General features: G+C 36.6%; 33 protein-coding genes (1 of these 33 cut by a window edge). 13 read left to right on the top strand and 20 right to left on the bottom strand.

What is annotated here, in order from left to right; genetic code table 11:
* The 13 genes from BT127_RS06585 to BT127_RS06525 form a co-directional block, all read left to right on the top strand.
* The coding region (locus tag BT127_RS06585; RefSeq protein ID WP_075424229.1) for a transposase at positions 1–222 on the top strand (222 nt) is incomplete at its 5' end.
* 17 nt (positions 223–239) lie between these two features.
* Positions 240–1,112 (top strand): IS3 family transposase, encoded by an 873-nt coding sequence (locus tag BT127_RS06580; protein WP_139275449.1) that lies wholly within the window; start codon positions 240–242, stop codon positions 1,110–1,112.
* A gap of 137 nt (positions 1,113–1,249) precedes the next feature.
* The gene (locus tag BT127_RS06575) at positions 1,250–1,534 is read left to right on the top strand and encodes a hypothetical protein (RefSeq protein WP_075424227.1); all 285 of its coding nucleotides are present in this window, start codon (positions 1,250–1,252) and stop codon (positions 1,532–1,534) included.
* Positions 1,509–1,982, top strand: a complete 474-nt coding sequence (locus BT127_RS06570) for an RNA polymerase sigma factor (protein ID WP_318257181.1) — start codon at positions 1,509–1,511, stop codon at positions 1,980–1,982. Before BT127_RS06575 ends, BT127_RS06570 begins: the two co-directional genes overlap by 26 nt.
* Before the next feature lie 107 nt (positions 1,983–2,089).
* Positions 2,090–2,863, top strand: a complete 774-nt coding sequence (locus tag BT127_RS06565) for a DUF4367 domain-containing protein (protein ID WP_075424225.1) — start codon at positions 2,090–2,092, stop codon at positions 2,861–2,863.
* A 199-nt stretch (positions 2,864–3,062) separates the two neighbouring features.
* Positions 3,063–4,100: a dockerin type I repeat-containing protein gene (locus BT127_RS06560; protein ID WP_075424224.1), complete on the top strand. Its 1,038-nt coding sequence runs from the start codon at positions 3,063–3,065 to the stop codon at positions 4,098–4,100.
* A gap of 154 nt (positions 4,101–4,254) precedes the next feature.
* Positions 4,255–5,094, top strand: coding sequence for a hypothetical protein (locus tag BT127_RS06555; protein WP_075424223.1), 840 nt, complete (start codon positions 4,255–4,257; stop codon positions 5,092–5,094).
* A gap of 63 nt (positions 5,095–5,157) precedes the next feature.
* Entirely contained in the window at positions 5,158–6,762 is a 1,605-nt protein-coding gene (locus BT127_RS06550) for a leucine-rich repeat protein (protein WP_075424222.1), read from the top strand.
* A gap of 333 nt (positions 6,763–7,095) precedes the next feature.
* A complete protein-coding gene (locus BT127_RS06545) occupies positions 7,096–10,677 on the top strand; it encodes a DUF4474 domain-containing protein (protein ID WP_075424221.1) in 3,582 nt (1,193 codons plus the stop codon).
* A 13-nt stretch (positions 10,678–10,690) separates the two neighbouring features.
* Positions 10,691–11,203, top strand: coding sequence for a DUF5104 domain-containing protein (locus BT127_RS06540; protein ID WP_075424220.1), 513 nt, complete (start codon positions 10,691–10,693; stop codon positions 11,201–11,203).
* 224 nt (positions 11,204–11,427) lie between these two features.
* On the top strand, positions 11,428–12,426 hold the full coding sequence (locus tag BT127_RS06535; protein ID WP_139275447.1) for a hypothetical protein: 999 nt from the start codon (positions 11,428–11,430) through the stop codon (positions 12,424–12,426).
* Complete coding sequence (locus tag BT127_RS06530) at positions 12,410–13,018, top strand: hypothetical protein (RefSeq protein WP_082334933.1); 609 nt, start codon at positions 12,410–12,412, stop codon at positions 13,016–13,018. Before BT127_RS06535 ends, BT127_RS06530 begins: the two co-directional genes overlap by 17 nt.
* A 602-nt stretch (positions 13,019–13,620) precedes the next feature.
* A complete protein-coding gene (locus tag BT127_RS06525) occupies positions 13,621–14,007 on the top strand; it encodes a hypothetical protein (RefSeq protein ID WP_075424218.1) in 387 nt (128 codons plus the stop codon).
* A 60-nt stretch (positions 14,008–14,067) separates the two neighbouring features.
* On the opposite strand, the gene BT127_RS06520 is transcribed toward BT127_RS06525, so the two are convergent.
* From BT127_RS06520 to BT127_RS06430, 20 genes are all read right to left on the bottom strand, one after another.
* Positions 14,068–15,933 carry a plasmid recombination protein gene (locus BT127_RS06520; RefSeq protein ID WP_075424217.1) on the bottom strand — a complete coding sequence of 622 codons (1,866 nt, stop codon included), beginning with the start codon at positions 15,931–15,933 and terminating at the stop codon, positions 14,068–14,070.
* A gap of 273 nt (positions 15,934–16,206) precedes the next feature.
* Positions 16,207–16,548, bottom strand: a complete 342-nt coding sequence (locus tag BT127_RS06515) for a hypothetical protein (RefSeq protein WP_075424216.1) — start codon at positions 16,546–16,548, stop codon at positions 16,207–16,209.
* Positions 16,548–17,633 (bottom strand): DUF3991 and TOPRIM domain-containing protein, encoded by a 1,086-nt coding sequence (locus tag BT127_RS06510; RefSeq protein WP_075424215.1) that lies wholly within the window; start codon positions 17,631–17,633, stop codon positions 16,548–16,550. The genes BT127_RS06515 and BT127_RS06510 overlap by 1 nt, the downstream gene beginning before the upstream one ends.
* A gap of 69 nt (positions 17,634–17,702) precedes the next feature.
* Positions 17,703–28,286 (bottom strand): helicase-like domain-containing protein, encoded by a 10,584-nt coding sequence (locus BT127_RS06505; protein ID WP_207647497.1) that lies wholly within the window; start codon positions 28,284–28,286, stop codon positions 17,703–17,705.
* Positions 28,208–28,801, bottom strand: coding sequence for a TnpV protein (locus BT127_RS17055; RefSeq protein ID WP_075424213.1), 594 nt, complete (start codon positions 28,799–28,801; stop codon positions 28,208–28,210). The genes BT127_RS06505 and BT127_RS17055 overlap by 79 nt, the downstream gene beginning before the upstream one ends.
* 1,108 nt (positions 28,802–29,909) lie before the next feature.
* Positions 29,910–30,554 carry a helix-turn-helix domain-containing protein gene (locus tag BT127_RS06495; protein WP_139275441.1) on the bottom strand — a complete coding sequence of 215 codons (645 nt, stop codon included), beginning with the start codon at positions 30,552–30,554 and terminating at the stop codon, positions 29,910–29,912.
* A 217-nt stretch (positions 30,555–30,771) separates the two neighbouring features.
* Positions 30,772–30,948, bottom strand: a complete 177-nt coding sequence (locus BT127_RS16755; protein ID WP_175541927.1) for a hypothetical protein — start codon at positions 30,946–30,948, stop codon at positions 30,772–30,774.
* A 58-nt stretch (positions 30,949–31,006) separates the two neighbouring features.
* Positions 31,007–31,318, bottom strand: a complete 312-nt coding sequence (locus BT127_RS06490) for a helix-turn-helix domain-containing protein (protein ID WP_075424211.1) — start codon at positions 31,316–31,318, stop codon at positions 31,007–31,009.
* A 4-nt stretch (positions 31,319–31,322) separates the two neighbouring features.
* Complete coding sequence (locus BT127_RS06485) at positions 31,323–31,661, bottom strand: type II toxin-antitoxin system RelE/ParE family toxin (protein ID WP_075424210.1); 339 nt, start codon at positions 31,659–31,661, stop codon at positions 31,323–31,325.
* A gap of 69 nt (positions 31,662–31,730) precedes the next feature.
* A complete protein-coding gene (locus tag BT127_RS06480; RefSeq protein ID WP_075424209.1) occupies positions 31,731–32,138 on the bottom strand; it encodes a hypothetical protein in 408 nt (135 codons plus the stop codon).
* Positions 32,139–32,192: 54 nt separating this feature from the next.
* Positions 32,193–32,474, bottom strand: a complete 282-nt coding sequence (locus BT127_RS06475) for a hypothetical protein (RefSeq protein WP_075424208.1) — start codon at positions 32,472–32,474, stop codon at positions 32,193–32,195.
* Positions 32,475–32,479: 5 nt separating this feature from the next.
* A complete protein-coding gene (locus BT127_RS06470; protein ID WP_075424207.1) occupies positions 32,480–33,697 on the bottom strand; it encodes a hypothetical protein in 1,218 nt (405 codons plus the stop codon).
* Between the two features lie 30 nt (positions 33,698–33,727).
* Positions 33,728–33,922: a helix-turn-helix transcriptional regulator gene (locus tag BT127_RS06465; protein ID WP_082334929.1), complete on the bottom strand. Its 195-nt coding sequence runs from the start codon at positions 33,920–33,922 to the stop codon at positions 33,728–33,730.
* Positions 33,923–33,950: 28 nt separating this feature from the next.
* Positions 33,951–34,310 (bottom strand): hypothetical protein, encoded by a 360-nt coding sequence (locus BT127_RS06460; RefSeq protein WP_075424206.1) that lies wholly within the window; start codon positions 34,308–34,310, stop codon positions 33,951–33,953.
* Positions 34,303–36,444 (bottom strand): hypothetical protein, encoded by a 2,142-nt coding sequence (locus BT127_RS06455; RefSeq protein WP_075424205.1) that lies wholly within the window; start codon positions 36,442–36,444, stop codon positions 34,303–34,305. Before BT127_RS06455 ends, BT127_RS06460 begins: the two co-directional genes overlap by 8 nt.
* Positions 36,444–36,764, bottom strand: coding sequence for a hypothetical protein (locus tag BT127_RS06450; protein ID WP_075424204.1), 321 nt, complete (start codon positions 36,762–36,764; stop codon positions 36,444–36,446). The genes BT127_RS06455 and BT127_RS06450 overlap by 1 nt, the downstream gene beginning before the upstream one ends.
* Before the next feature lie 15 nt (positions 36,765–36,779).
* Positions 36,780–38,108 carry a hypothetical protein gene (locus BT127_RS06445; protein WP_075424203.1) on the bottom strand — a complete coding sequence of 443 codons (1,329 nt, stop codon included), beginning with the start codon at positions 38,106–38,108 and terminating at the stop codon, positions 36,780–36,782.
* Between the two features lie 36 nt (positions 38,109–38,144).
* The gene (locus tag BT127_RS06440) at positions 38,145–40,622 is read right to left on the bottom strand and encodes a VirB4-like conjugal transfer ATPase, CD1110 family (RefSeq protein ID WP_082334927.1); all 2,478 of its coding nucleotides are present in this window, start codon (positions 40,620–40,622) and stop codon (positions 38,145–38,147) included.
* 5 nt (positions 40,623–40,627) lie between these two features.
* Positions 40,628–41,020, bottom strand: coding sequence for a PrgI family protein (locus BT127_RS06435; RefSeq protein WP_075424202.1), 393 nt, complete (start codon positions 41,018–41,020; stop codon positions 40,628–40,630).
* A gap of 30 nt (positions 41,021–41,050) precedes the next feature.
* Positions 41,051–42,080: the 3' portion of a hypothetical protein gene (locus BT127_RS06430; protein ID WP_075424201.1), read on the bottom strand. The gene runs 134 nt beyond the window's last position; only the last 1,030 of its 1,164 coding nucleotides appear in the window; its start codon lies off the right edge, out of view — the gene reads right to left on this strand; it ends in the stop codon at positions 41,051–41,053.

Below are 42,080 nucleotides of genomic sequence, written 5' to 3'. Positions count from 1 at the left end.
GGACTGAAAAAGGCTGCTCAGCAGTTAGGTATCCAGTATTACACACTGTCTGATTGGCGTACAAAGCGAAATGCCGCTGCCAAAGCTAAGAAGTATCAGATGACCGACGAAGAGCTTAAGCAGCGTAATCTTGAGCTTGAGCGCGAAAATGCCGAGCTTCGCAAAGCAAATGATATTCTCAAGGACGCACTCGGTTTTTTCGCAAAAGACCGGAAGAAGTAAAGACAAGCGAACGTCACCTGTTCGTCAATGAGTTCCGTAGCAAGTACGGAGCGAAAGCAATATGCAGATTTCTGAAAATCAGCGAATCAGGCTATTATCGCTGGCTCAGGAATCAGGGCAAGATAGGTGCAAGGCAGCTTCTTCTGGTCAAAATACAGGAAATTCTTTCAGAGCATCCTGACAATAAGAATTACGGAGTCAGAAGGATGCAGTCAGCTCTTGCACAGAAAGGCACTCATGTCAGTCTCAGAACAGTATACCGGACTATGAGCGAAGTCGGGCTTATCCACAGACATCGCAGACCTCACGGTATCACAAAAGCTGATACTGAAACTCAGGACAGAGAGAATCTGATCAAAAGAAACTTCACTGCAGACAAACCGCTGAAAAAACTGTTGACTGATATTACCGAGGTCCAGTGCGCTGACGGAAAGCTCTATGTTTCACCGATTCTCGACTGCTTCAACGGTGAGATCATTGCTCTTGAAATGCGTGATAACATGAAGAAGGAACTTTGCATAGGCACCGTAAAACAGCTGCGTGAAAAGTACGGCAGACTCGAAGGAACTGTTCTTCACAGCGACCGTGGCTGCCAGTACACAAGCTACGCTTTTCGCAGGGAACTTGTAACAAATGGGCTCATCCAAAGCCTCAGCGGTACTGCTCACTGCTATGACAACGCTCGTATGGAGAGCTTCTTTGCCACGCTGAAAAAAGAAAAGCTGTATCAGATCCCGACCTACAGAATGAAACGTGAAGAAGTCAAAACTGTCATATTTCGATACATCTTCGGTTATTACAACACCCAGAGGATCAACAGCTTCAACGAGGGCGGCCTCCCACCTGTGGCACTAAGAACTTCAACTGGGCTGGCTCATCACGCCGCCTGACTCCTGCCTATCCAAGATTTTGGGTATTCTCCGACTGCACATTTCTTGACAATTCCAAAAAGCTGTTTTTTTAGTGATATTTATATAGAATGGTTTTAAGTTATGCTATTATAGAAGAATAAAAGAGGTGGCTATAAATGAAAAGAAAAGTGTTATCGAACAAATTATCAGAACTAAATAAAGAATTGGTTACTGATTTAAAATCAGCACTTGATTATGAACTTGAAAAACCATTTGAAAAATGGAATGTAACTAATATTATAAATCTATCTAATGCAATAGCAGATATCAAAGGGTATACTCTGTCAGAAGAAGATGTTAAGCGAAGAACTGATTCGATACTATCAGAGGTAAATCATATAATTTCCGGGAAGGAGGGGTTTTCAGTTGATAGAAATGGACTTATGCAGGATAATAGTTGAAAGATACTATTGTGATATATATAATTTCTGTAATTACAACTTAAATGATAGTAGCGCTGCAGAGGATTGTGCTCAGGAAACGTTTTTAGAATTATTCAGGAAGCGAGATAAACTATATTTTACAGAAAATATCCTGACATGGCTTACTTTAACAGCTAAAAATGTTATAAAGAGATATAGGAACGCCAATCAGTACGAACACGAGGATATTTCCGATTATGCAGACAAAATACAAGATACATCGGATTTCAACCACAATCCAATGTCAATTATATATGATAATCTTTCACCGGCTGAAGCTGAAATGCTGATCAAATACATTTATTGTAAAAATACAAAAGAAAAGGAAGCGCTTGCTGAAGTCAATAATATATCTCCGGGAGCACTATATGTCAAAATATCAAGGATAAAAAAGAAACTGCGCAACAACATAAATAATAAACAATAAAATAGCTCTTATCTTGTACAGTTATACAAATAATTATATTTACTGTAAAAAAACAGGTATAAATGATGATTTATATATAAGAGCATGTGACGAAAGGTGGTAAAGCAATGGATAGCAAAGATTTTTTTGAAAGATTAGATGATATCGATAATATGCTGCTTAACGATCTTGATAAGGCTCTGAAGGCTGAATTGAATAAACCAAGAAACAAGATCAATGCAAAAAAGATAATAGAACTATCAAATGCAATAGCAGATATCAAAGGATATACCCCATCAGAAGAAGATGTTAAGCGCAGTATAGAGGCTATACTTGCAAAGCTGGATAATAAAGTTCCGAAAAGAAGGAAGGTGATAAAAACCCTTTCTACAGCAGCTGCCTGCTTAGTAGCAGTGGTTGTTTTAAATCAGGGCATAGCGTATGCCTTTGATGTTAAGATGTTCCCAAAGCTCTATGAGGTAGTAGACGGAGCAATAGTTATCCATATGGATCAGGACAGAAAAGAAACTCAGCAAATTCTTAGCGAAATCAAAACCAAATGTGCTGAATATGATATATCTTCTCCGATCATTACATATTTACCGGAAGGATTTGCATTAACCAAATTAGATTATCAATATAATGGATTGACGATTTGGTTAGATAAAGGTGATGTGCGTGTTAGTATGATATATGTGTTTAATGTTCATGGTGGCAATGTAGGTCTTCCATCAGATGAAGGCAATGTTGAAGAAAAAGTAATTAATGGTAAACCATATTTAATTAGTATGGAAGATAATCAATACAGGGCACTGTATGTTTCGGACAAATTTATTTTTAACTATACATCCCTTGGTTTGGATTATCAAGAAGCGGAAAAAATGGTCAATTCATTATCCTGAATGGAGGATTAAAAATGAAAAAGTCTTCGCATGGTTAGATAAGAGCAGAGGAATTATTAAATTACATAAAAGAAAACCAAATAATTTCTGTAAAAAGTGAGACTTTTTTCATTCTGAAAAAACAGTGAGACAAATCCGCAGAAAATGTTACTAAGTAGTGAAAGGCAAAAACCAAGCCATAAGCAAAGGAGGAATCACTATGAAAAAGAAGATATTATCGATCATAACAGCTTTATGCTGCTGTTCAGCTATTCAGTTATCAGGTGTATCTGCTATGGTAGGCTATGAAACTGTAAATGATAGTGGTGAGATCTTAAAGGAAGTAAATGGACATACATATCAGCAGGTATACTGTGTAGATTGTCTTGAATACGGAGAAGATTTTCCTAATGAAGAAAAATTAGCAGATTACGATTTCCTTTATATAAGAACAGATGGAAAAGAACTCTTAGCATATGAAAAGCAACCTGATTATATACATTTAAACATAAATGGTAATGTTGATTTAAAGCAGCTTAGCGAATTTGTAAAAAAATTAGATTCTAAGGCTGGAGTAAAGGGAAACTATAATATAGCCGAAGATAGCGTAAGTGTGTATGAATCAGGATCTATTATAGGTTTTAATGATCTAAGCAAAGGAAAGGAAATAATCACAGCAATAACCAAACAATATGATAATATAACCGCAACCTATGTTAAACCATATATAATTACTAACCGTCAGCTTCGTACTACACCTACTTACAGCGGAGAATACGAAGAGGCAATTGAAAAATACATCTCAGACAACAATATAAATATGACAGTTCAGAATGTTGACTATTCTGATGTGATTAGCTCATATAAGCATCCAGAATTGATGTCTGAAAGTGAATGGGAACAGTATGACCAGATTGAACTGATATCTGAGACCGAAATGTCCGCGAAGGAAGTCCTCGAATTTGAGAACGAATTGTATAACGCAACAGGTATACAACCAATATGGAGCGTACTGGAAAGTGCGATGGGTGATTCTGAGGAATACAATGGTAAAGATGTACTTAACGGCGATGCAAACTGCGATAAGGAAGTTGGACTTGCTGACGCGCTGGCTATTCTGCAATATGTCGCAAATGTTGAAAAGTACCCACTGACAGCTCAGGAATTATTTAATGCGGATATCGTCGGCGACGGCGACGGCGTTACTCCTCTCGATGCACTCGAGATACAGAAGTGGGATGCATTTAAAATAATCTGATCTGAATATACACTCTTAATCAATAACGCGGCGATAACAATGTGGAATCTGAGACTACATTCTGGATAAACCAAAAGAAAAATGTTTTATAAAGGAGGGGAAATGTTAGAATAAAACTGAAAATAAATGATTAAAGAATTTAGGAGGTCTTACTATGAAAAAGAAGATGCTATCAATAATCATGTCTGCTGTTATGAGTACAGCTTTTATAGGCACGACTATCATGAACGTCAGTGCGGAAGATGATGTTATAAAAAACTATTCTTATTACAAATCTTTAAACAATACTCAGCTTTATGAAGAATATAAACAGTATCGTGAAAAGATAGAAAGACCGTTGGAAACTTACATAACTGACGAAGGCATTATCAAGAACGATTACGTAAAGGTTAATGCTAAATACATAAAAAGAGGAAAATTCGGTGTAAAAGGGTTTACTATTGAACCGTTGGAATCTATTCTTATTGAAAAAAATATTACTACTCTTCCAGACTATATTACAAGTGATGATTTGTCTATTGACCATGAACTTTTAGGATTTGACAGTAATTATCAGGGAGAATTTGATATTTACCTTGCTGATATGGATGAAGCGGTAATTATCAAACCACTTGAAGCATTGGTGGCAGACACGAACAGAACTGAAGATACTAAACAGGCGGAGGAAGTAATTTACGAATGTATGCGATGCGAGCTTACAATATATAATTCTTCTTTTTTTGATAGCTATCGTTCAGAATGCGGTCTATTGATTGCGGACGGTCTTCTGCCCGGTGGAGGAAAAGCAGAAAAATCAAAAATAGGTGATGCCAACGCAGACGGCGAAGTCGGACTTGCAGATGCTCTGACAATACTCCAGTTTATTGCTAACTCTCAGAAATATCCTATGTATGAAGAAGGCTTTGAGGTTGCTGATATCGTCGGTGACGGCGACGGCGTTACTCCTCTTGATGCCCTCGAGATACAGAAATGGGATGCATTTAAAATAATCTGATCTGAATATGCACTATTAATCAATACTGTTACATTTACAAATTAAATAAAAGGAGGAAAAAACATGAAAAAGACAAACAGAATTATTGCGGCTATGATGGCTGCAGCAATGCTTCCCGCAGGAAGTATGACGGCGAGTGCAGGTGATTATTATTCTTCATACGATCCCGATCGTAATCTCCGTATTTTTGAAGGTACAGAGGAGTACATAACCGAGCACTATGTAAACCCCGCACCGGAAACAGAGGTGGATATGTCGCTCTTTGACGACTTTGTGCGCTACAGCCTTGAGATTCGCGACTATGACTCCCTCTCCGAGGAGCAGAAGGAGCTCTGCAAATACGTCTATACGACAGAGCGTTCAAGCACTGCAAGCACAATATGTTCCCGTGCGAGATTTGAGCTTCAGGGCAAGCCTGTGGGTAGAATTTCACTGGATGATCCCGATCCCAGCATCAATATCACTACACCTGCGCCGGCATTTTACAGCGTTCGCACGGACATTCCGTATATTGTATCTGATATAGGTTACGTTGATCCGGCAAATCTTAACGGAGCAAGTAGAATAGGTGAATACTGGCTCAATGATGAAGGAACAGAGCGCGTTATCGTGAATAACGATTGCAGCTATGAGGTAGTTAAGGTAGTTTTCACCGATGAACTCCCCGAGGGTGTGAGCGAAAGCAATCCACGTGTTTTCAAGGCTGCTGACGGCGGCTATATCGTGGCTGAACCTTACTATATTACCGAAGAAGCCGAATATGAGACATATACCTCAGATATATGGGTGTACGCTCTTCTTCCGGACGGAAACGCAGTTATCGTAGACTCTACTCTTCCAAAATTTGAAGAGGATAAGATAGATGAAACGATCACATTCCCCGCAGAGCTTGACGGACATCCTGTCGTAGGTGTATTCCAGGCGCTGTCATTTACAGGTGTTACACGCATCGTTGTTCCCGAAAATATACGTTGTATCAGTGGTATCAAGGATATGCCCTATCTTGAAGAGATAGTTATTGATTCACCGGAGATGTCACTTACAGGCGGAAGTATTCTAAGCTGTCCGGAGCTAAAAAAAGCGGATATAAACGTAAAGGAGATCTATGCAGGAGCTATCTCTGAGTGTGAAGCCCTTGAAACACTGAATATCAAGGGAGCTAAGCGTATATCATCCTATGCGTTCAGCCGCAACCTTCCCGCACTGAAGAATGTTACTCTTCCGAAGGAGCTTGAAGCTATCGGACAAGGCGCGTTTATCGGCACGGCAGTAAAGGAGCTTACCTTCACAAGCGCTCTGAAGCTCTCCGGTCTGATTGGTACAGTTCCCGCCTATACTTATGTCGGCGGTGAAAAGATCGATTCACTTGCAGATCAGAATGCGGTACTGATCGCTGAAAAAGACTGTATTATCAAGGGGTTCAGCAATACAGAGATAGAGCGTTATGCAAATGCCCACGATATGACTTTCGTTGTTCTTGATGGTGAAAAGGGTGATATCAACAATGACGGAGACATAAATATCGCAGATGCAGTTGTACTCAAAAGCTTCCTTCATGCAAAGAAGAATTCTATTCTTGTCGACTGGAACGCCGCCGATCTCAACAGCGACAGCTCAGTTGATGCCTATGATATGATATCCATGAGAAAAAAGATATTAAGCGAGTAAGACTTCTAAGAATTATAAAAGCCTCCTGATTCTTTTTGAGCCGGATAGCTTTATTATGTAACACTCCATGGTGAAACTTCATTTACTATTATAAAACCAAGTCCCCTTTATGGGGACTTGGCACTAAAAAAATACCGGTTATCAACCGCCTGAGTATCGGATCTCACCGTTATTCAGGCGGCTTATTATCATAGCTTTTAGGTTTGATCAAGACTGTTATACTAATAATTAATCAAACGGCAAATCATATTAATTTTTTAAACCGTCTTATTATTAAGATTTTATATATTGAATTTATGTGTTCTGTATTGTATAATATAGAATTATAAAAAATTGTTATATAGGGAGACATTCGATGAAAAAGTAATCAAACAGTTTATTTCAACCGTCCTTGGTGTAGCTATAACATCAAGTTCAGTTCCTTTCACGTCAGTTCAGGCAGAAGAAATTATTACAGAAAAATATCCTTATACCTTATTCGCAGGATCATCAGATGAAGGAGCAATAAACATCAATTCCAATAATGTGTGTATTAACGGAAATATAGCAACAAATGGTACAATAACTACAACAGCTGGTAATTTCAATATTAATGGAATCAAGGCTGAAAATGTTGATGAACCAATAATTTATTTCTTTAATAAGCTTGATACAGCTTATTTTGATACATCTGCAACAGCAACATACTCTGAAGACTATTTCTGTGAGGAAACAAATATAAACATTAATACTCCGATTGAAGCAGAAGGAGATATCACTTTAAAGGGAAATATAAATATTTCAAGCGGATTAAAAGCACTTAATGATGTTAATCTGAGCGGAAACGTCGAAAATACACAGCACTCAGCTATATCCTCACAAACAGGAGATATTATCATCAATACTGATAACGTTAATCTCAATGGTATAGTATATGCCCCTTACGGATGCGTAAATATATCAGCAATGAATCTGAATATGAATAGTGTCATTATTATTGCAGACAAAATAAATATATCCTGTCCGAATTTCAATGCAAATTATAATATTCAGATGGGCGAGTTTATAGGACTTGAATCGGAAGAAACTGAATACGATACGGAATTGAATGATAGCGATAAAGATGGACTTCCAGATATATTTGAAACGAAATTAGGCACTGACATTGAAGATTCTGATACTGATGGTGACGAATTAACTGACTATGAGGAATTCTTTATTACTGGAACAGATCCTACAATATATGATTCAGTTCACGAAGGAATTTCAGACTCTGATGCAGACTGCGATGAGGACGGACTCTGTAATATAGATGAAATAGCAAGAGGAACCGATCCGCGTGACTCTGATACGGACTTGGACGGGCTTACTGATTATGATGAGATATTTATATATAACACAGATCCGCTCGTTGCTGACAGTGATAACGACAGTATTGATGACGGTTCTGAGGTAAAGCTTGGTCTTGATCCAAATAATGCTCTGACTTATGGTATTCCTGACGGAGAATATAAGATATCTCAGGTTATTACAGCAGATAATGGAATTCTTTCTGCTTTTAACACAGAGGAAAGTCCATATACTCTGTCTATAGAGATGAAAACAAACAGAGATATTGAAAAAGAAATAAGTGTTTCAAACAGTGGATATTCCAACGTTATAAGCAATGACGCGATGATAGGAGCCAGTCTTGATATATCACTTTCCGATAATTGTGATCCCGAAGATATCGTCTTAAGATATGATATTAAGGAAAGAGCTACAGAAAATACACTTGATAAATATTCATCACTTTCCGAATTACAGGGAATCAGACGACTCAATGTATTCAAATTCGATGAAGAAGAAAGAATGTTGATTCCTGTCGAGACAAAATTCAGTGAGGATAATAAACAGCTTTATGCGGAAGTGGATGAGCTTGGAACATATTGTATCATGGATATGGAGATATGGCTGAATGAACTTGGTGTGGAAATGCCTGAATCAGTTGATCCTGCTATATCGCTTAATCAGATGTCAAATATACAAATAATGGCAGCAGCTCCTAAAAATACTGAGCCTTTATATCTGTTGTTTATGCTTCAGACAAACTATATTCCTGTAGAAACTGCTGCATCATATGAACAAAAGCTTAATTCTGAGATCAACACTATAAAATCACTCAGTAAATATGCTTTTGATAAATATAAAGCACTGGATGTACATGTACAAGTCTTGACATACACTGATATAACAGCTTCTCCCATGCTTAATTCCAAAGGAGAAAACTATTTTACAGACTATAATGAGCTGTGCAGTAATTTAGATACTATTCAATATAGAGCCACTTTGAGTGAAGCAAACAGAAAAAATGCGTATATGATGGCTGAAATCAAATGTGAAGTTTTAAAGCATCCTAATACGTTTGCTTGCCTTTTCACCAACAGTTATACAGTTTTTTCTCCTCAAATAAGTAATGGTTATTTCTTTGATGATGCTTTGTATTGGTCAAAATGGCAAACCGTAAAAACCTATTGTTCACGTGTGTATCTGAATAAAGAGGATTTTAAACGCGATTCTCCTTATTTTTTTGATATTAAAGAAATATATGAAAATGCTCAAGATGAAGAGAAGGAGTTTGCGCCAACTGAAACAGCATTAGACACTTCAAATGATAGTAACTATGAGGCTCTGAGAGATTGCCTTATAAAACATGTTGAACATCTTTATGGAGTTACAGCACCAAAAGAGGATAATTCATTTGATATAATCGTGCCGACAAGGTGGAAGAAAATAACACTTAAAGGTACTCTTTCACCTGATAATGGAATAGACACAGACGGCGATACTCTTACCGACTGGGAAGAGGTCGATACAACCAAAATCAAGATAAACACTGATAATAGCATTGAGCTGCCCACATTTACAATAGCCGCTATGGTGGAGCATCTTTCTCGATTTAACAGCGCAGATTATAACTTCTTAACCAGAGATAATGCTCCACGACTGTATCTGCCTATCATATCCGATCCTACTATGATTGATTCGGATGGGGATGGACTATTAGACGGTTCAAGTATTGATTATATATATGACGTAAATATAAAACGTCAAGTTGCTCCCAAAGATCCAGAGCCATTATTATATACTGGATTATTTAATTTATGGAATACACAAATAAAGCAAATTGATAATAGTAATATATGCCATTATTACAATTGTGAAAATAATAATACAGATGTAAAAATCAACCAAGAATTAGCTGATTTCTTGGTAAAAAATCTATTAAAATATCGCACAAGTATTAACAATAACGAAGATGCTTTAAAAAACATTGCGATTTATTTAAAATATGCTTTTAATAATACTGATGAATTAAGTGCTGATCTATTAAACTTTTTATATGATGAAAACAATGTTGCTTATCATTCTAAGCCCGAAACATGGCAAAGAAATTTTGGATATAATGATTTATATGATGAAATATTTAAAATAGGTTCTACCATGTATTTTGGAAGAATTGATTTTAAAATTAAAAATGAACTATATGCTATTTGGGTATGGAAAGGTGACTATTGGAGTCTAAAAAGTGGAGCGGAAGTTGGTATATATAAATTTGATGATAATTATTATGAAACTAATCAATACAGCTCTATTGATTTTGAAGTTCCTATGACATTGAGTTTGTATAACTATAACGGCAATGGAATATATGATAATATATTTAATTGGATACCTGAAGAAAATCAATGGTGGATTACTGGATTTAATATTAATTATATTGAACCACAACCACAAAACATGGTTGTAGTTGCATCTATTGATTTAAGCGAACATGAAGATTTATTTAACGGAATAATAGATAGTAGAAATGTAGAATATCTTGGATATATATCGCAAAAAAACATAATTTATGATGTAAATTCAAAAATGATATGGTTACAATGGTATAATTAAAAGGAGAAACAATATGAAATATAAACGCAATCATTTTCTTTTTATAATTTTAATAACATCCATGCTTCTTATAAATTGCTCATGTAATAATAAAAAAGAGGATAAAACTCCGGATCAATTAGCCAAAGAACTACAAACCAAAGTAGTAGAATGTTTTATTAATGATGATAAAGAAGAATTGAAAAAATTGTTTAGCAACTATACTATAGAAAAAACCAATAACATTGATCAGGAAATAAATGAAGCTTTTGACTTTATAAATGGTAACATAATTTCTTATGATGAACCTATTTCAAGGACTATAGGCAATAGCGATAACAAATCATATGGAGCGTCTACCGATAACATCATTACTGATAAAGGTTCATCATTTAAAATTGGCTTTACTGGATGGCTTACAAATGCTAATAATTCAAATATGATAGGTATTACATATATACAAATATGTGATTTAGGCGTAACATATGATGCAAATAACAATGTAGAATACAATGGTATTAAGTATATTGGTTACGTAGATGATTAATGTGTCATGCTAATGGAATAGACACAGACGGCGATACTCTTACCGACTGAGAAGAAGTTGATACAACCAAAATCAAGATAAACACTGATAATAGCATTGAGCTGCCCACATTTACAATAGCCGCTATGGTGGAGCATCTTTCTCGATTTAACAGCGCAGATTATAACTTCTTAACCAGAGATAATGCTCCACGACTGTATCTGCCTATCATATCCGATCCTACTATGATGGATTCGGATGGGGATGATATTCCGGATAATGAAGATCTTGAGCCGTTGAAAATATTCTTACATGAGTTGCTTCAAAAGCTTGAATTGATGGAAAAATATATCGATGACTATAAGAAGTATCTAATAAATAGTGATTACAATAATTATGACAATGCTATGCAGGATATAATAACAGAAATAATTAATACTGAAACTTCGATAATATCAATAAATATCATAAGAAATCTTTATTATGGCTGGGAAGGGAACACTGCTAATGGTGTAAAATGGACAGTTACAGACGGTACAGATTTTCCGTTAGTTAAAAATTACATCTGTGAGAAAGACAGCTCAATATTAGAATATTTTCGTATGTATAATGGCAGAAAATATAAATCACCTGAATTAAAGCTTTTCAAAGATAAAACCGACCAAGAAATCGATTTATTACATATGTTAGCTACATTAGGCGGACAAGGTCATGATGAAATATCACTTTTTTTGTTATTCGGAAAAAAGGATACAATAGAACCGCCACTATCAGGTTGGGCTGGAGATTTACAATCTGCTATACAAGATTTAAGAATTTTTGCAAATAGCACTGAATATGAGCCTCGGCTTATTGAAGATAGTTTTTATAAATTAATTGTTGGAGAGATTAGCATTAATACTCCATTAAAATTAACATTACAAGATTTATTAGCTGATATAGATGCTCAAAACATACATAATACCTATTCCCAAAAGGAAACACTATCATATATGATAAAAAACTATTATACTTATCATACAGATACCAGATTTACTGACTTTGTTGATAGCTTTGGTGGAATAAATGAATTTTCTGACCTTGTATATTCTTATACAAGAGGAAACGATCCTGTTAAGCATTTAATCTTACATTTCTTTGCATTAAGAAATGGAGATATATTTGTTACAACTGATGAATCAAATATATTATGGAAAGTATTCATGCGAGTCATAAAGGAGAAAATAAATGAAGAAAGCAATTAAAACTATTTTCATAATAACAGTATTGTTAGTATTTTTAATTATTATTCTGCTAATTTGGTCATTTTTTGGCATAAGATACCACATAAAAACCGAGTATGGTGATTCATTTACAATTATTCGCTCTATATGGACTGAGGATATAATAATTAATGATGACAATTCAAATTATTGTATGTCTTTATTATCTTTTAATGGAAAAGAGGATTTTAAAAGCATATGCAACTCCAAGTTTTTTTTATGTTATAATATTAAAAATGAAAAAGAAAATTTATACATTTGTAAGTTGAAAAAAAATAATAGTTTTTTTAGTATAAATGAAAATATTAAAGATTTAATAAAGTATAGAATTATTAACGCCAAGAATCATTACATTTACGATTTCTTCTGTGATTATCATTACATGGAAATTATTCTGCCTTATTTAGATGAATTATACCACGATGAAATGGTAGACATAGCACAAAAACTAACATCAGGTGACTATGAAGGTCTTGATAAATACGGTCTAACAGAAGAAATGATAAATGATAAGGAATCGCTTGATGAGAAAGTTAAAATAATGGAGGAGTACCTGAAAGAAAACACTGACTGATAAGATCAGCACTCAAACTGCTTTATGCTCAGTTTGAGTGCTGTCTTAAAATTGACTTTCACCTGATAATGGAATAGACACAGACGGTGATACTCTTACCGACTGAGAAGAGGTCGATACATCCAAAATCAAGATAAACACTGATAATAGCATTGAGCTGCATCAAAAAAGGGGGATATATTTGTTTCAGCTGAGGAATCCAATATATTATGGAAAGTATTCATACAAGTCGTAAAGGAGAAAATAAATGAGGAAAGCAATTAAAACTATTTTCATAATAATGGGATTATTAACGTTTTTAAGTATTATTCTATTTTGGTTTTTTTGGCATAAGATACCACATAAAAACCGAGTATGGTGATTCATTTACAATTATTCGCTCTATATGGACTGAAGATATAATTCTAAATGACGATAACTCAAAATATAGTACATCGTTATTGTCTTTTAATAGAAAAAATGATTTTTTATCTATATGTGATTCGCCGTGCTTTAGATGTTATCAAGTTAAAAATGAAGAAGTTAATAAATATATATGTAAAATCAAAAGTCATGATAGCAACTTGTTATTTACTATTAATGTACATGATTTTGAAGGTACTATGTTAAATATTCAAGAAATGAAGAATTGGTATTTTTCTGATTTAATGTGTGATAGTCAATATATAAAAATACTTCTTCCATTTTTGGATAAATTATATCACGATGAAATGGTAGACATAGCACAAAAACTAACATCAGGTGACTATGAAGGTCTTGATAAATACGGTCTAACAGAAGAAATGATAAATGATAAGGAATCGCTTAATGAGAAAGTTAAAATAATGGAGGAGTACCTGAAAGATGGTGAAACTTCATTTACTATTATAAAACCAAGTCCCCTTTATGGTGACTTGGCACTGATAAATAACAAAAAGGACAGATACCTCTCAAATGGAAGTATCTGTCCTTTGGCTGTTATAGCCTGCTGTAAAGGTCTTTGCTTATAGTTTTGGAAACTTCTATATGAGCGCACGCTTTCGTAATGAGAACCTTTTTTTGAGAATCAATTATAATTGGAATACTCCGTTAGGAAGATTGTCTGCGTTTCTGTGGATGTTTTCTTTGCTGACAAGCTCCTGAACGTAAGTGCCGGCACGAACTTGTTCGGCAATAGAGATAGCGCCACTAAGTTCACGTATTTCTTTTTCAAGAGATTTAACTTCATTTTTTATTTCATCGTATTCATGCTTCGCTTCATCGGCAAGCTCTATTGCTTTATAATAATTAGTTGCATTGATATTCGGATAACGTTTATGATACAGTTCAGCTTGTTCCTTAGTAATTATATCGGATTCCTTCCCGGCGAATAAGACTTCAAACGCTTCCTGCCCTTTGGAAAGTCTCTGAACCTTATTTCGTGCTTCATTAACAGCTTCATTTTTTTCTTTCAATTGAGCTTCAGATTTTGCGAAATCTTCCTTCATAGATTGGATAGTAGCGCCTTCGTTGATCTTTTTGTTAAGTAAAAGAAGCTTATCCAGTTCAGCATCGTTAGTCCATGAGAAAGGCTGCTGCTTATATTTTTTGTGACAGGGGAGAAGTCCCTTCTTAAAAGTAACTGTATAGAAATGCATCGTACTTAGTGTTTTGTATGTAGGATGATTATTAGCTTTTGCTGAATTAATTTTTTCATTAAGCTCTCTTTCGAACTTAATGCTGTTTTGAATTCTGTTCTGTAAAGCACGTTCATTATATTCCTCGCCGAGAGACTTCAAACGTATAAACCTTTCAGCCTTTGGAGGTCGGACCGAGATATACTTTCCGAACTTTATCGTATATCCATCTGCTTGAAATTTTTGGTACAGATCTTTCACGTCAGTGCATTGCATAAGCAATCTATCAATGTCATTCATTAGTTTATCACGGAAAGATATCGATGAAGATCTGAATTCCTTTTCCCATTGTCTGATCTTTTCGACATAACATTCCTGAGCATCGAAACCATTTTCTGTTTCAACGTAAGGTATATTTGCAGCATCCATTCTGGACTGAATAAATGCTTGCTTATCAGGATCAGAGTAGAAAAATGACTTGTGCGGAGATGATTTTTCTTTTTCCAGTTTAGCAATCCTTTCTTCTGAATTCTCCGCAGCCATTTTCAATTTACGGATATTTTCTTCTGTAATCGATTCAGGTGAGATGAAATGCTGCTTCCTCAGAGCTTCACACATCGGAGCTTCTGCCATTTTATATTTGTATTCCTCTACAGTCATGTGTCTATGAAAATCTTGCTTCTCAGCACGAACATAGTTGTGATTATGTAGGATTTTTTCCATAGCCTTTCTTTCAGAAGCTTCCCATAAAACTAATTGATTGTTTTTGGTTCCTTTAGGAATAAACCCTTGTTCAATCAAGGCAGCTTTCATAGAAACACCTTTTTGCAAGCCATTATTTCTTCCCTGTGTGTAGTATGGGATGAAGTCAATATGAATATGCGGACTTGCTTCATCCATATGCAAAACTGCATTGAAAACAAAAAGATTTGGATTTCTTTTCTGAAAATCATTCATATATTCGTCTAACATCTGCTTTGCTATTTCACCACGGTCACTTCCACATGGAGTGTCTTCTACGTTACCGAACTGAATAATTGCTTCATAGAACGGAGATTCTCTTTTGCTATTACGCATATGTTCATAATAATCATCAATGATACGATCTTTTCTTGTTTGTTTATCGTTATATTCTTTTAACGCTCCGTCGAATAATTCATGAAACGCATCCTCGATATCTTGCCTCCTATATTCTACATTCAAAGATGTATTATATTTTTGTACATTACCCGCGAAATAGTCTCTATTATTATGACGTATATTTCCACCATGAGGAGCGTTTCCCTTACCAAGAGTGAAACTTATGCTGAAACTGTCCATATATACAATTCCCTTCTTTTTTTCAAAATAGCTACTAAAATGTATCCTTTTGTCAGAAAGGATACTGTCACGCAATATCTGTTTTGTCATAACCTAAAAGGTACAACAAAACAGAGCGTGGCGAATTTCGCCACTTTTGCGTAAGGAATCCTTCCTTAACCTTGCATAACTGCGTTTCGTGTCAGGTTGAAAACTGACATATTTTTCTCCTAAAAATATTGAAACTTGTTCTGTTAGCTCCGCTTCTTTTGGGAATTCCCAACCCCTTTTTTATTACTCATTCTCATCACTCCTGTTCATTATAGTTTCAATAATCTTATCAAAATACTGCTCAGGCATTTCCTGAACAGCAGCAATATAAATTGAAAACAGTTTTATTATAGTAGCTGCTTCTTTGTTGAAAAGATGAAAAGCTATCATTTCCTCGCCGTCACTAACAAATATTCGACTGTAATTTGTTATTGCTTTTTTTAATGCTTCTGCGTACTTTCCATACTTATTTGTTTTGTCTGCTTTTACAAAGCAATCCAAAACATACATCAATCCATTGGTCTGGTTGCGGCTGAAATACATTTCAACCGCAGCAGACTTTTTGTTTTCCTTTTTTTCTGCCATTATCTACTCCTTGTCATTTCCTGAGTATGCTCTTGCTTATGTTCATCTGATATTTTTTGACGAAAATCACTGATGACTCTCTGTTCCTCTGTCAGAAAATCAGGATGCTTACTCTGATATTCAAGACGTTCATTCCAGTCTTTAAAGTTATGAATGTCAAGCTTCTCAACAACAAAACTCGAACGAGTAAGCTCGTTGTTCTTTTCAAATTTTCTTCCGGCATCATCATTGTCCACCGCAGAAATCACATTAAGTCCCTGTTCTCTGAGCTGATCTACTACAAAATTTTTCAGACCAGCCATTGAAACAAACATTGTTCCTTTTAGCTTAGACTTATCATTGCACATGCTGTAAAAACTCATGAGATCTATTGCACTTTCAAATATAAAGGCTCTCACAGGTCTTACATCTTTTACAGGCACAAACTTGAAAAATGATTCTCCTGTTCCTCCAACTGTGCCTTTGAACCTTTTGTTTATGTCGAGTCCCTGAATCTCTCCGCCAACTTCTTTTCCGTCTTTATCTTTGTGAACGAAAACAGCATTTGTCCTTTTGAAAATCTGTTCTTTATCTTGAAGTGATCCCTTGATATCTTGTTCAGCCTGATATAATATTTTTTCATCGATAAACTCACGGATAATCTCATTCGGGATATTTCTGCCAGTGTGGAGATATCCGAATACCCTACGCTGAGTTGGTGCGTGATCAGGCATTATCATTTCTTTTGTTTCTTTGATTTTTTCCTGTGGCTTATCAGACTGACGAACAAGAACTGTACTTTTCTTCTGAGCAATTGTACCGGGACGTGTTCGTGATATATCTTGTCCTGTAAGTTCATAGACGGCATCCTTGAAGGATTTGTCAAGTATAAGAGTGAGACAATCAACAGAATTATTTACTCGTCCCACCTGATGATAGTGTGAGAACCAACTGTTAGTCTCAGGCTTTATTGAAAGACCTTTTATTTCGTTTATGTATATTTCTCCGCTGATTTTCTTTAAAGTGTACCCGCTGGTTCTAAAATAATCTACAAGATCAGCATGTCGAGCTTGTTCAATTAATTCATCGAATTCCTGTTCCTTCATTCTTGACCTCCTGTTAATACTATTGTATCAAGTACCATGAAAAATCATGGTACTTGATATTTTTCGTTCTTATATTGTGCTGTTATATTCTTCCTGTGTTAAATCGTTTTCGTCATAATCTGTGTTGATTTCTATAGATTCTGTTTCACAATTTCCAAAGTCCTCTGAACCGGCAAGCTCTTCGCCGTTGTCAAGATAACCACCTGTAGTAAGTTCTATTTCGAGTTCTTCAAATGCTTTTAAAGTCTCCTGATATTCATTCTCGCTTGGGAATTTTGTAGCAGCTCTCTCTATTGCCTGTGTGAGATCTGTTTCATCTTTCTCTACTGACTGTGTATCAATTTCAATTATTTTTTCGATACCCTTGTCAAAGAAATTCATGAGTCGCTGACAGTTATCTGTGTTCTCACCAATGCCTACTCCTATTCTGTATGCGGCAGTTCGTTCTCCTTTAATTGCAAAGTCAGGATGCGCTCTGTCTGCACTCATTGCCACATTTATTTTGAAATCTCCCACCTTGAATGATGGAATTTCATCATATGGCTTTTCAATTCTGAGCTGTATCAGTTTTGCAAGATAGCTATTGATATGCTTACGTTCTGTGAGTGTTTTACTATCATGAGTGATGAGTTTTAGTTCTTCGAGCTTACCATCAGTCTGCATTTTCTTAGCAGTTATCAAGTCATTTTTCGCAGATGCTATCAATGACTTCTTAGCTTCTATTGTCTCAGGAAGCTCTTTAATTCTACGTTCAACTCTTGTAGTTTCCTTGTTATACTCAGCACGAACGACTTGTAATTCGTCTATCTTGTTCTTTAATTCTGAGAACTGTCTCAGTTTAGGATTTCCTTCCGCAGCTGCTTCAAGCTCTCCGAATGTAAGTACTTTTTCGTCAATGTCCTCAGATGTTCTACTGATACAAGTGTCATTCCATAGCTGTGCAATTCCTCTTGCCTTATCAGTAACGCCCTGATATAAGTAGCTGTCGAGAGTACCTTTTGTAACGTAATTTAATATTTCAACTTCATCATTCAGGTTGCCCTGACGTACAATTCTTCCTTCACGCTGCTCAAAATCTGACGGACGCCACGGAATATCAAGATGATGTAATGCATACAAGTTTTTCTGAATGTTTGCTCCAGTTCCGAGTGTTCCTGTGCTTGCAATAACAACACGATACTTAGCATCATTAATGTCTCTGAATATTTCTGCTCTGTTTTTTGCATCAGATTTCGGAGCAAAAATAATTTCATCTTCCTTGATACCATTGGCTATAAGCTCATCTCTGATATACTCATAAGCTGAGAATTTTCCGTCATCGCTATTAACTGCAATATCCGAAAAGATAATTTGTACTGCTTTATCATCATATCTGTCATGATATCTTTGAGCAGTCTGTCTTATGCACTCATCAATCTTACCTGACTTATCATCTTTCACAAATCCAATCGGAAGTTCCCAACCATTCTTTTCATAAACGGAAGCAACTGCTTGATTCCCTAAACCGACTAATCGAGCTTCACCTGTTATCTTTAACAGGTTATCTTCGTCTGGTCTGACGTTACCAAGCTGAATAGCTCTGCCACGTCTTGCAAAATCTTTGACAATCTCACGCTGCTCTGGTGTAGCTTCAACTTCAATTATCTGCGGTTTGCCTGTCTTAACCTTTGGCACTACTATCGTAGGAGCATTACCGTCTTTGTCAGGTGCAGCTATCTTTTCAATCGTTACAAGATCAGCAAAGTCCTTATACATTTTTATAAGCTCTGGTCTGTTCTTGAATCCGGCAAAACAAGTTTTTAACTTCAACTCTCCTGTTGCTGTTTTCTTGTTTTGTGTCTTTATCATTCCGAAAGTTGCTGCCCAATCATCGAAACGAGCGCAGCCACAATCTTCAAGTAAGTCCGGGCGAAGATAACGTGTCATAACATATAATTCAGTCATGCTGTTACTTACTGGCGTTCCAGTTGCAAAGAGAATGTGACCGTTGCCAAGTTCGCTGTTGAAGTAATCACACTTCATCTGCATATCTCCAGCACGTCCAGACTCTCTTGTGTTAACGCCTGATACATCACCCATCTTAGTTGAAACGAAACCATTCTTATAGGCATGAGCTTCATCAACCACAAGATAATCGAAGCCAAGAGACTCAAAGTTAAGCAATGAGTCTTTGGCTCTGGACTTTGATTTTGGATTAGCAATAACGTCTATTCTTGCTTCAATTCTCTTTATAGCAGCTTCAAGTTCTTTTACAGTAGGATCACGTCTTCCATTCTCACGCTTGCTTTGTGTCAATTGATCAAGCAGTTCAGCTTTTTGCTTATTCAGGAATTCAAGCTGATGCTTTGGTGACATTGGAAGCTTTTCATACTGCTCCTGTGACATTATAATAGCATCATAATCGCCTGTTGCAACACGAGCTGTAAAGAGTTCTCTTTTCTTTTCGTCTGATAAATCCTTATTATCGACTACAAGAAGCTTGGCATCGGGGAAGGCTGTACGCCATTCTCTTTCCGTCTGTTCTGTCAGTGGCTTAGGCACTACTACACAAGCCTTGCGTATCAGTCCAAGCTCCTTTTTCTTCATTACGCTTGCTGCTATTACCGCAGATTTACCAGCACCCACGCAATGTGCAGCGAGAGTGTTACCACCGTAAATTGTTCTTGCTACGCAGTCAAGCTGATGAGGACGAAGCTTAAAGTCATTTGCCATGCCTGAAAACGTAAGGTGTGAACCGTCATATGTACGTCCTACAAGATTGTTAAACTTTTCGTTATAACGTTTAACGTATTTTTCCTTGCGCTGCTCTGTAGCAAATATCCATTCTGCGAACTTTTCCTTAATAGCCTTTGCTTTAGACTGAGCAACTTGTGTTTTGTTTTTGTTAAGAACGGACTTAACCTTTTTAGCATCATTCGGATCAGGAAAATAATCGAATACCTGTATCTTTTTCTGATTAAGCAGATTCTCTAAGATATGATACATATTCATATCTTCAGTTCCGTATGTAGATATTTCATTTGGATTAAGAGCTGATAAATTTCTTGTTTTGGAATTTTCTATACTGAATTTGCCTGTTATCTCAGAGAAACGCAGTCCGAAATTTCTTGAATCATATTCCGTTCTGCCTGAAAGTTCACGCATAAATGCTTCGTAGTCTGATGTATCTATCCATGTACAGCCGAGGTCAGCACTTATCTCAGCAGCTCCTATCTCTTCTGGAATTACTTCCTTGAGAGCATCAACATTACTGCTAAAGCTGCTGTCCTGATTTGCAAATGTCTCAGCCATTACAAGTTTTCTTCGCACATTACCACAGAGATATTCAGCTCTGTCTACGATTTCTGCATACGGCTTTCCTGTTGCTATCTTCTCAGGATCCCGGAATATCATTCCTTTATCAAGAAGTTCATCGGTAATATACTTCATTACGTCTGTAATTTCTGCATTTTCATACTTGTTTTGAAGTAACGTTGCCATATAATATATATCAACTCTGCCTTTTTTATCAAGCGAGATCTGCATAGCTTCCTCTGAGGAAGCAACTTCTGTAATCTCTGCAACAGGACTTACTGTTCTTCTTGTGAATATATCTGCCTTCGTAATTTGCTTAGTATCGGGATCTATATTCTCCAGTGCATCCAGTATAGGATAATCAGCATCGAGACTGAAAAGCTTTTTAACACTCTTGCTACTGAGTTCACCGTTATCCTTTACAAAGCTATCATACTTAGCATTTAGCTTATTTCTGAGAGGAATGAGTTCCTCATCACGAGCATAGGACTGCTGCTTATTAAGAAGCTCTCTTGTTATATCACGCAGTTCACAAAGTGATTTTAGCTTTGCTATTTTCTTATCACTGCCCTCAACTTCCTCCATAGCATTTCCTAAATTGTAGTATACCTTATCGTCCTTAATCTGATATGTGAAATTCTTGCCCCACGGTTCGATGTAACCTCTCTTTTCAAGATTAGAACGTTCACGTTTTTCAATTTTTATCTTAGCATTGAGCTGACGGAAAGCTGTTTCAAGCTGTTCTTGCAGCGTTATTTCCTCATTTGGTTCACAAGTTAGCATATCAAAATGAGTTGTCTGTTTTATTGTACCAAGAACCATCTGCGGATTTTTTGCAAAATATGAGTTGATATACGCTGTACGCTTCTCTCCCTCATACTTTTTACCAATCATTTCAACCTCAACAGGAGCAGTATAGCACCAATCAGGCTTCGGATCGTAAACATTAAGAGGTGTTTTGCGCTTTTGAAGGAATATAATGTCAGATGTTACCTTTGTATCAGCGTCTGCGAAAGCGTTATTGGGTAGCCTTACGGCTCCTATGAGGTCAGCTTTTATTGAAAGATGTTCTCTTATCTTAGGATTTTTCTTATCAAGCGTTCCCGATGATGTTATGAAAGCTACAATTCCGCCCGGGGCAACTTTATCGAGTGCCTTGCGGAAGAAAGCGTCATGTATCAGTAAATCATTAGTATAATCTGGATCACTGAGCTTATAATCACCGAAAGGCACATTGCCTATAACAGCGTCAAAGCTGTTATTTTCAAGCGGAGACCTCTCAAAGCCACAGTTAAGTATCTTTATATCTCGTGTCTCTGATAATACTTTTTCACTCTTATTATCATCATTTGGATTACGTTTCGGGACGTTAAGGTGCTTCGCTATCTTTGCAGTTATAGGATCAATCTCAACACCTACAATTCCGCCGTTACCCATATCATGCGGCATACGGCTTATAAAGTTTCCAGTTCCACAAGAAGGTTCAAGTATGCGTGAATTCTTAGGAAGTCCCATATTTCGGATTGTCTTGTACATTTCATCAATGATTGTCTGCGGAGTATAGTGTGAATTCAGTGTACTGGAACGTGCTGCTGCATATTCTTCCTCAGAAAGAAGGTTTTTAAGCTCATTTCTAAGACTTTTCATTGCTGGATAACGCTCATCGAACAACTGTGATACTCCACCCCAACCAGAATAACGTCTTAACCGTTCTGTACAAGCTTCTTCGCTATAGTATGAGTTTCTACTTTCATCATAAGGATATTCTCCTTTTGCTTCGCATTCTTCCAATCTCTGCATTTCTTTGATAGCTGTTATGTTATCTCTGATTTTGCTTATAGGATTATCAGCGTACTTTATTTCTGGCAAATTATCTTGTATAGGGGGAAGCTCCGATATACCGCCATGATCTTTAACTCTTTGCTCACGATAGCCATATTCCGAAACTTGAATGTTATTCTTTTCAGCTGCTTCTTCAAATGAACGAAGTTCCTTTGCAACTTCATCAACTGTCAATGGAATACTTGAATTTGCCTTTGAAATGTACCATATCGGAACAGAAATACCGTCTTTGAATTTCTCAGTTATATGGAAGCCACTGTCATTTGGCTTTATGTTCAGCTCGCCAAGACCATGTTCCTCTGAAAAAGCATTAAGTATCTCACGGTAATATGCACTTTCGTCCTGAATTTCTGGCTGTTCAGGTTCGATAACTCTTTCGGTCCGATCTTGTAATTCATGAACATCGCCGTTGCTGTCTGTATATGATGACAGCTCTCTGCCGGCTGAAATAGCATTTCGTAAGTTTAATCGGAAGTTTTCTTCCAGTGCTGCTTGCAGTTTCTTGTCAATAGAACCATCTTCAAGCTCAACAGTCTGATATACAGTGCCTATTGACGGAACACCGTCCATCTGATATTCCAATACATGAAGTTCTTTGTTTTCATGATCGAGAGTGAAAACAAAATCAGGATCACGCATTAAATCACCATTCTGAATATACCATGTCATAAATGCATAGGTATTACCGCCCAATGCTTCTACCGAAAGCGGCTCAAATGCGTCATTCTCCCCATATTCATCATAGTCACCGTATCTTTCATGTGTATGATTACCGTCTGCAATATCGGGAAAAGCTTCTGTGAACTCTCTGTAAAGCATTTCAGCTCTGGAAGCTCTCTTATGAGGTCTTTCATCTATCTGAGGAACATCATTGATAACTGCTGCAACGTCTTTTTGGACGGCTGTAATATCAAATGTTTCTTTAACGCTTAAATCTTCATCATTTGATAAAGAATAGATATTCAGCTCGTTAGATTTACTTATAAAGTCCGTAACAAGGTCTTTTATTGCCTTTTTATCAGCTTTATCCGATAAATCAAAGCTCATTGTTGGCTTATCATCTGAACCTTCTGTTATAATAACAGACTCCGCAGTGTCGTCAGCTGTAAGCTCAATTGACAGCATTCTGTTCAGCACATTGTTGTCTTTGATATAATGTGTATCTTCGACTACAAAGGAATTAATATCCTTTAAATCTACAATTATACCGTATTCAGGAATATCAATAGCAGTATTATCCACGTTGATATTTCTTAGTTCTTCCTGATAATTCTTTGTATATCGCACTATCGGGAAGTCTGTATTCTCATCGAGCAGCGTTTCTTTCCAGTGACCGTCAATAATTCCCTTTGTCGCAAGTCCTATTTCGGTGTAGTCGTTTCCAGCAGCGTCAGCAACGCGAGTCATGCTTACCATAAAGTTGTCATTCATGCTGTCAATGCGGAAATACATTGCTTCTCCTGTTTCAGGCTCTCTTGTAAGCAGAATATCACCGACTTCAACATCACTTAATGTCTGAGCATTCAGCTCATCGGTCAGCTGTTCAATGTCGTTGCTATTTGTATCAACGGCACCTTCCTTGACCTGATATGACTTTGTTTCCTCATATTTATGAGAATACACCTCAAGATTTTCGGAATTACCAATGAATTTTGCAACCTTATCTCTAAGCTCCTGCACATCTTCTTCGTTTGAAAGGTCAAAATCCGAATTTGTTGTAGGACTAAACTCAGAATAACTATTGTATTCCTCAACTTCTGCATAACCATAGGCATTGAGTCTCACGGTAAGAGTAGCACTCTGAGCTGAATAATTATCTTTGCGCTCATGACCATTGCTATCCATGCCACCTTTATAAACGGAATATTCATCTCTGAGATAAAGATCGTCCAATTCCTTCAAATCTATGGACAGACTGTACTCTGGAAGATCTATTACAGTATTATACTCCTTGAAAGGCGGAGCATAGTTGTTATACTCAACGAGCGTATCTTGAGCTATATCAGCTCTTATACTATCATGATCGTCATGAACAGCAGTGAGGTATTCATCTATAAAGTTATAATTATGCTGCACAAGTGCTTTTTCAACATTCTGATATACATTCAGATTATCATTCCACTCAAAAGCATTATCTTCATCAGTATCTATGAAACCACGAATATCAATATATCTGTCCTCGTCCATAACTGCGTCGAGATCATGTATATTGCTTGCGATAGTATCTATCATATTCTGCTGCTTTACGTCACCAAAGGCAGCTGTGAATACTTTGTCATCACTGAACACCTCAGTTACATCTGTTTCTTCGGGAAGCTCATTGCGTTTCGGAACGGCTTCATTATTATAATAAACCTTAAAGCCATTGTCCCACATTGATATAGCGTCCTCAGCATTTATAGTGATGTTCTCAGCACCAAGACCTGTATATGGTAAGCGATATTCAGATATTTTAATGTTCTCAAAAGAAATGTTATCATCTGTCCTGTCGGCTTCGGATATTCCACCATGACCACCATTTACTCTGTAAATAGTCGCAGCGTCGTTATCAAAGTCAAGCTTTACTGAAAAAGAAAAATCTGCGCTTTGCTGAATTTCGGCATATTCTTCTCCGCTTATCCTGTTTCCAAGATCAGAATACCTAACAAGCGGATCTATCGTTTTAGCTACTCTCATTATATCGTCAAGAGAATTGCCTGACAGATTATAATAATTGAATTCACCGTTTATTTCGGCACTTATAAGAACTTGTGGAGCTGTTTTTATTTCTTCTGCGTTGAGCTTTGTAATAATATTATTAAGCTGCTTTTCATAGCTGTCTATATCCGCTGCGGACAACCACTCTGGCTTCTCATTATCGGGAAGCTTATCATAGAACTCACGCATTATCCTAATGCAAGAAGCAGCATCTCCACCGTACATATACTTGTTAAGAGCAGTAAAGCTATTAATCTCATCTGCCCTGTTTATAGCATAGTTGCAATCCTGCTGGCAACGTGATAATGTCATGTATATAGTGGAATATCTTTCGGTCTCCGGAACGTCTGATTGTTCATGGCGTTCTATTACATCATCTGGAACTGAAACAAGTTCATTAAAGTCAAGACCTGTCAGACCGTTTTCAACCATATCTCTTATTCCGCTATACTGCTCTGTACTGTATATCTCACCGTCAAATTCATAGGTTATTCTATGATCTATGAGGTCGGCTGAAACCTGAACTGGTAGTTCAGCGTCGGTCAAAGTTGTATACGCAATACCTATGTTATGCATATCACTGAAATCAGCTTCACTGCCGTATTCACTCTCACAGAATGAATTGATAAGATACTGAGCTTTTTCAAGATCATTCTCGAAAGTACGCTCAAATTGCAGGAGCTGAACCTCTGTGTCAGGCAGAACTGCTTTCATTGCTCTTGCGACCATTGCAGGAACAGCACTTAATTCTTCGTAAGGTTTTACGGAAAATACATCATCTTCAAGCAGAACAGCACAAGCAACGTTACCGTTGTGGTATACTTCGGCAAACTCAACACCGTCTGTATAGTTGATAGACCATGTACCGTCTGCACTCTTTACCTCTGAGCTGTCAGAACCATAGAACTTAGCAATAACTTCATCAAGTGTCACAGGCTCTTTCTCAGAAGTCTTTGCTATATTTGTCTGGATAGCTGATATAAGTTCTCTTTCGGTACTGCCTAAACGTCTGCCAAAGATATTTCGACTTACATACTCTCTGTTTCCATAGGTGTTATGGAATGCTGAATTCTTTTCAAATGCCGTATCTATGATGTTTTCTGTTACGTTTTCTCTTACAGCAAACTTTTCGAGACGTTCAAGGAACAACTTTTGCTTTTCAGTGTAATTATGATTACCGTAAACAGTGGCAAAACCGTCATGTATTGCCTGTTCATTATCATTTGAAACTGTTTCAATAACTGCTTCATCGTTGATATTTGTATCAACGATACTCTGCTCGTGTTCAGGCTTCAAAAACTCAGGAACACGCTTGTAGCCAACATCATCTACATAGTATGCGGCAACATCGCTGCTGTCATGTACTACGATAATGTCACTTACAGAAAGCGAGTGTCCGTTGAAGTCTGCTGGATGAGAGATATTGAAACGGGTATATATATCTTCAAGTGTTGTACCGCCTGTAAGCTCTGCTGTGTATACGAGATTATAATTCTCAGCATCAACAACATTTCCTTCTTTTGTAAGTTGCTCATAGCTTGTAAATCTGTGATAATGCAGATTTTCGTCATTTTTAAGCTGATATATCTCAAAGTAATTCTCAGATACGTCGCTACTTGTAGCAACGCCGTTCTCAGCTACAAATGATTTGAAGTTCTCAGAAGTAATCTCAACACCCTGTTCTGCGGCAGTTTGTAGGAAATTCAGCATATTGACCTGTGTTGCAAGCTCATTCGGATCACCGTTAGCAGCTTCTATATGTTCAATACGCTTCCTTATATCGTTCATTGTCGTTTCAATCGCATGATTTCTGATTTCAGCAGTCTCAGCTTCATCAGCTTCGTCTGTCACATTATCTGCAAATGAAAGCTGTCCGATTTCCTCTGCCTGTTCTTCAGGAGAAAGTGCATTAAAAAGAGCTGCTTCACGGCTGTCCCAGTATTTGCTGTGCCAACGCTGAATGCTTTCATTAAGACTATTGGAATATAGTGAAAAGAATTCATCGGTTTTTTTGTTATACTGTCTTGAAAAATAGTAGTCGATATTCTCAAATAGTCCTTTATCAAGAAGCTCTCTCTTGGCAACTGCATAGTCACAATCTTCCTCAAAGTAATACCAACCATTTTCTTTCTGAGCGACAGCCTGAGCTTCTTTTGAAAACAGGATCCTTGCAATTTCGGATTTTATCATAATACCGCCATGTGAAGCCGTAGACACTTCAAATATGCCGTTATTTATACGGAAACTGCTCTGAACGTCACCCCATATACTGTTTTCAGGAGTATCTATGAATTTTGAATAGCTATAATTGAAAGTCTGGTTTTCATTAAGCCTTGTAAATCTTGTATTCTTGAGCGCAGTACGATATGAAAAATAACTGTTGTTTGTTAAATTGTCAAGTTTCTTTGCATAGTCTATCAGGAATTGCGCTATTTTCTCAGGATTTTCTGATTTGAACACACGTAATGTATTGTTATTTTCAGATAAATCATAGTAGTAGTTTGCTGTATCGGCAAAATCAACCGCAGATATATCTATAAGCTCTTGCGTAGATATTGACTGAATGAAATCAAATGCATTTTCAAATCGAGATGCCTCTATCAAAGAGTCCTGTGAAATATGGCTTACAACAAGCTGTCCGCCTTCAGAACTGTCGGGATTATAATATACCCAATCAACAGTACCGTTATCGTTATCTATGATAACGTCAATATCCGTCCATTTATTGATGATTTCGTCATTTACGGAGTTGTCACCGGAACGAGAACTACTTCCGTCATTACTAAGTGATCTATCTCGTACTTCTTCATCCTTGACCACTGCTGAATTGCTTCGTATCCCGTTGTCGGACGAGGATTGTCCCTGTCCCATTTCTCGCTCAGCTGTTCGTAATACTCCGATGCTCTCTTGTCCACTGACCGAGCTACCGTCAGATAATTGTGATTGAACATCATCAGTTCCACCTTTGCTGGATAGTTCTTCTCCATGTTCTCCATCCACATTCTGCCGTACAGTCCCACCGGTTGTTCTTTCATCGAAGGTTCGTTCTGTATCATTGGGATATACAGTCCGTCCAATGGGTTCAGAAGATACGGCTGCTCTATCGTCATTTCCCCTGATGTTATCGTTTTCGTTATTGTTTCCGCTATCCAGAATATTTTCTCCTGATCTCCGACTTTCTGAACTATTGTCCACCCCAGCTGTCCGTCCTTCTTCTCCAGATGAGACTCTGTCAGTCCGTTCTCCAGCTGTTCTTTCGGTATCTGAGGATATTCCACTTCGGGAACTTCCATTTTCTGCTCTTCGCTGAGAGCTTTCCACTGTTCGTAAGTCATAATTCTGTTCTTCCTTTCGTAAAGCATTTTCGGTTCTCAGGGTATCAAAGGCATATTCTACGCTTGTAAGTGCTTTTCTTGCGGAAGATGCAGCACTTGTCAGCAGCATAAGCATTTGTTCATCGTTTTTACAGAATTCTAATGCAGTTCTGTCAGGCTGAACATTATACCTTGCACCGTTGATTTCCAATCTTCCGGCTATCATCGTCTGTATCATGTTATGATACGAATTACGGAATTTAAGCTTATCTTCGCTTGAAAGATCTGTAAGTTCTAAGTCCTGAATCAAGCTTAAATCATCGATAGCGGAAGCAGCAGACTCATCCAACGAACTGAAAAGAGGCGCATCATTTGGAAGTCCGAGTTCGTTACGGACAGCATCAACATTTCTGTTCGTTATAGTCCACCGCTTAGGAGGATAATCCCCTATTACATCTTCAAAATCGTATAGTGTAACTTCGTTACCTTTCTGATCGAGGAACTGAATGCCTATGCTTGCAGGATTTACCTGATAACCAGCACGTTTCCATTGATTTCCAGAAGCAATAAACTGCGCTTCCGGTCTGTTCACATAGAATTCCAGTGCCACTGATACAGGATGCTTGAATACTCTTCCGAAGTATTTGAGGAAGTTCATGTACTCAACATCATCGTTTACCATTCGCTTGATTGTTTGTTTACCCAGCTGACTGTAATGTCCTACGGGTATAGAATTTGCCATGATAATTTTTACCTCCCTTTATCATAGTAACACTTTAAAGCAGAGAAGTCAAGTTTTTTGCATGGATATTTGATTTTTTGAATTCATTCTCTCTCCGCCACAAAAACCAGAATTTAAAATCTCGTCTGATTGTGCAGATCAACAGTATTTATAAAAAAATAACCGTCAGGAAATTCCCTTTACGAAGTATTCAACACTGACACCCCTCCTTTTTCGCTTGTTGCTTTATTGAAAAATAAAAAGCGCACCGAACATTTGTTAATTTCGTGCGCACATCTGACTCTATATTATAATAAAGTTTATATACTTTATGTTATTTATATACTATAAGTAAATCAGTATTTTTTATTTCAATAAAGTGATATAATTGGGTACTTGAAGATGACTTTAAATTTGCGGACTACCCCTTTTAAAAAAAGTTTTGCCGCTGACTTGACAAATCATCTTTTTTGTGATATTATTAAAAGTGAACTTAATGCTTTTTATAAGCGATCCACAAGTCCGATTGTACTGCGAATGCAATCGGGCTATTTTTTTCCCCTTTTTCCTTATCTTTCCTTTGACGTAAAAGATGAGAATATAATGATTATCTACATATACACGTCTATTCTCTTTTGATTTCCTCTTACTTCTTCGTATCAGCTTCAGGCTTTCAAGCTCTGAGATTGTATTTATTATTGTCTCACGCTTCATACCTGTTTGGCGGCATATGTCATTATAGCTGTTCCAGCAGTCCTTAAGCTGCATAGAGAAGCTCTTACATATAAAGAGATAAATCATCATCTGTCTCGGAACGAGCTGTCCGAATACGCTGCGATCTACAAAAAAGAAGCTGTCATTTGTTGGCAGCTTCTTTATTTCATATATGTATGTTCCTTTATATCCATTCGCCTTCAGGGAGCGTTTAATCGGCATTACAAGACCTTTTGTTGCAAGACTGCTTATTACCTTTGAGACAGTCTGAACAGCCTTTAAGCCACATTTCTGAGCTATTGTAGTCTGCTTAACCTTAACGGCAGTACCGTCAAACATTGGATAGTCAGACGGCAGGCTGCAAAGGTAAGCATATATGCTCAGTTCCTTTGCAGATAAACCAAGATCAAATATCTTATTGGATAATTTTATATTCCGCACCTTTGCACCTCTTTTCTTCTGGATATTAGAAAAGCACTATCGGAGAATAGTGCTTAGTTTGACTTGTTACGTTGAGCTTACACTTATATAATTTTAGATTATTTATGTCAATTATTTACTTTGTCTCTGGAAAGCATATAAGGAAATAATCACATTCATCGCACTGTTTTTCTACCTCTTCATGCTGTCCATTACCTTGACACTCTGCACCGCCTAATGACGGCTGCGGAGTAAAATCGCTTGAATTGTACTTTTCAAGCTGTTCTGGTGACATAAATTCCTTAATACACATACACATTTCACTCCTAATAGAAATAAGCAAAGCTCCTGATTTCTCAGGAGCTTTTGGCTTAATAATTTATGATATTGTATTTTTCTGGAATAGAATTGTCAGCTTCGAGCAATCCAATCATTCTTCTTGCCGTTCCGGCAGGGGTATTAGTGCCTTTCTCCCATGCTTCAACGGTTTTGTTTGTTACTCCCATTAGAGCAGCAAATGCACTCTGTGTCATGTTAAGCCGAAGCCTTAGTTCCCTAACTTCGCTTGCTGATACATTTGGAGGGGGAATAATTGTTACACGCTCTGAGCGAGCTGTCTTTTCACCCTTTTCGTATTCAACAGCTTCATTCAAACCTTTCATAATGCTATCAAATGCTTTCATAATATCACCCTTTCAATGCACGTTCAAGCTGCTTTATCATCTCTGATATAGCATTTCTTTCCGATTTGCTTAGATTCTCCTTTTCATTCTTAGGATATGCAGTAATAAGATAAATTTTCTCATATACTGCAAAATCAACGTAACACACTCTGCCACTTCCGCTTTTTCCTCTGTTTTCAAATGCAATTCTTAACTTGCGAAGTCCACTGGTTCCCTGAATCACATCACCTTTTTGTGGATTTAATATAAGCTCTTGCTGTAATATCTTCAAGTCATCATCGGTGAGTCCAATATCTTTCCAGTTTTTATCAAATTCTTTGGTTATAACAAATTCTCTTGTCAACGATGTCACCTCTTTACACTTATATTATACCCTATTAAATAGGGCTTGTCAATAGCTTTTTTGTCACTTTTAATCCTCTTTCTCCTTTATATAGCATGTTAAGTTATCTACAACATATGGTTCATCATACTTATCAATAGCTTCTTTTATAACTTCTAAATCAATTTCGTCAATCCATTTCTCAGATTCTTCTTCAAAAGGCATACCATTCAATCTATCAATAAGCGTTGATTTTGATAGAGAACAAAGCATTTTAATTGTTTCTTCATGCTCTGACTTCATGCAGCCGATAAAGAATTCTATAATATGATAATCAGTATTACAGATAACATAATCAGTTGTTTTGGATAACAAACTATAAGAATAATGCCCCTGTTCACAGCATTTACAGAAATCTGCATACATCTCATTTGAAAGTTTTACAGTATTGCTTTCACCATAATTGTAAAAAATTCCGTTTATTTCTGTTGATCTCATTGTATATCCTTTCCAAAATGTGCTATTATAGCACATTTTTATCTTTTACGCTTGTCAGGAAACTGAAAACTTACTTCCTGTTTTTCCTTGTCTATTGTGAGGTATACAAGGATATATTTCCAAGTCCCATTTTTCGTATTTTTCATCATAAGATTTTGCAGGAACGAGCTGTGCAAGGTGTCCGACTCCGTGACACAGGACAGCCGATTCTCCATTGAATGTAAATTCATAATAGCCCACAGTAGGCTCAGATTTCAGCGGTATACGCTTTCCTGCGTCTAATGCATGGGCAATTTCTTTTGCCAGACTTACTTTTTCTGCATATATTACTACCATATATATCACTTGATAGGAAGCTCAGATATCTCACCTGCATCGAGAAGCTGAATTGCAAGAGAATCTGAACCCGTGATTCCATCACCAGCGCTTTTTAGTGACACCACAGATGTGCAGTCTGCATTTAACTGTCCCTGTTTTGTTAGTGGATACTTGCTGCTGTTTGCAATATACTGAAGTATCGCAAGAGAATCTGCAAGTCCGACCTCACCGTCACATGTTGCATCTCCAACAACGATATTAGAGCATAAGTTTATGTGTTCAAGCATTTCGCCGCTTATATCTACGCCTAATAGACTAATATCTTTGTATTCCCTTTCTTCTTCAGGAGTAAGCTTTGCCCAGAAGTAAGCTCCAATTTCTGCACTCGGACTATCTGATTTAATGATATAGTCAGCATCTTCTTTTTCTAATTCCATAGAATCGGCTGTTTTTGCGAAGTCATATTCAACTGTATAACCGTCAGGAACAGTGAATCCAAGAGTAGCATCTATATCGTACATACCATTGTGTGTTTCCTGATCGGGATACTTATTGAAGCAGTTGCTTGCATTATAGGCAATCACGTCGATGATGCCACTTTCATGTACATCAACCTCACATATTATTCCGCTTATATCAGCAGTTTTAGTATAGACGATATTATCTGCATTGGTATCTGCTTTGATAGTTATGTTTTCAGGGTTAACCGTAATACCGCCCAGTCCTCCATATATATCAATAGGTTCTGTTATCTCGCCTATCAAATCAAATTCCAGTTCGAGAACAGTATCTCCCTTTTTCAAAATCGGAAAAAACGCATTAGGTATATCAAGCTGCAATTTTGTTGTTGTATCAAACTCATCAGCATCGTCCTGATGAATAGGAAACATTATCGATCCCTTGATATTATCGGTAAAAGGCGTATATGTTAGTAGACAATCTGCGGCTTTACCGACCTTAAGAGCATACAGTCCCTTATCGTATGTAAGAGTATTGTCAGGTAAATAGTAGTCGTCTTTCATAGGATCAATATCCCCGGTAGCTTTTATAACCGCTTTAACGGTTCCGTTGTTGTACAACGACCATTCAGCATCATACAGATCTGTGTGTGATTTAGTAGTGTTTACCACTTCGATAGCAGCATTCTGCATTTCTGCTTTCACGGCTATTGGCGAGAGAGCTGTTACTGCTGTACAGCTGATAGCGATAGCAGATATAGTTGATACAATACGATTTTTCATTTTCAAATTCCTTTCTGTTTGAGATACGGTTTACAATAGATCCGAAAACTTTATGTTCAAAGCTTCGCAGATCTTTTGATATGTTAATAAATTGCTGTTGGAAACGCCTTTTTCTACGTTATATATGGTATTAAAGCTAACACCAGCTTTTTTCGCAAGTGCTTTTTGCGATAGTTTCATTTCAAGACGTTTGTTTTTTATAACGGTTTTTGCTTTCTCCAACATATGTCATCCACCTTTTTTCATTGATTTTTTATTCATGGAAGTCTTCGGCTGTATCTTTTTTATTTTCCTCTTCCAACAAAGATTCAATGGTACCCGAAAGGATATGTTCAGCAAGTAATTCTGCTTGCCTTCTTGATAGCTTTTTTAAAGCTGCATCGTCCAGTTTAGTCAGAGCAGAAGAATACTCATACCTTTTCAGCTTCTCTTCTTGTTCAGATAATTCATCTTGCATTTTATTTAGTTCATTTTCTTCTTCATTAAGCTCAGCTTGCAAAATATGTATCTTCTCTCGCTTCTTAGCTATGCTATCATTTGTCTTTTTTAACATTGACCTAAGCTTTTGGATTGACTGTTTCAGCAGTTTTATTTCTTGTTTATTTTCATTCATTTTCATTATCCTCCATATTTCCTTTTTCAAATAAATCCTCAACCGTTTCAGGATAGCTCAGACTCTTCTCATCACCATCTCCAAAAACATTGGGCGAGCTGAATTTGAACGATCCGGTAAAGATTTCTTTTGGATTTTCGGGATTTATCGTAGGACTGTTAATAACCGATAAGATATTTTCCTGATAATAAGCGTAATCTGGAGCTTGCCTAACAGTATCGTCATAGTTGGACTTATCCTTTGTCCCGATAACATAGACTTTATTATCAGAAACAGTATTTGATATAATATGACCATACCTCAGATCGTTGTCCATGCCTAATATTCCGCCAGTAATACCTTCTTGTATAAGCTTGTTCCGAGAGTCATATTCTCCTACGGTAAATTTAAGATCAATGGCATAGCAATTGGATATCATTGCATTTTCAGCATTACTGCTTCCAACAGCAGCGATACCACCGGCAACAAGTTCGCTCTTAAGTTCAGCTTGTCTAACTAAGCAACCTTGAATATTACCTCCATAATAATCAGGTAATTCATCGCCGTGTGCATCATACATTCGAGAACCAGATGCCGAACCAACTATTCCCCCGGCATTAAATATGTTACCTGTTGTAGAATAGTTATATACTACACAGTTAAGAACATTTGCCGGTTTACCTGAAATACCACCAACGTTCAGAATGTACTCATCAAGGCTCACATCAACATCAAAATCTTCTACATAACAATCTTCTACTTGTCCGCCATTTCCGCTTATACCGCCTATTGAATAGCCATCAGCAACTTTTGTTGGTTTAACTTCTGGTTTGGATTCATTTTTTTCCTTATCTGGTTCAATAACCTTTCCGTTTTCATCATATTCAATGAGATCAGGAGGAATAACTTCTGCTACAGTAGTGGGTTCAATAGCTTCTGTTACTATTTCTGATTCCGCCAAATCTCCTATTGTAATAGACGAATGTGAAACTGAGCAATGTCTAATTAGCGTTTCACCTGTTCTATATGTAGAATCATTTGCTTTATACTGATAGTTGATCGCATTGCATAGGATAGTGCCATAATCCTGATACTTATCTTTTATTATGTGAGCATTGCGAATGTTTACATTTTTTATAGTCGCTCCAGATACAGTACCAAATAATGGACTTGTCAATCCATCGATAATAAATCCATTTCCATCATACTCAAAATATTCTGAATCCGGATCGTTTTTCAACTCATTGACCGTATTGATCGGTGTATGATTTGAATACTCTGGAAAAGATATATTATCCGTCTGTTTGAAATATCCTCTTGCTTTCTCTTCGGCAATAAGTTCGAGCTGATCGTAGTAATCAATGAGATATGGATCTTCTTTTGTGCCTGAGCCTCCGCCATATTTTACAAGAACACGATATAACTTCTTATTTTCTGAGAAATTATATGTTTTACCTCCGTAATATTGAATTTTTTTACCATTCGGATCAGAAGTGAATCCCCATGTATATCCAGCAACATGAGTGAAAAAGTCAGTTTTATCAAATTCAGGAAGTGTAATGGCTGCTTTACCGTCAACCATTGTACCTTTCAGCTCTAAGTCCTCTGTAGGAATTGATAAGTATGAACGGTCAATAGAGATAGTGATTTGTTTTGACTTTGATTCCTCCTGTGCTTGAATAGGAATAATCATTCCACCCTCATTTTTAGTAGAGGGTTCCTGAACAAGAACAGGTCTGGAATTCAGAAACTGGAAAATCTTATATCCTCCATATCCGCCTCCACAGGCAAAAAGTACTGCTATTGCACTACATAAAGCAACAATTTTGCCTGTTTCTTTCTTTCGCTTTTTAACTGCTTTACTCTGATTTTCAAGTTGCATTTCTCCCTGAGAATAAAAAGTTGATGCATTGCTGATAACGCTCTCAAATACTTCTGAGTAGGTTGCAGCATCAAGTTGTTCGTCCGTATAGTATACAGAATAGTCTATATATACGATTTTTGGCTTATAATCAAGCATAAACTCTCGGAACTGATTATTTTCTCTCAGTATTTCTTCTGTTAAAATAGGCTCTGTATTTTCATCGAAAACTATATATGTTGTTATTTCTTTATCCTTTGAACTTATGCAATGAGCACGGCAAAAATAAATCATTACAGTTTTTCCCTCGCTTTCTTCTTTTCTTGTATAATTTTTATAACACAGAATCCTCCGAAGCCGACTAAAACAAATAAATCACTCCAATAAAAATGCCATGTAAGCTTATCTTCCTCGTTGATACTTGTATCAACGGAAGTATCTTCTTCAGATGATATTGATTTGTTCTCAGCTACTTTCTTTTTATCAGAATCATTTTTATTAAATACAACCTGACCTATTAATAGCAGTATTACTGCGGCTGCTATGACTGTAAAAAACTTATTTTTAGCAGCATATTTCTTTATTTTTTCTACTCTTTGTGAGTGAGTTAACATATAATAATCACTTCCTTATGAATCAACTTCTATATCTGGATCGTACACAAATCCCATATATGTGACTTCATACCATTGCTTGTCTATTTCAGAAAAATTCCACGCATCCATTACATCGTCCTTGGAAAGAACATTTAATCCAATAGAATGTAATTCATGCAGATGTTCACACTCAACAACCATTTCTATTGTTGATTCTGGAGTATTATTGAATTCATAGAGATATCTTTCATATAGATCACCGATATCCTCTAAGAAGCTTCCACCGCTATATGTATAATATGGTGCTATTGGTACTGCATCTCCATAAACCAGCTTCCAGTTATCAATTCTCCATTGCACACTATTATCCCAATACTGTCTCTGTCCTCTTCCATCTTCAATACTTTCATACGTTTCAAAATAAGGTAAAATCTCATACCAGTCATTATATGCGTCTGCTAAAGTATCGACCTTATCCGATAATTCATCGTATCTTGGATTGTGAATTTCTTCCTGATGTGCAGAGCAATTAGCAGAAGGACATTCCTGTCCATCATATATATTATCTGTCCATGATACCATCATATTTAGCAAATCATCGAAAGCTTCTTTGGTGAATTCGACCTCGTAGATTTCTCCAACTGTACCTTTTTCAAGGTTTTTCTCCCTCTGAAGATATGTATAAACGAGAGCTATTGCTTCCGCTTTTGATAATGTTTTACTAAACTGCTCTTTGATTTGTTGTTTTTTATTATCTGTAACAAGTGTTTTTTCAAAAGTTGTTCCATTACTGCACACCATATAAACAAGATCAGAATTTGGCAGATCGTCAACTGAATAGTATAATGAATCGATAAATGAATCAAATTCGTCTTGTTGATCATCTGCAGCTAAATCATAGAAATGTTCTGCTTCTGGAAAAACTGAGGAAATTTCTTGATTTGAACCGGCTGTCCTAACATATGCTTTGTTGTTTGTTGTACCAGCAACTGCGCCACCTGAGAGTATCACAATAATTGGAACAGCAAAGAAAAAAACAAAGAATAGAACAAAAATTATAATCCAGAACACCGGATTTAATAGAAAAGCAAGAAGGTGAACTATTATTGTACTACTTATTCTTGCTATTTTTATTATTCTTACAGGCGCTTTATAAATATCTTTTGCTGTGTTCACTGTTTTCTTTACAGTATCCTGGGTTTTCTTAACTGTTTTATATCCGAGCTTCGTTGCTTCAGCGCCTGTATCTGTGGTATCATTCATATTAAGCGGAGTATTTAACGGATTATATTTTTCAGCTCCCGATCTGATTTTTTTTATTCCTGACTTGACTTTTTTAATATTTCTACTTCTCTTGGCCATATTTTCAGGATTCACCTCTTCATATCAGATGATTACTTAAGAAACACTTTTTGTTTCACCGAATTTTGTTGTTATAATATCGTAGATGTGAGTATTTGTCGGAAATTTATTCTCAAAGGGAATTATTCCATATTCGTCAGCATACAACAAACCGCTTCCCGGACTTGCATTTGTTACATAATTCATAGTATCATCTGATATTCTGAGAAGTCTCGAAAGCTGCTCTCTATCTGTTGCGTTTTGTGACAGCATAACAACAAACTGCGTATTTGAAAGCATTGTTCGAGCCAGATCAGAACGAAGCAGATCTTCAACGTTTTGTGTAATTCCTGTCGGAACACCGCCCCACTTTCTCGCTCTTTTATAAAGTTCATAAAAGAAGTTGGCTGACTGCTCAGATTTGAAAAGAAGATACATCTCGTCTATATATATTCTTGTGCCGATATTTCTTGAACGGTTCTTAGCGACTCTGTCCCATAGATTTTCAAGCACTATCATCATACCGAGTGTCTGCAAGTTTTTTCCAAGTTCTTTGATGTTATATACAACGATCCTTTTATTGATGTTGACATTAGAAGGATTGGAAAATACATTCATCGAGCCATGTACATAAAGATGCAATGTCTGTCTGAGATACGTTACAGCAGATTTTGTTTCATCTGTTGCACCTTTTTCATAATTCTCTAATTCAGAATAGTATTCCTTTAAAGTTGGATTATCATGATTCTTATATGTAATATGCATTACATCATCAATAATTGTTTTTTGAATAGGTGTGATTTCCTGATTTCCGAGAATTGTAGAGAAAAATGATAGTAGAAAGTCAAGTTTTGCTTTGATTGGATCATATTCTTTATCGTCTGCATTTGGATTTTCTGTAAGGTCGAGAGGATTAATGTGTGTTTTTGAGTTTTCTGATATATATATCACTTCTCCACCAAGCAGTTCAGCTATTGCAGTGTATTCTCCTTCCGGATCAAGAATAAGAATTTCTTCATCCGTCTGTAAAATGGAATAGATCATTTCAAGTTTTGCTAAAAAACTCTTTCCACTTCCCGGTACTCCAAGTATAAATCCGTTTGGATTCTTAAGCCTTCTACGATTGAAAATTATAAGGTTTTGCGTAATTTTATTTTGACCGTAATACAACCCATCTTCATGAAGCAATTCCTTTGAATTGAACGGCATAAATCCTGCCGTTGCTGAAGAAGAAAGTGTTCTTCTTACCTGTAAATTATGTTCTTTATCTATCGATGAAGAATTTCCAACAGGTAAGACACTGCAAAATGCTTCTTCCTGTAATCCAGCACATTTCATAGGCTGAAGCTGGTATTTACGCAGAATGATTTTTAACGCATCTGTATTTTGTTCTAATTCATCGAAAGTATCAGCTGTAAGCATAATAATGATATGTCCTCTAAGCATCTTCTCGTTTTTCTCCTGCAGATCAGTAAGAAACTCTTGAGCATCCACCATATCTTTTTGTAATTGAGTACCTTCGATTGGATCAACAAATGCGCCTTTTGAAGCTGAGCTTGAATGTTTAACCTTAACTATTGCTTCAAACTGCATATCTGTGTTCTTTTTCTGTAATAATCTAACAGCTTCTGACTGCTCCACAAAATCCAGATTTTCGGTTATTATCATAGTTTGATTAAGTTCTATAATACTTTTAAAGATCGTATCGATTATTGTTGCTGGATAACGCTGAATAGCTATACACCTTGCATACTTATCGTTGAATAGAAAATAATCTTTCTTGAATTCCATGTACTCAGGACAGCAATGCTGCTTTTCAGCTTTTCTTGCGAATTCCTCGCGAGTGCATGGAGTTATTTTGCATTCAACATCTCTCAGAATGTCTGCCATAAGTCTGACTCTGTCATTAGCAGTCAATGGTATTATTTCTGTACCCATTCGTGTTAAACAGTTTATCATATGCGCTTCGATGTTGAAAAAGCGTGTATTCGCAGTATCAAAATTAATTGCTGCTACTGTTACAGTAAATAATTTTCTGCATTGAAGTCCATTCTGACCATTTGTGATCTTATCTTTCAGAATATCATTAAACTCTTGTCTTTCTGAATCAAGCCCGTCATCTTTATTTTTTAAAAGAAGCTTTTTTCCAAACTCTTCTTTATTTATTTGCGTGTTCATAATAGAGATCTGCAAGCTTGCTGTATCATCAAAACCATTGAGAAGTTCTATGTACAGAGCTTGCAATTCCTCTTGCTGATCCCTTGTTACTGCTGAATAGTTTATATCAGGGACAAGGTATGTTTTGGAATATAAATTGGCTGTCTGTTTGCCTATTTTTACTCCTGTTTTATTAAGCATGATATAGTTGCTTACAAAACACTCATATGGCATCGTTTGTATTGTTGTACGCTTGATCTGACGCTTTTCCTTTTTTGGCTTTTTTTCTTTTTTGTTTTTCTTTGCTTCAGAAGCGAGTCTATTTTTATCTCGCTCTTTAGCAGAATTAGTTTTTTTTTTCTTTTTAAACAGTTTCACTTCTCTCACCCCTCCTGATTTATTTCCTCGCCATTATCTATTCTTTGCTTGATTATTTTCTCTGCAAGTAATTCTTCATGTAATCCTTGAAACAGACTTTCGTCTGTATCTTCATATACTCTCTTCTGCGGCAAAAGGTTGAAAGATATCCATGAATGGAAGTAATCTTCAAATTTCAAGCCTTGAAAGGTGAAAAATCCCCAGAGCACCCATGGTATAGTTATGGCAATAATAAACCATGGAAGTATATCCATAGATATCCTCCCGTGACCGATTACTCCAATAGGAAGAGCAGTTAATAGCGCTCCTCCTATAGCTGCGATTTGCCTGACAGACAAGCCAGCAATAATTTTAGACTTATAATCGTGTATTTCAATTGGTATTTTAACTTCTAACACTATATTTCACCTCTCTCGTTGATACTAATATCAACCTATACCGCATATTTTCTTTGACCACGTTCCTGACTTCATTACGCCTAAACCGAGAGCACATAACGTCAGTATATTCAAGTGCTTAGTCATATGTGCGCCTTCTGATTCAAACCAGTTTAGTACATAAGTGGACAATGCACCATATATAACAAACATTATAACTATTACTGCAATCTGTAAAACTGTCGCTATATAGTTTTTTAAGAAATTTTTTCCCACTTCGCTTGATGTTTCAGATGCAAATGTCGCTAAAGGTAGCGGAGCAAATATTGTATATATTGATAATTCAAACACTCGTCCTATTACAACTACAAAAATAACATAAGCAATAGCCTTCATTATAAAGTATATTGGCTTTAGTTCCAACATTTGTAATGTAGAAAAACCAAAAGCATTTGGCTTGGGATTTGGAAATGCATCAACAAATGAGTCAAGATCCGCAAAATTAGTTTGCGATGGGAAGGATGCGTTTGAATAGAACATTTGTACAGCATCTTTTGATATAACATAATCAAATGCTTGGCTTCCTTCCTCAGCATTTCTGTCTGCCCAAAAATCAAACCAGCTTTTAGTGAGCTGTTTCAGTATACTCTTCTTAATTTCTACATGATATGTTGTCTCAGTTCCATAAGGTAAGAATTCAGGTGCTGTTCCGGTTGCTGCTGTATTGATTGAATTGAACATAGAATAAAGTGTTCCGATAATAGTATCAGCATTCTGCACTACTTGTTTGATGACAATTATTTTTATCAGGAATATCAAGACATTCTCCCATTTTGATGACCACTCAAAATTAATTGATTTGCGTAAAAAATCAACCATCAAAAGTAATGTAGCAACAACAAGCGCCATTGTTTTAGATGCATTTCGTATTGCTGCTGCTATTGATCCAGGTGCCACATATTCTGATAGTGTATTAACTACATCATATGGGGAAGTAGTCGAGAATCTAAAAGCATTGTTAAGTATTACATTAGTTTCCTTGACATGCTCCGTTATATCGACATAGACATCAGGAATATGA

It is taken from the genome of Ruminococcus sp. XPD3002, from assembly GCA_900119535.1.
Taxonomy (GTDB): Bacteria; Bacillota; Clostridia; order Oscillospirales; family Ruminococcaceae; genus Ruminococcus; species Ruminococcus flavefaciens_H.
Note: the sequence above shows the minus strand (reverse complement) of the source record. Positions and strands in the feature narration are given on the sequence as shown.

Coding starts and splice junctions, on each gene's coding strand:
- BT127_RS06455 (WP_075424205.1), bottom strand. CDS start 36,444: ATGATTTATTTTTGCCGTGCTCATTGCATAAGTTCAAAGGATAAAGAA.
- BT127_RS06480 (WP_075424209.1), bottom strand. CDS start 32,138: ATGAGATCAACAGAAATAAACGGAATTTTTTACAATTATGGTGAAAGC.
- BT127_RS06535 (WP_139275447.1), top strand. CDS start 11,428: ATGATGGATTCGGATGGGGATGATATTCCGGATAATGAAGATCTTGAG.
- BT127_RS06520 (WP_075424217.1), bottom strand. CDS start 15,933: ATGGACAGTTTCAGCATAAGTTTCACTCTTGGTAAGGGAAACGCTCCT.
- BT127_RS06495 (WP_139275441.1), bottom strand. CDS start 30,554: ATGTTTGACGGTACTGCCGTTAAGGTTAAGCAGACTACAATAGCTCAG.
- BT127_RS06490 (WP_075424211.1), bottom strand. CDS start 31,318: ATGAAAGCATTTGATAGCATTATGAAAGGTTTGAATGAAGCTGTTGAA.
- BT127_RS06530 (WP_082334933.1), top strand. CDS start 12,410: ATGAAGAAAGCAATTAAAACTATTTTCATAATAACAGTATTGTTAGTA.
- BT127_RS06510 (WP_075424215.1), bottom strand. CDS start 17,633: ATGAAGGAACAGGAATTCGATGAATTAATTGAACAAGCTCGACATGCT.
- BT127_RS06465 (WP_082334929.1), bottom strand. CDS start 33,922: ATGTTGGAGAAAGCAAAAACCGTTATAAAAAACAAACGTCTTGAAATG.
- BT127_RS06525 (WP_075424218.1), top strand. CDS start 13,621: ATGTTAAATATTCAAGAAATGAAGAATTGGTATTTTTCTGATTTAATG.
- BT127_RS06565 (WP_075424225.1), top strand. CDS start 2,090: ATGGATAGCAAAGATTTTTTTGAAAGATTAGATGATATCGATAATATG.
- BT127_RS16755 (WP_175541927.1), bottom strand. CDS start 30,948: ATGTGTATTAAGGAATTTATGTCACCAGAACAGCTTGAAAAGTACAAT.
- BT127_RS06445 (WP_075424203.1), bottom strand. CDS start 38,108: ATGGCCAAGAGAAGTAGAAATATTAAAAAAGTCAAGTCAGGAATAAAA.
- BT127_RS06450 (WP_075424204.1), bottom strand. CDS start 36,764: ATGTTAACTCACTCACAAAGAGTAGAAAAAATAAAGAAATATGCTGCT.
- BT127_RS06460 (WP_075424206.1), bottom strand. CDS start 34,310: ATGAATGAAAATAAACAAGAAATAAAACTGCTGAAACAGTCAATCCAA.
- BT127_RS06475 (WP_075424208.1), bottom strand. CDS start 32,474: ATGGTAGTAATATATGCAGAAAAAGTAAGTCTGGCAAAAGAAATTGCC.
- BT127_RS06540 (WP_075424220.1), top strand. CDS start 10,691: ATGAAATATAAACGCAATCATTTTCTTTTTATAATTTTAATAACATCC.
- BT127_RS06570 (WP_318257181.1), top strand. CDS start 1,509: ATGGACTTATGCAGGATAATAGTTGAAAGATACTATTGTGATATATAT.
- BT127_RS06470 (WP_075424207.1), bottom strand. CDS start 33,697: ATGAAAAATCGTATTGTATCAACTATATCTGCTATCGCTATCAGCTGT.
- BT127_RS06575 (WP_075424227.1), top strand. CDS start 1,250: ATGAAAAGAAAAGTGTTATCGAACAAATTATCAGAACTAAATAAAGAA.
- BT127_RS06550 (WP_075424222.1), top strand. CDS start 5,158: ATGAAAAAGACAAACAGAATTATTGCGGCTATGATGGCTGCAGCAATG.
- BT127_RS06560 (WP_075424224.1), top strand. CDS start 3,063: ATGAAAAAGAAGATATTATCGATCATAACAGCTTTATGCTGCTGTTCA.
- BT127_RS06515 (WP_075424216.1), bottom strand. CDS start 16,548: ATGGCAGAAAAAAAGGAAAACAAAAAGTCTGCTGCGGTTGAAATGTAT.
- BT127_RS17055 (WP_075424213.1), bottom strand. CDS start 28,801: ATGACTTACGAACAGTGGAAAGCTCTCAGCGAAGAGCAGAAAATGGAA.
- BT127_RS06555 (WP_075424223.1), top strand. CDS start 4,255: ATGAAAAAGAAGATGCTATCAATAATCATGTCTGCTGTTATGAGTACA.